The organism is Celeribacter sp. (assembly GCF_048270365.1).
In the GTDB taxonomy this organism is placed as follows: Bacteria; Pseudomonadota; Alphaproteobacteria; order Rhodobacterales; family Rhodobacteraceae; genus Celeribacter.
In genome coordinates this window covers 55227-111069 of the sequence record NZ_JBLWTA010000003.1, presented here as the reverse complement: position 1 = coordinate 111069, position 55843 = coordinate 55227, and the positions used below count along the sequence as shown (strand labels likewise).

Here is a 55843-nt window from a genome sequence, read left to right as displayed (position 1 = left end):
ACGTCGCCGCCCGCTGCGGCCATGGCGCCGATCTCGGCGGAGTAGTCGGCCTTGCCGTCTTCATGCGAGGTGTTGATGGTGATCTCACCGTCGTAAGCGGCGGCAAACGCGTCCGACAGGCCCTTACCGTAGTCGGAGTTGGTGTAGGTCACAGCCACGGAGGTGATACCTTTTTCTTCCAGCACATCGGCCAGAACTTCGCCCTGACGCGCGTCCGACGGTGAGGTGCGGAAGAAGAGGCCATTGTCTTCGACGGTCGAGAGACCCGGCGAGGTGGCTGACGGAGAAATCATCACGACACCATTGGGTACAGCCACATTCGACAGGATCGCGCCGGTCACGCCGGAGCAGTCCGCGCCCATGATGGCGACGACACCGTCGGAGGTGATCAGACGCTCAGCCGCCGCAGAGGCCGCCGCCGCGTCGACACAGGTGCTGTCCGCACGCAGGGGCGTGATGGTCGAGCCGTCCAGGAACGCGCCGCTGTCGCTCACTTCTTTCATGGCCAGCTCCGCGCTGGCGGCCATGTCGGGGGTCAGCGATTCAATCGGTCCGGTGAACCCGAGAATGACGCCGACCTTGACGTCTTCGGCATAGCCCGCGCCCGCCATGAGGGTCGCAGCGGTGGAAGCCAGAAGCAGCTTTTTCATATGGAAATACTCCCTGTTTTGGATCTTGTCCTAGGGCGGAGACTAGACGGGCTTTGACCGGATGGAAAGATATGCCGCGGCGTTTCGCGCTCGGATTTGGGGCATTTGCTCAAATTCTGACAGGGGTTTGGGGGCTTTGGGGGTCAAATGCGCCGAGGCCGCCGATTTGCGCAGGGCTGGGAAGCGTCCCCCCCCGACTCGGGGGAGTTGGATTGAAACCCGCCGCGACCGCATTATCTCAAACAAAACACCGAGACCTTCCCCCTTATCTGAGAAAGGCCTTTTTCGATGTCTCTCATTTTCTCCCGTCTTGTCACGCCGCTTATTGCCAGTGTGTCTCTCGTTCTTCCCACGTCTTTATGGGCCGCTGATCGCATGGCCGGGGCCACACCCGTTGCCGTCACCGAGGTCGTGAGCGGTCTGGACGAGCCTTGGGCGATTGACTTCCTGCCTGAAGGCGGCGTGCTGATCAGCGAGATCGACGGGCGGCTTTTGCTTGTCCAAAACGGCGCGGTCACCGTGGTCAAAGGCACGCCGGAGGTCTGGAAAAGTGGGCAGGGTGGTCTTTTGGACATCATGATCCCGCGTGATTTCTCTGAGAGCCGCGAGGTCTTTCTCAGCTATTCCAAACCGATGCGCGGCGGCGCAGGCACCGCGCTTGGCGTCGGGCGGCTTGAAGGCGACCGGCTTGTTGATTTTCATGATCTCTTTGTGATGGCGGAGGGCAGCCGCAAAGGCCAGCATTTCGGCTCCCGCATTGTCGAGGCGACGGATGGCACGATCTTCCTCACTGTCGGCGAACGTGGCGAGCGGGATGCGGCGCAGGACAAAACCCGCGCCAATGGTTCGGTGCTTCGGATCAATCGTGACGGCACCATTCCGGCAGACAATCCGTTTCTGAACGACGACGCCCTCCCTGCGCTCTGGTCCTATGGCCACCGCAATCCGCAAGGCGCGGCGCTTGACGGGCAAGGCCAGCTTTGGGTCAACGAACACGGGCCACAGGGCGGCGATGAGATCAATCTGGTCGCCAAAGGTGCCAACTATGGCTGGCCTCTCACGAGCTACGGCGAGAATTACGGCGGCGGGCGTTTCGCGCCTCAGACGCTTGAGGGCACAGAGCCGCCCGCGCATCAATGGACCCCCTCCATCGCGCCTTCAGGCTATGCGATCTATGAGGGCGATCTCTTTCCGGAGCTCAAAGGCAAACATCTGATCGGGTCGCTGAAATTCGACTATATTTCGGTGATGGACCCGGCCAGCTGGCAAGAGGAGCAATGGTCCTGGCCCGAAACAGGCCGCGTGCGCGACATCGCCTTGGCGCCGGATGGGGCGATCTGGTTTCTCTCGGTCGGGGAGGGGGCTGCCTACCGGATTGCACCGCGCGACTGACGTTTCCGCGCAGGAATTAGGCGTTTGCATGGGATTTCTACGCCCAATCCCGATTGTTTTGGGTTTTCTCGCAGGCGTCTCGCCTCTATAAGTCTTCAGACTTCGTGCGCGCTACCGCTAACACAGGCGGATTTGGGCGCATGAGGGAGGAGAATAAATAACCGTTTTGGAGAAAAGACGATGACGGATTGGGTGAAAACCGCATGGCGCAACAAACCGCGTGTGCAAATGCCCGACTATACGGACGAGGCCGCGCTGAACGCTGTTGAGGCGCAGCTTGCCAAATATCCGCCGCTCGTCTTTGCAGGCGAGGCGCGCACCCTCAAGCGGGATCTGGCGAAAGCGTCGCGTGGCGAGGCCTTCCTTTTGCAAGGCGGCGATTGCGCCGAAAGCTTTGCCGAATTCGGCGGCGATCAGATCCGCGACACCTTCAAAGTCATGCTGCAAATGGCGATGGTTTTGACCTTTGGCGCAAAAGTGCCGGTGATCAAGGTGGGCCGCATGGCCGGCCAATTCGCCAAACCGCGCTCAGCCCCGACCGAGACCGTGGGAGGCGTGGAACTGCCCTCCTACCGGGGCGACATCATCAATGGATTCGAATTCGATGAGGCCTCGCGCATCCCCGATCCCAACCGCATGCTGCAGGCCTACACACAGGCGGCGGCCTCGCTGAACCTGCTGCGCGCCTTCTCCAAAGGTGGTTTTGCCGACATTCACCGGGTGCACTCCTGGACGCTGGGCTTCACCGAATCCGATGAGGCCGAGAAATACCGCGACATGGCGAACCGCATTCAGGATGCGCTCGACTTCATGAAAGCGGCGGGCATGACGGCGGAACACAACCCCGATCTGCAAACCGTGGATTTCTACACCTCGCATGAGGCGCTTTTGCTGGAATACGAAGAGGCGCTGACCCGTGTGGACAGCACCACCGGCGCCACGATTGCGGGCTCCGGTCACATGATCTGGATCGGCGACCGCACGCGTCAGCCGGACGGCGCGCATGTCGAATTCTGCCGCGGCGTTCAGAACCCGATCGGTCTGAAATGCGGTCCTTCGACCACCGCCGAAGACCTCAAGGTGCTGATGGGCAAACTCAACCCCGAAAACGAGGCCGGGCGTCTGACGCTCATCGCGCGTTTTGGTGCGGGCAAAGTGGCCGATCACCTGCCGCGTCTCATTGAAACGGTGAAAGCGGAAGGCGCCAATGTCGTCTGGTCCTGTGACCCGATGCATGGCAACACGATCAAATCCGAGAGCGGCTATAAAACCCGCCCCTTCGAACAGGTGCTCTCCGAGGTGCAGGAATTCTTCGCCGTGCACCGCGATCAGGGCACCATCCCGGGTGGCGTGCATTTCGAGATGACCGGCAAAGATGTGACCGAATGCACCGGCGGCCTGCGTGCAGTGACCGACGAGAACCTCGCCGACCGTTACCACACCGCTTGCGATCCGCGTTTGAACGCCTCTCAGTCGCTGGAACTGGCGTTCCTTGTGGCCGAAGAGCTGCAAAAAGGTCAGACCCCGGAGACGGTGGCGGCAACCGCCTAAGGTCTCGCAAAATCAAGATGTTGAAAGCCGGGCTTTATGTCCGGCTTTTTTCATTTTCCGCGCTGTCAGTCGCCGCGATGGAAGATGAAGCAATTCTCAACCATCTCATATCCCGCCGCCTCATAGAACGACATCGCGCCGGGCGCGGAGAGCAGGAGATGCGTTTTAACCTCCGGCGCCGCTTTGACGGTTTCGCGCAACAAAGCCTTGCCGATTCCGCGCCCCTGAACCCGCGCGTCCACCGCGAGGTCGGAGCAATAGAGGCAATAGGAGAAATCGGTGACAGAGCGTGCCACGCCGACCAAATGCCCCGCCGTATCGCGTGCGGTGACGATCAGGTCGGAGTTCGCCAACATCTTGGCAATCCGCTGCGGCTGATCGACCGGGCGACGTTCGGCCAATGTTGAGGCGGCCAGCAGCGAGAGAAATTCAGAGGCGGAGAGGTCGGGCTCTATGGCATAGGTGATCATGGGCGCTCCTTTATCGCCTTGAGAGGAGCATGCGCCCGGCGAATTGAAAAGCAAAAAGGCGCGGCTCCGTCCTCGGAAACCGCGCCTGTTTCATGGCAGGGTCTATAAAAGATTATTCGTCCGTTTTGACCAGACGCAGCACCGGCTTTGCGGGGCGCGGGGTCTCTTCCACCTTGTCCTGCGTCTCAGAAGCGGTGGGTTTGCTGTCCTCATAGGCCTTTTTGGCCTCGGCGAAACCGGCAGGCACCGGCGTGCCTTTCGGCGTGGTGTCAAAGCTCTGATCCGCCGGGTTGCCCAAGAGCGGGCGGGACTGGATGTCGACCACTTCAAAGCGGCGCGGCTGACGGCCGATCTCGCCTTTGGACTGAAGACAGCCCAACACGCGGTTCACATCGCCCAGATCGGATTTCAGCGGGCAGAGCAAAAGCTGTGCATCCATCGCGCCACGCCCGATGCCGCGCTCGGCCTTAAGCGTGATGACGGTGATTTGCGGGGTCTCGAACACGGCTTCGAGCGCCTCAGACAGCTTCGCGCGGCTTTCCGGCACGAACATCGCGGTCAACGGCATGCCGCGCACTTCCATCCCCATGAGATCGGTCAGGTGCATGCCAGCAAGGCGGAACCGTGCCACGCCGGGGGCGATGCGTTCGAGGATGAAGGCAAATTCCAGCGCCGATTGCATGCCGCGCGGGTCCACTTCGGAACGCGCTGGAACCGGACGCCCGTTGCGCAGGCCTTCCCAATAGGCCTCGACGGTTTTCAACGCCGGGAAATGCATCTCATTGCGGCGGGGCATGAGGGAGACGACGTTGGAGCCACTGACATATTCAATTTTCATCTCAACACCTATTCAACTGTGCGATCCGGGGCCCGTGCCGGGTCCTCAAGCGGGTCTTATTATGGGGTCGGGCGGGCGTTCTGCCGCTGGCGAAAGGGGCACTGGGCCTCTTTGGCTCCCGACGTTGTTTTGTGCGACGATCTCTCATCGCTGGCTTGACCTGAATATGCCACGAGATTGCCTAAATTGGTGGAAAATCCTAACCAATGGTTAACATCTCGCAACAAAGCCTCGACAATACGGGGGTAAATCTTAGGAAACTGTAAAGGGTAATACCTCTGACGTGATACATTATCATTAGATATCAATGAATTAAGATTTTTGCGTCAGAAATGATCGTTATCAGAGTTTTAACGTGATGCAGTTTTCTAAAATTTTATAGAACTCTCACAAAGCTGACAAAATAAGAAAGCCTGCCGCAAAAAAGGCAGAAATGTGACGCCGCATCTGCAAAGTGAGTCTCTTTCCGGCGGCCTAAAATCCAACGTTGCCACATTTACCACCCGTGCCGATGCTGGTCATGCCGCCAACGGGCGGCTATAGACGAGACAAGAGCGCCGCCATAGAGCCATGGCAGGCACCAAACATGCGAAGGGTTCACTATGCGCAGCGCAAACACGTCAGCCGAGCGACGCGGTCTTCTCATCATCCTGTCCTCGCCCTCGGGCGCCGGAAAATCGACGCTGGCGCGGCGTTTGATGGATTGGGACGAGACACTGAGCTTTTCGGTCTCCGCCACCACACGCGCGCCGCGCGCGGGCGAAGAGGACGGCGTGCATTACCATTTCGTCGACGAGCCGCGATTCAAACAGATGGTCGCCGAGGGCGAGATGCTGGAGCACGCCCATGTGTTCGGCAATTTCTACGGCTCGCCCGCCGCACCTGTGCGGGCCGCGATCGAAGAGGGGCGCGATGTCCTGTTCGATGTAGACTGGCAGGGCGCGCAACAGATCGCGAATTCGGTGCTGCGTGATCACGTGTTGTCGATCTTCGTGCTGCCGCCCTCGATCAAGGAGCTGCGGCGTCGGTTGGAGACCCGCGGTCAGGACAGTGCAGAGACCATCGGCAAGCGGATGGAGAAAAGCTGGGACGAGATCAGCCATTGGGATGGCTATGATTACGTGCTGGTGAATGACGATCTTGAGGTCAGTTTCGAACGCCTCAAAACGATCATTGCCGCCGAACGCCTGCGCCGGGTCCAGCAACCCGGCCTCATGGGGTTTGTGCGCGGACTTCAGTCGGAATTCGAGGAGGTGGAAGGATGACGCTTTATTCTTTGAACGATCACGCGCCGGTTTTGCCGGAGAATGGCGACTATTGGGTCGCACCGGGGGCGCATGTCATCGGCAAGGTGATCCTGGAGGAGGGCGCCAACATTTGGTTCGGCGCCACGCTGCGCGGCGACAACGAGGCGATTGTCGTGGGTGAGGGCACGAATATTCAGGAAAACGCAGTGCTGCACACCGATATGGGCTATCCGCTGACCATCGGCGCGGGCTGTACCATTGGGCATAAGGCGATGCTGCACGGTTGTACCGTCGGAGAAAACAGCCTGATCGGCATGGATGCGACGGTTTTGAACGGCGCAAAGATCGGCAAGAACTGTTTGATCGGGGCAGGCGCGCTGATCACGGAAGGCAAGGAGATCCCGGACGGCTCACTGGTGATGGGCAGCCCCGGGCGTGTGGTCCGTGAGCTGACCGAAGCCCAGATCAAAGGGCTCAAAGCCTCCGCGCTGCATTATCAACAGAATGCTCAACGGTTCCGGGATGGGTTGAAAACACTCGACTAAACCTGTCGCGACAGGCATCAGAAAGCCGTTCAGGCGGCGCTCAGTGCAGCACCGTCTGAAGCCGCACCGGCTCCGGGCTGAGCATGTCGAAATCGAGCTCCGGGAACTGGCCACGCACCTCGTTGCGGACGATCTCCGGACGCGGCAGGCCCTTGGTGATTGCCCGAAATGTGCCTTTGAACCCGGCCTGATGCAAAAACGCCGCCAGATCGAGACAATCGAAATGCGCTGACATCACGGGGGACACGACACTGTCGGGGTTGATGCTGTGCAGGATATCTGCGGTGAGATCGGAAAATTCTATGAAAAACACACCGGTACGCTCCGGAAAGTGTCGCTTCAGCGTTTGCATGCGCTGAGGTTCACCCACCATCAGGATCATACCCTTGGGTTTGCTCTGCGCTCCGTCGAGATGCGCAAGGAGATCACCGAATATATTTTGACTTATGGTTCCCATGGTGGGGCGGGTTCCCATCTCTTTCCTCATTCCACTTTCGAGGAAACGGGTAAAGTATCGAAAATGCAATAATATTTTTGCCGAAAACGAAAAAATTTGCAAAATGAAAATCTTTCGATGGGTTTTGCAGCGCCCTTGTCAACGTGCCGCCCCCTTGTCATGAGAGAGTTACACCGCGGCGATACACAGCCGCGAAGTTTGGATAGGCGATGCAGAACAGTTTGAAACGGGTCAGATACGGCGAAGAGATGATGGGGGCGATGGCGGATGCCATGCCTTTGCCCGTCGTTGTGATTGGACGAGACGAACGCATCATGGCCGCCAATGCCCCCGCGCGGCATCTGTTCAACGAGGCGATGGTGGGGCGGCATTACATTACAGTGCTGCGTCAGCCGATGTTGTTAGACGCGATCGAGAATGTGTTGCGGCTCTCCGAGCCCGCCGAGGCGATCTATCGTATCACCGAAAGCCAGCGCGATCTGGTCTACAATGTGGCGCTGCGCCCGGTGATCGTCGAGGATTTCGCCTGTGTCTCGGTCGCCTTCGAGGACAAGACGGAGTTGCATGAAGCGGGCCAGATGCGCCGGGATTTCGTCGCCAACGTCAGCCACGAACTGCGCACGCCTCTGACCGCTGTGCTAGGCTTTATCGAAACGCTTTTGGGGCCGGCCGCCGATGATGGTGTCGCCCGCAAGCGGTTTCTCGAAATCATGGACCGCGAGGCGCAGCGGATGAACCGCATCGTCGGCGATCTTCTGTCTCTGTCGCGCGTCGAGGCCGAGCGCCGGGTGCGTCCGACCGACCGGGTCGATATTCCCGCCATTTTGCGCTCTGTCGTCAGCAGCCTCCATCCGGTGGCCGAGGCGCAGCGGGTCAAATTGATCCTCGAAGGCGCCGAGGGCACCGAAGAGGTGCCGGGCGATCACGACCAGCTCACCCAAGTTTTCACCAATCTGATCGAGAATGCGATCAAATACGGTGGGCGTGATAAAGAGGTGCGAATCTGCCTGACCTCGCACACGGTCGAACCGACGATGCGCAGTTCGGCGATCCGGGTCGATGTCTCGGATCAGGGCGAGGGAATCGCCACGCAGCATATTCCGCGCCTCACTGAGCGATTCTACCGCGTGGATTCGCATCGCTCGCGCGAGATGGGTGGCACCGGTCTTGGGCTGGCAATTGTGAAGCATATTCTCAACCGTCACCGTGGCCGTTTGCGGGTCGAAAGCCACACGGGGCAGGGCAGCTGTTTTTCTGTCATATTGCCCTATGAATAAGAATCTGTGACGGCTTAGGGCGCCCCTCTTTCGGGGGAGCTCAAGCGTTAACGCACTGTCACAGTCCTTAATGTCCCGTCACAGTTCTTAATTTCTTGTCACAAATGAACGTCGGAAAACCCGTTTTGGGACTGCTTTCACGCGAAAACGACCGGAATATGACGGAAAAACATGGTCAAATCGGCAAGATGTCTAGGGTTTTCACCCCATCTGTCATGAAACCGTTACATTACTTTCACAAAAGCATTGCAGCTGCCCCCTAAACCGCCCCCAAGAGAGCAATACCGCTCTCGGACATAAGCAAATTCAGGAGCAACTCATGTCCTTTGTGAAACTGACCGCTTCCGCGATCGCGATCGCTGCCGTCTCTGCCACTGCCGCCTCTGCCCGTGATCAGGTGCAGGTTGCCGGGTCTTCGACCGTTCTTCCCTACGCCTCCATCGTCGCTGAAGCCTTCGGTGAAAACTTTGACTTCCCGACCCCGGTCGTGGAATCCGGCGGCTCCTCCGCTGGCCTCAAGCGTTTCTGCGAAGGTGTTGGCGAAAACACCATCGACGTGGCCAACGCGTCCCGCAAAATCAAAGACAAAGAGATCGCTGCTTGTGCCGAAGCTGGCGTGACCGACATCATCGAAGTCCGCATCGGCTACGATGGCATCGTTTTCGCATCCCAGCTCAACGGCCCGGCCTTCACCGCCTTCGAGCCGGCTGACATCTTCAACGCTCTGGGCGCCAAAGTCCTGAAAGACGGCGAACTGGTCGACAACACCTACACCCAGTGGTCCGAATTCAACGCCGATCTGCCGGCGGCTGACATCATGGCCTTCATCCCGGGCACCAAGCACGGCACCCGTGAAGTCTTCGAAGAAAAAGTTCTGATGGCTGGCTGTGAAGCCACCGGCGCCATGGAAGCCATGGTTGCTTCCGGCATGTCCGAAGACGACGCAGAAGACGCATGTATGGCTGTCCGCACCGACGGCAAATCCGTGGACATCGACGGCGACTACACCGAGACGCTCGCCTCCATCGACGCCAACCCGAACGGCATCGGCGTGTTCGGTCTCGCCTTCTACGAGAACAACACCGACAAGCTGAAAACCGCGACCATGTCCGGCGTTGAAGCCACCACCGAGACCATCGCGTCCGGCGACTACCCGGTCTCCCGCCCGCTCTACTTCTACGTGAAGAAAGCCCACATCGGCGTGATCCCGGGTCTGAAAGAATACGCTGAGTTCTTCATCTCCGACGACATGGCTGGCCCGGACGGCCCGCTCGCCGAGTACGGCCTCGTGTCCGACCCGGAACTGGCCTCGACCCAAGCGGCCATCGAAGCTGAAGACACCATGCAGTAAGCCTTGAGGCTTGCGACACATCGAGGCGGCGCGGGCGATCTCGCGCCGCCTCTCTCGCCGGGACGCCGTCCCGCGATCTGAAATTTCCAGCCTCCGGACCCTGATCACAGGTGTCCCGCAAAGGAGCGGCCCATGCCTCTGATGTGGCTTTTCATTCTTATTCTGGCCCTTGGCCTTCTCGGTTTCATTCTGGGGCGCACCCGCGCGCTCAAGGATGCAAATGGCGACATCCGCCTGTTGCATTCGCTTCCGAACTACTATGGCTCCAACGTCCTTTTGGCGGTGCTGATCCCGGGGCTTGCCGTCCTGTTGCTCTGGCTGATCCTTCAGCCGATGCTGATCCAGGGGCAGGTCTCCTCGATGATCCCGGACACCGCCTATACCGACAAAGGCGCGCTGAACCTCGTGATGTCGGACGTGCGCCGCGTTGCCGAAGGGCTTGATGTCGCCGTTTCCGAAGGCGCGCTTTCAAAAGAACAGGCCCGCGACATTCGCACCGAGTTCACCGACATCCGCGCCCGTCTCGGCGCTGTCGGTGTGGCGCTTGGCTCCAATGTGGAAAGCTATGTGCTGAAAGCCGCGCAGAAATATCGCACGATGACGGCCGTGGGCAACTGGATGATGACCGTCGCCGTTCTGGGCGCAGCTCTGGCGGGCTTTGCGGTCTCCATGCTGCGCACCAACAAGGACATGCGGGCGCGCAATTCCGTGGAGAAAGTGATCCTCGGGCTTTTGATCGGGGCGGCCTCCATTGCGATCCTGACGACGCTGGGCATCGTCTTGTCGCTGATCTTCAATACCATCGAGTTCTTCAAACTCTACCCGGCGCTGGATTTCTTCTTCGGCACCACCTGGTCGCCGTCCTTTGGCGGGGGCTCGGAGCTTGGCATTCTGCCGCTGTTCTGGGGCACCTTCTACGTCTCAATTATTGCGCTGCTGGTCGCCGTGCCGATCGGGCTTTTCGCTGCCATCTATCTTTCGGAATACGCAGGACCCAAAGTGCGCGCGATTGCGAAACCGCTTTTGGAGGTGCTCGCCGGTATCCCGACCATCGTCTACGGTCTCTTCGCTTTGCTGACCGTCGGCCCGATTCTGATGACGGTGTTTGGTTCTGACGGGGGCCTCGGCTGGATGCAGGGCGGTCGCTCCGTGATGACCGCAGGTCTGGTGATGGGCGTGATGCTCATTCCCTTCGTCTCCTCGCTGTCCGATGACATCATCAACGCAGTGCCGCAGGCGATGCGTGATGGCTCTCTGGGCCTCGGCGCCACCAAATCCGAAACCGTGCGTCAGGTCGTGCTGCCCGCCGCTTTGCCGGGCATCGTGGGCGCCATCTTGCTTGCCGCCTCGCGCGCCATCGGTGAGACCATGATCGTGGTGTTGGGGGCAGGGGCCGCGGCCAAGCTGAACCTCAATCCCTTCGAAGCGATGACCACCGTGACCACGCGGATCGTATCGCAGCTCACAGGCGACGCCGATTTCGCCTCCGCCGAAGCGCTGGTCGCCTTTGCCTTGGGGATGACGCTTTTCGTGATCACCCTCTGCCTCAACATCTTCGCGCTCGTGATCGTGCGCAAATACCGGGAGCAGTATGACTGATGTCCGATTTTACCGCTGATAACGGCCCCGCCAAAGGTGACGCCAAATCGTCTCTGTTCCACGAGACGACGCGCACCAAACGCCGCAACGCCGCCGAGACCCGGTTCAAAGCCTATGGCATTGCTGCCATCGCCACGGGCCTGTTCTTTCTGGTCGCACTTCTGGTGGCCATTCTGGGCAACGGTTTGCCGGCCTTCAAACAGACCTTTGTCACCATTCCGGTGGAACTGACCGAGGCGAAACTCGACAAGAACGGCAACCGCAACCCTGAAGATCTCGCGAAGGTCTCGACCTTTGGCTATAAGCCGGTGGTCACCGACGCGCTGATCGCCGCGCTCAAGGCCGAGGGCATCGAAATTCCCTTTGCCAAGGAGAAAGACGTCGAGGACATTCTCTCCGCGTCGGTCGCCGCTCAGGTGCGCGACACGGTTCTGGCCGATCCGAGCCTGATCGGTGAGACGGTTGACTTCCGCCTGCTGGCCTCGTCGCGTGTGGATGGCTATTTCAAAGGCCGCGTGACCCGTGAGGCACTGGCGCGCGATAAGAATTTGGATGCCGAGCACCTCGACATCGCCGATGCCATGGTGGCTGCGGGCCTGATGAAAACCACCTTCAACGCCGATTTCATCTTTGGCGCCGATGCCTCCGAGAGCCGTCCTGAACAGGCCGGGATCGGGGTTTCCATGGTGGGTTCCTTGTTCATGATGATCGTGGTGCTGGCTCTGGCGCTGCCGATCGGTGTGGCCGCTTCGATTTACCTCGAAGAATTTGCGCCGCAGAACAAATGGACCGATCTCATTGAGGTGAACATCTCGAACCTCGCCGCTGTGCCCTCCATCGTCTTCGGTATTCTGGGCCTTGCGGTGTTTATCCAGATCGCGCATCTGCCGCAATCTGCGCCGCTGGTGGGTGGTCTCGTGCTGACGCTGATGACGCTTCCGACGATCATCATTTCGACGCGGGCGTCTCTCAAGGCTGTGCCGCCCTCGATCCGCGACGCGGCTCTGGGTGTAGGCGCCTCCAAGATGCAGTCGGTGTTCCACCATGTGCTGCCTTTGGCCATGCCGGGCATCCTGACCGGGACCATCATCGGTCTGGCACAGGCACTGGGTGAAACCGCACCGCTTCTCCTGATCGGTATGGTGGGCTTTATCGCATCCAACATGCCCGATGGGATTGCCTCTGGCTTTATCGACCCGAACTCCGCCATGCCGGCGCAGATTTACGAATGGGCAAAACGGGCCGACCCGGCCTATTATGAGCGCGCCTGGGGCGGGATCATCATTCTTCTTGTTTTCCTGATGACGATGAACATCATCGCCGTCCTCCTGCGCCGCCGCTTTGAGCGCCGTTGGTAAGAGTTGAGGTTAGACCTATGAACGATATGCGAATTGTGAGAAAAGACGTGGACATGAACGACACCAAAATCTCCGCCAAAAAAGTGCAGGTTTTCTATGGCGACACCCATGCCATCAAGGACGTGGATGTCGAGATCAAAGACAAGACCGTCACCGCCTTCATCGGTCCGTCGGGCTGTGGCAAGTCGACCTTCCTGCGCTGTCTGAACCGCATGAACGACACGATTGATATCTGCCGCGTCGAGGGGAACATCCTCTTGGACGGCGAAGACATCTACGACAAACGCGTCGATCCGGTGCAGTTGCGGGCAAAAGTCGGCATGGTGTTCCAGCGCCCGAACCCCTTCCCGAAGTCGATCTACGACAACATCGCCTACGGTCCGCGCATCCACGGTCTCGCCAAAAACAAAGCCGATCTGGACGACATCGTCGAGAAGGCGCTGCGTCGTGGTGCGATCTGGGACGAGGTCAAAGACCGTCTCGACGCACCGGGCACCGGTCTTTCCGGTGGCCAGCAACAGCGTCTCTGCATCGCTCGCGCCGTGGCGACCGAGCCGGAAGTGTTGTTGATGGACGAGCCGTGTTCCGCGCTCGACCCGATTGCCACGCTGCAAGTCGAGGAGCTGATTGACGAGCTGCGCGAGAATTTCTCCGTCGTCATCGTCACCCACTCGATGCAACAGGCCGCCCGTGTCAGCCAGAAAACCGCGTTCTTCCACCTCGGTAACCTGGTGGAATATGGCGATACGGAACAGATTTTCACCAACCCGCAAGATGAGCGCACCGAGAGCTACATCACCGGTCGGATTGGCTAAGGAGCAAATTGATGCATAACGATTCCAAACATATCGCCTCGGCGTTTGATCGTGATCTCGAAGCCATTCAGGCGATGATCATGAAGATGGGGGGCCTCGTCGAGGTCGCCATCAAAGACGCAGCCCAAGCGCTCGAAGAGCGGGATGTCGAGCTCTCGGAAAAGGTCCGTCTGTCCGACAAGGCCATCGACCAGCTCGAGGAAAGCGTCAACGAGGAGGCCGCGCGCCTCATCGCGCTGCGCTCGCCGACCGCCTCCGATCTGCGCACGGTTCTGACCGTGATGAAGATCTCCACCAACCTCGAACGCTGTGGCGATTACGCGAAGAACCTCGCGAAACGCACCGGCGTTCTGGTCAACATGTCGCCGATCGAAGGGGCCGCGCCCTCGATCCGTCGTATGGCGCGCGAGGTCGAGGAAATGCTGCGTCTGGCACTCGATGCCTATATCCAGCGCGACACCGGGCTCGCCAATGAGGTGCGTCACCGCGATCTCGACGTCGATCAGATGTACAACGCGCTGTTCCGCGAATTCCTGACCTATATGATGGAAGACCCGCGCAACATCACCGCCTGTATGCACCTGCATTTCATCGCCAAGAACATCGAACGCATGGGCGATCATGCCACTTCGATTGCCGAGCAGGTGATCTACCTGACCACCGGCGAAATGCCCGAAGATGCGCGTCCGAAAGGCGATGTGACCTCGCAAACCGCTCTGGGAGCGGAGGACCTCTGATGGCTGCCGACCAACCCCGTGTTCTTGTTGTCGAGGATGAACCCGCCCAGCGGGAAGTCCTCGCCTACAATCTCGAAGCTGAAGGGTTTGCCGTCTCCAAGGCGGAAAACGGCGACGACGCGCTGTTGTATGTCGATGAAGACAGCCCGGACATCATCGTCCTCGATTGGATGCTGCCCGGCGTCTCCGGTATCGAGATTTGTCGACGCCTGAAAACCCGGCCCGACACCCGCGAGATTCCGATCATCATGCTCTCGGCCCGTTCCGAAGAGGTGGATCGGGTACGCGGTCTTGAGACCGGCGCGGATGACTATGTGGTGAAACCTTACTCCGTGATCGAACTGATGGCTCGCGTGCGCACCCAATTGCGCCGCGTGCGTCCGGCCTCGACCGGGCAGGTGCTTGAATTCGAAGACATTCGTCTGGATTCCGAGACCCATCGCGTCACCCGTGGCGACGACTCCCTGAAACTCGGGCCGACGGAATTCCGTCTCCTGTCCACCTTCATGGAAAAACCGGGCCGGGTCTGGTCGCGCGAGCAATTGCTCGACCGCGTCTGGGGCCGCGACATCTATGTCGACACCCGCACCGTCGATGTCCACATCGGTCGGCTGCGCAAGGCGCTGTGCCAGCATGGTGGCGAAGACCCGGTGCGCACGGTGCGTGGCGCGGGTTACGCTCTGGGCTAAGCACGCCAAACCGAAAGATCAGAAAATGCGCCAAGCCCCTTAGCTTTCGGCGCATTTTTGCATTTCTCTCATGGCGTGGCTCAGCACGGCTTGCCGAGCTCTTGGAATATATGCTCAAATCATCTGAGCAAATTCCCGTTGTGCCAGAGGTCGTGCCGTGTCCCCGATGTCAGAGATTTTCACCAAAGAACCGGCGCATATGCGGACCTATCGCGGCATCCGGGACCTGATCCTGTCGGGCGATCTGGTGCCGGGGGAGCCGGTGACGATCCAAGGTCTGACCGATCGTCTCGACGCCGGCATGACCCCGGTGCGCGAGGCGATCCGGCGGCTGACCTCCGAAGGCGCCTTGGTGTTTCACGGCAACCGGCGGGTGACCGTGCCGGTGTTGAGCCTCTCGGAGGTGGACGAGCTGATCTTTGCCCGTCTGGCTTTGGAACCCGAACTTGCGAAACGTGGGGCGGAGCAGATGAGCGAGGCGGAGATCGCGGCGCTCACGCTGGTGGACAATGAGATCGACGAGGCCATGCGCAAGGGCGACATGCGCGGCTACATGATCCACAATCACCGCTTTCACATGCTGCTCTATCGTGCGGCGCATACGGAGGTGATCGGCCCCATGGTCGATACGCTTTGGCTGCGCTCGGGGCCTGCGCTTCGGGTGATGTGCACACGGTTCGGCTCGCAAAACCTGCCCGACATGCATCAGGTCGCAATCAAGGCGCTGCGGGCGGGTGACGGTGACGGCGTGGCCGAGGCCATCCGTCACGACATCCTGCAAGGGATGGAAAACATCCGCGCCATCGTGGCCGAGAGCGCGGAAGAGACTGCGGAAAACGCGTGAGCTTAAGTCGATATCGCCTTGATTTCGCAGAAATCTTCTATGCCATATTGTCCGCCTTCGCGGCCATTTCCCGAAAGCTTATAGCCGCCGAACGGCGAGCCGTAGGAAATATCCGAACCGTTCAAATGCACCATGCCCGCGCGGATGTCGCGCGCCATGGCGAGGCCGCGGGCTTGGCTTTCCTCTGAGGCCCCGGTCTGGATGTAAGCGGCGAGGCCGTAGGGCGTGTCATTGGCGATCTGCACCGCGTCTTCATCGTCTTGGTAGCCGATCATCACCAGAACCGGACCAAAGACCTCTTCTTGCGCGATGCGCATGTCGTTGGTCACATCGCCAAACACGGTCGGGCGCACGAAATAGCCGCGATTGAAGCCTTCGGGCCGCCCGAGACCGCCCGCCACAAGCCGCGCTCCATCTTCGATCCCGGCCTGAATGAGGCTCTGCACCCGGTCGTATTGCATCTGCGACACCAACGGGCCGATGTGGTTGCCGGTCTGCGAGGGCAGGCCAACTTCGGTGGCTTCGGCCACTTCCTTGGCGATCTCCATCGCGGTCTCGTAATGGCTCTCCGGGATCAACATTCGCGTCGGGGCGTTGCAGGATTGGCCGGTGTTTTGGAAACAATGGCGCACGCCGCGCTTCACCGCCTCTTCGAAATCGCAATCGTCCAAGAGCACATTCGGGGATTTGCCGCCGAGTTCCAGCGTCACGCGTTTCACCGTGGGGGCGGCGGCTTTGGAAATCTCGACACCTGCGCGGGTGGAGCCGGTGAAGGACACCATGGCGACGTCGGGGTGAGACGAAATCGCCGCGCCCACGCCTGGACCGTCGCCGTTCACGAGGTTGAAAACGCCCTTCGGCACGCCCGCCTCATGCAGAATCTCGGCATATAAAAGCGCGTTCATCGGGGTGAGTTCCGAGGGTTTCAACACCATGGTGCAGCCTGCGGCCAGCGCGGGAATGACCTTCAACGCAATCTGGTTGATCGGCCAGTTCCACGGCGTGATGAAGCCGCACACCCCGGTGGCCTCATGCACAATGAGATCGCCGGGGCCGTTTTCGTGTTCGAAATCAAAGGCCTCAAGCGCTTTGACCACACCGTCCAGATGCCCGATCCCCACGGCGGCCTGCGCCCGGTCGGACAGAGAAATCGGCGCACCCATTTCCTCGGTGATGAGCGCGGACATTTCGTCATAGCGGCTCTGATAGACTTCGCGGATCGACGCCAACAGATCGAGACGCTCGGCTTTCGTGGTGCGCGAAAACGACGGAAAGGCGGCTTTGGCGGCCTGAACGGCGGCGTCCACATCTTTGGCCGTGCCCATGGCGACTTGGGCAAAGACCTCTTCGCTGGCCGGGTTGATGACATCCATCATGGTCTCACCCAGCGGCTTGACCCACTCGCCGTTGATATAGAACCGGTCGGTTTTCAACTCCGTCATGCCTGTTATCCTTTTGAAACTTATAGTTTGTCGCGCAAAGCATACCACGTCATCGCAAGCGCCAGTAGCGGCGTTCGAAGCGTCGGCCCGCCGGGAAAGCGCGGGCTTGGCAGCGATTGCATGAGATCAAAGCGGCTGGCGTGGCCTTCGACCGCCTCCGCCGCGATCTGGCCTGCGAGCGTGGCCAAAGCCACGCCTTGTCCGGAGAATCCGGCGATGGACATCGCATTAGGCCCAAGCCGCGCGAAATGCGGCAGGCGGGACATGGTGATGCCCAACGTGCCGCCCCAGGCGTAGTCGAGTTTGGCGTCTTTCAGCTCGGGGTAGACGCCCAACATCGGCCCGCGCACCTTAGCGCGCAGATCGGTCGGGAATTTGTAACCGTAGCTTTCGCCACCGCCGAAAATCATCCGATTGTCCGGCGACATGCGGTAGTAATTGATCACAAAACGCGAGTCCGCGACGGCGTGGCGGTTCGGGATCAGTCGCGCCGCGAGATCGGAGGGCAGGGGCTCTGTCACCGCGATGAAATTGTTGATCGGCATGACGTGATGCGCGACGTCGTGGTCGAGATTGTTGTGGTAGCCATTGAGCGCGAGGATCAGGTGATCGGCCTCCACCACGGCTTGATCTGTATGGACGCGCGGCTTGGCGTCTGTCTCTATGCGAGTCACCCGCGACAACTCATGGATACGCACGCCAGCGGCCTCGGCCAGACGTGCAATCGCGAAGGCATAGCGCAGCGGGTGCAGGTGGCCGGAGCCCATGTCCAAGGTGCCGGAGTGGTAATCCTCGGAGCCGGTCTCATGGCGCACCGCATCGCGGTCGAGGTAGCGGATTTTGTCGTAGCCGTAGACCTTTTGCATGTGGTCCACATGCTTTTGCGAATGGCCAGAAAACCGCGCGCGGTGATTGGCGTGGATCACGCCATCGCGCCAGTCGCAGTCATCGCCGCTCTCGGACAGGATCGTTTTGACCAGACCCACGGCCTCGGCACCCAGATCCCAAAGCATCCGCGCGTCGTCCATGCTGACGTGGGTTTCCAGCTCGTCCTGTTCGAGCCGTTGCCCCATCGACACCTGACCGCCATTGCGCCCGGAGGCGCCCGAACCGACGCGCGAGGCCTCCAAGAGCACCACGTCCAATCCCCGTCGCGCCATATGGAGCGCCGCCGAGAGACCCGCATAACCACCGCCGACGACGCAGACATCGGCTTTCACCGTGCCGGTGGCAGCCGGGTAGGGGCCGGGGGCCTGCGCTGTCGCAGCGTACCACGATTGCGCGTGGTCGCCGGGCCGGTCGTTGATGGTCAGGATGTCCATGAGATCAAACGTTTAGCCCCTCCGCCTCGATCCGCTCCAGCGCCTCGTCGAGCGACTTGCGGGCGCGCTCGATCAGGATGTCGACCTCTGCTTTGGTGATGGTCAGCGGCGGGGAGATGATCATCCGATCACCGACATGGCGCATCACCAGATTGTTGGCAAAACAGCGCTCGCGACAGATGTAGCCGACGGTGCCGCCGGGGGCCTTGAACTTTGCGCGCGTCGCCTTGTTCGGCGTGAGCGCGATGGAGCCCATGAGGCCGACGATCTTAGCCTCGCCGACCATGGGATGATCGACCAGAGCCTCCCATTTTTCCTTGAGGTAGGGTGCGATCTCTTTGCTGGCGCGCTCCACGATGCCTTCTTCTTCGAGGAGGCGGATGTTCTCCAGAGCCACGGCACAGGCCACCGGATGGCCCGCGTAGGTGTAGCCATGGGCAAATTCGCTTCCGTTGATCACAGAGGCGATCTCGTCGGAGACGATGGAGGCGCCGAGCGGAATATAACCCGAAGTGATGCCCTTGGCACAGGTCATGATGTCGGGCGTGATACCCATGGTCTCGGACCCGAACCAATTGCCGGTGCGGCCAAAGCCGGTGATGACCTCATCGACAATCAGGAGGATGCCGTATTTCTCAACGATACGGTTGATTTCCGGCCAGTAGGTTTCCGGCGGGACGATCACGCCACCGGCGCCTTGCACCGGCTCGGCGATAAAGGCGGCAACGGTTTCCGGGCCAAGTTCGAGGATTTTCGCTTCAAGCTGCTGCGCACGTTTGAGGCCGAACTCTTCGGGACTCAGATCCCCTCCTTCGGACCACCAATCCGGCTGGTCAATGTGATGAATGCCGGGGATCGGCAGGCCGCCCTGCGCGTGAATGCCCTTCATCCCGCCAAGCGAGCCACCGCCCATGGTCGAGCCGTGATAGCCGTTCCAGCGCGAAATCACATTGAAACGCTCCGGCTGGCCTTTCAGGTCCCAATAATGCCGCACCATCCGCAGGTTGGTGTCATTGGAATCCGAACCCGAGCCGTTGAAAAACACATGGTTCAGGTCGCCCGGCGCGATTTCGGCGAGTTTTTTGGCCAGCATGATCGCGGGCACATGCGAGGTCTGGAAAAACGTATTGTAATAGGGCAGTTGCTTCATCTGCCGCGCGGCCACATCGGCCAGTTCTTCGCGCCCGTAACCGACATTCACACACCACAGACCGGCCATGGCATCGAGAATTTCCTCGCCTTCGCTGTCGGTCAGCCAGACACCATTTGCCTTGGTGATGATCCGCGCGCCTTTTTTCGCCAATTCATCGCCGTCGGTGAACGGGTGCATGTGGTGGGCGGCGTCGAGCGCTTGCAGTTCGGCGGTGGGCAGGTGGTTGTCGCTCATGCGTTTGGTCCTTTGTGCCATCTGACCGCCGGGTGCCCTGCAATAAAACGCAATGCAGAAAAGGGGGATGCGATGGTCGAAGTTGTGAGGACGGAGGCGGGCCTCCGGGAAATATCTGTTGTCTCGAAAAATATGATCAAATTTTTGAAGCGTCAAGAGAGCGCCCTGTCGCAGGACGGCAAGAGGGGCCAGACGTTTTCGCAAATGCAGACAAGATCAGGTCCTTGCGAACAGTTTGCGCGGCACGTTGCACAGCACCTCTGCCGGGCCATTCTCGTTTATCAGGTGGGATACCGTCACAGCACAGCCCCAAGCCACCAGAGCCAGCCGAGCCCCACAACCTCGCAACGATAAGCCCCAACCAGTCAAAACCTGCCTTTATTTTCACCAATAGGGCGATCAGCGTGCATTTTTCTATGGAATTTCAACATACGTGCGAAGTCTTTTTGGCGCTTTGGCATATGAAAATGCGAAAGCCGTGATAAACCAAGAGGGCAAAAGTCGGTGTGGGGCCGATTGATGCGGCTGAACATAGCTGAAGATGTTTGGTCCACGGGGGACATCATGAAACTGCTTTTCCATATGGGAAGCCATAAAACCGGCACGACATCTCTGCAGAGCTATCTGAGCGAGATTGCGCCACAGCTTTCCGAAACGGGCATTCTTTATCCGCGGCCTAAAACGGAAATACCGCCACATTCCATCTTGTTGTCCGGGTTGATGCCGGAAGACGACCTGCCGCGCATCGTCCGATTTTCGGGCAGTGAAGATCAACGTAAAGCGCGCAAGACACGGGCCTTAGAGGTGCTGCGCAAGTTGGCCCAGAGATCGCCTGAGGCCACGCTTTTGCTGTCGTCCGAGGAATTCTTCACGCCAATCCCGGAGCAGGGGCTTTCAACGTTCAAACAAGAACTCATGGATGCCGGCATCAGCTCTTTTTCTTTCATCGCCTACCTGCGCCGGCCGTCGGCCTTTTATGTTTCGTGGCTGCAACAAGTGCTCAAGGCGTCTTTCCTGCCCCCGAAAATCGCACCGCCGCCCTATGAGGAGATTTTCACGCCCTATCTCAAGGTGTTCGGAGAAAAGGCCGTGCAATTGCGCCTGTACCCTGAGGTCTGGCCTCAGGGAGACGACACGGTTCAGGATTTTTTCCGCGAGGTTCTCGGGCGCGAAGGTTTGGCACAACACCGGGCAGGGAGGCCGAAGGTCAATCAAAGCCTGAGCGCGGAATCCATCGCGCTCATGCAAAGCTATCGTTTTGCCTTTCTGCGAGAGCAACAGGGCCGCTACACCTCGGATAGCCGCAGTCTCGGGGGTGCGCTGACGCGGCTTGAGACAGAAACGGAAACGACAAAAATTCAACTGAAACAAAAGATTGCGGAATATATCGACCTCAACATAGAGGCGCTCTTATGGGTGCGCGATCATTTGTCTTTTGTCGCCCCTGATGTCGATTACAGCCATCTGGAAAAGACCGCAGAGGCGTTGGAAACCCCGTCTGACCTGCGTGAATTGATCGACATCGAGCCCGAGGCCTATCGTGCTTTGGCTCAGAAATTGCTGGCACAAGGCTGGGCGAATTCTGCGCGACTGGAATCCCGGCTGGCCTTCGGACTGGACCCAAAATCCCGCAGTCGCCGCCTCTGGTTGAAAGATCAAATCCAGCATGGATATGCACCGCCAAACATATCTGCTACGAACATCTGAACCGACAAACACAGTTGAAATGACACTTTTCTTGCCTTCCAAACGCCCCCTTTTGTTGCATATCCCCAAGACCGGGGGCACGTGGCTCAATGATATGATCCGCACGCAAAACCCCGTGCTGCGCAAGTTGCGTCTCCGGCGCCTTAGCCATGACTACACGCTGGACGAGATCGATGCGCAATTCGGCCCCGAGACCCGATTTGGATTTGTGTTCCGCGATCCCGTCGCGCGGCTGCATTCCGCTTTCGACAGTCGCCGCAATTGTAGCCAGCCAACGCGTTACATCCCGTGGCGCGAGGCGGAAGTCCGGTGTTTTTCCACATTCGAGACCTTCGACGCCTTTGCCAGAGCCTTTGACGGACGCGATCCGCAACGGGCAGAGCAGGCGGCTCTCGCACTCAAAGCTGTGCGGCATTTCTATCGTGGCTACGTGCATTATTTCGGCAGCGCTGAGCGCCTTTCCACCGCGTCGCACCGGATCGTCATGTGTCTGAACACGTCAAACCTGTCCTCGCATCTTGAGGAAGTGGCCAAAGCCTACCGTTTGCCAGCCTTCAAACAAACGAAAACCGCCCGCAGCCATTCCTCCGCAAACTTCCGCACGCCGCTTACCCCCGAAGGGCGTGACATTCTGGCCGCGCAGCTGCCCGAAGAATATGAGCTTTATCGCCTGTGTCAGAAGTTGGAAATGCGCTTGCATCTTGGGGTCCTCGAGGACACAGGGGACGAAACACGGAAAGCGAGCAGTCCATGACGATATATTCCATGTGGTATCAAGGGTTTGAGAACGCTCCTGATTTCGTGAAACGCATTCATGAAATCTGGTGTCGTTTGAACCCGGACCACGTTGCGCATGTGATCGGGGGCGAAGAGGCCGATGAGTTGCTCTTTGCCGAAGGCATTGAGCCCGGCAAACTCACCATGCAGGTCCGAGCGAACATCGTGCGCGCAGTCCTTTTGGCCGACCGTGGCGGTGTGTGGCGCGATGTTTCCCTGATCCCGTCGGAGCCTTTGGCGGACTGGTTGCCGCAGGCGCTTGACCAAGAGGCGTTCTTTGCCTTCCGGAATCCCGGTGAGGGTCGGATATTATCGAACTGGTTTCTGGCCTCGGAGGTGGGACATCCATTGATGGCGGCGTGGCGCGAGGCCTATGTCAGCTATTTCAGGACCGATCGCACCGTCGCCAGAGAGGCGCCATACTGGGTGCGCTTTAAAAACCGCCGACGCATCCGGCGCGATCCGGCATCTTTCGCAAGCCCTGAAATTGCCAGAAAAACAAAATACTACCCGTATTTCATCATGCATTATCACTTTGCATGGCTGATCCAAACCCAACCGGAATTGGCAGCACTTTGGGCGCGTGTCCTGAACCGTCCAGCCACAGAGGCATTGCGACTGCGGCCGGTGGTTGAGGCCCAGCAGGGACAGTTAGACGATCCGACGCTGAACGCGTTGCTCAACGCAGCTCCGGTCCATAAAATCCGATGGAAGAAGAACGCGGAGCTTTACGACAAAGTCCTCACACAAATCGAAAGAGGGCTGTCAGAACGCGGTATCTAAGCTGTGTCGAGGTATTTTAAATATCCGATAATTGGTATTATGTATAATAAATGACTGGCAGAACTGCAAAAGACACAAGTAAATATCTGTTTTAACACACATTTAAAAGCTCGGCGGCGTTGAGGCGCTGACCACCTCACTGGGAACCGGACCGATCTGACGAAAGCGATGCGGTGTGCGGCTCTCGAAATAATACGCGTCTCCTGGACCAAGGATCTTGCGTTGCTCGCCCACAGTGACCTCGATGCGCCCGGAAATCACGATCCCGGCTTCTTCGCCTTCGTGACCATACATCACGCGCCCCGTGTCGGCACCGATCTCATAGCGCTCACGCAGCATCATCAAAGCCCGCCCAAAGAGCGACTTGCCGACCTGTTTCAACGACAGCTTGCCTTTGCCGATCTCTGTGAGCTCCTCGGCGGCGTAGAACACCTGCTGTTCGGTCACCGGCTCGAAGGCGAAGAACTCCGACAGGCTGATCGGAACGCCCGCGAGAATTTTGTGAAGCGCGCCGACGGATGGGTTCATCTTGCCGGATTCAATGAGAGAAATCGTCGAGTTCGGAATGCCGACTTTCTTGGCCAAAGCGCGCTGGGAATGCCCGGCGCGTTCCCGCACAGCGCGCAGCCTTTGACCCAGAGCCAAATCATCGAAGTCATCCTTCGGAGTGTTTGATCCGTTCATTATTCACCAAACCCTAAATAATTTTTACATAATTATAATGCATTACAAAGAATAAGAAACAGAGTTTTTAAAGATCGGGAAACCGCGTAGCGTCACCTCAATCACGACCTGCACTCTCGCACTTCAGCACAACAGGATAGAAAAATGACAAACGCAGATCTCGCCGCTCGCCGCGTAGACGCCATGGCCCGTGGCGTCGGCGTCATGACCGACCACTTCATCACCCGCGCCGAAAATGCCGAAGTTTGGGACGAAGACGGCAATCGCCTGATCGACTTCGCCGCAGGCATCGCCGTGGTCAACACCGGCCACCGTCACCCGAAAGTCATGGCTGCTGTCAAAGCCCAGCTCGACGGTTTCACCCACACCTGCCACCAGGTTTTGCCCTACGCGCCCTATGTTAAGCTCGCCGAACGGCTGAACGCCAAGGTTCCGGGCGCCTTTGACAAGAAAACCGTCTTTGTCACAACTGGCGCAGAAGCTGTTGAAAACGCTGTAAAATGCGCACGCGCCCATACTGGACGTCCGGCGGTAATAGCCTTTGGCGGCGGCTTTCATGGCCGCACCTTCATGGGCATGTCCCTGACCGGCAAGGTCGTGCCTTACAAGGTCGGTTTCGGCGCCATGATGCCCGATGTGTTCCACGTCCCCTACCCCTGCGCGCTGCATGGCGTCTCCGTCGACGACAGCTTTGCCGCCATTGAGGCGCTGTTCAAAGCCGACGTTGACCCGGCCCGCGTCGCAGCCGTGATTTTCGAACCCGTGCAAGGCGAAGGCGGTTTCTACCCGGCACCCGCCGAGTTCGTCACCCGTCTGCGCGCGCTCTGCGACGCCCACGGCATGGTGATGATCGCCGATGAGGTGCAAACCGGCTTTGGCCGCACCGGCAAACTGTTTGCCATGGAGCATTACGACGTGGCCGCTGACATCACCACCATGGCCAAAGGTTTGGGTGGCGGTCTGCCGATCTCTGCGGTCACCGGCAAAGCCGAGATCATGGATGCGGCGGCCCCGGGCGGTCTTGGCGGCACTTATGGCGGCAACCCTCTGGGGATTGCTGCGGGCAATGCCGTTCTGGACGTGATCGAAGAGGAAGACCTCTGTGGCCGCGCCGAGGAATTTGGAAACAAACTCAAAGCCGTGCTGAGCGATATTCAATCGACCACGCCGGAGCTCGCCGACATTCGCGGCCCCGGTTTCATGGTCGCCGCCGAGTTCATGACCACGGACGGCAAACCCAACGCCGAGCTGACCGGCAAAATCCGTGTCGAAGCGCTCAAGCGCGGTCTCGTGCTTTTGACTTGCGGCGTCTATGGCAATGTGATCCGGTTCCTCGCGCCTCTGACCATCAATGAGCCGGTGTTCGATGAGGCGATGGACATTCTGAAAGATGCGGTGAATGCCGCGCGGGAGAGCTGATATGCGGGCTTTGAACGATCCCAGCCTGATGGAAACACGCGCCTATGTGAATGGCGTTTGGGTTGAGGGGAAAAAGACATTTCCGGTGGAGAATCCGGCCACGGGCGAGGTGATCGCCCATGTCGCCGATCTCTCTGCCGAAGATGTCGCCATGGCGATTGATGCGGCCTATGTGGCGCAACGGGCCTGGGCGCGCGCGGATGTGAAAACCCGCGCGAACACCCTGCGCAAACTCTTTGATCTCATGGTGGAAAATGCCGATGATCTGGCGACCATCCTGACTGCTGAAATGGGCAAACCCTGGGCCGAGGCGCGCGGTGAAATCCTCTATGGCGCGTCCTACATCGAATGGTTCGCGGAAGAGGCCAAGCGCGTCTACGGCGATATGATCCCCGGTCCGCAAAACGACAAGCGCATGGTGATCGTCAAGCAAGCCGTGGGGGTTGTCGGCGCGATCACGCCGTGGAACTTCCCCAACGCGATGCTGGCGCGTAAGATGGCCCCTGCCCTTGCCGTTGGCTGTTCCATGGTGGCGCGGCCCTCCGAGTTTACGCCCTTGTCCGCGCTGGCGCTGGCGGTTCTGGCCGAACGCGCGGGCATTCCGGCGGGTGTGTTCAATGTGCTCACGGGGCTCGATGCCGCTGGCATGGGCGTCGAGATGTGCGGCAACCCGAAAGTGGCCAAGATCACCTTTACCGGCTCGACCCGCGTGGGCAAAATCCTGCTGTCGCAAGGCGCCGAGACGGTCAAGAAAATGTCGATGGAACTGGGCGGCAACGCGCCGTTCATCGTCTTTGACGACGCCGATCTGGACGCCGCTGTCGAGGGCGCCATGCTCGCCAAATTCCGCAACAACGGCCAGACCTGTGTCTGCGCCAACCGGATTTACGTGCAAGCGGGCGTCTATGAGGCCTTCTCCGAAAAACTCGCCATCGCCTTGGGATCGCTCAAACTGGGCGACGGCTTTGCCGAGGGCGTCAACACCGGCCCGCTGATCAACGCAGCCGCCGTGGCCAAGGTCGAGGATCACATCAAGGATGCGGTCGAGAAAGGCGCCGAAGTGGTTGTCGGCGGCACGCGCTCGAACCTCGGGCAGACCTTCTTTGAGCCGACCGTGCTCAAGGGCGTGACGCAAAAGATGAAAGTCGCCACGGAAGAAACCTTTGGCCCTCTGGCACCGCTGGTGAAATTCGACACCGAAGACGAGGCGCTGGAGTTTGCCAATGCCACGGAATTCGGTCTTGCGTCCTATTTTTACACCAACGATTTGAAACGCGCCTGGCGTGTGGGCGAAGCCTTGGAAACCGGCATGGTCGGCATCAACACCGGCGCGATCTCGACGGAAATGGCGCCCTTTGGCGGCGTCAAACAGTCCGGCATGGGCCGCGAAGGGTCGAAATACGGCTGCGACGACTATCTCGAGATCAAGAACCTCTGCTTCGGCGGATTGAACTGATCTTTTTCACGGAAATCATGGAAAAGCCTCCCGTTTCGGGAGGCTTTTTTATCCTTTGGCCCGCTCCACCATACCGAAAAGATCGCGCGGATCGTCCGGGTCGGCCAGCATATCGAGCGGCTCGCAGAAGTCGGTCCCAGCCACCTTGTCATGCACAAAGCGCAGGGCTGAGAAATCCTCGATCGCGAACCCGACGCTGTCGAACAGCGTGATCTGCGCCGCGTCCCGCCGCCCCGGCACCTCGCCACGCATCACCTGCCAAAGCTCGGTGACCGGATGGTCTTCGACGAGTTGTTGAATCTCGCCTTCGATGCGGGTTTGTTCCGGGTATTCGACGAAAATGTCAGAGCGCAGAAGAATGTCCTTGTGCAGCTCCGTCTTGCCCGGGCAATCGCCGCCGATGGCGTTGATGTGCTGGCCGCGGCCGATCATGTTGTCGGTCAGGATCGTGGCATATTGCTTGTCAGCGGTGCAGGTGGTGACGATCTGCGCGCCCTCCACGACCTCTTGCGCCGAAGAACAGGTAGTGATGTCAAAGCCTTGCGCCTCCAAGTTGCGCTTGGCCTTCGCGGTCGCCGCCGGGTCAATGTCATAGAGGCGCAAAGTGTTGATGCCGCAAAGCGCCCGGAACGCCAGCGCCTGAAACTCACATTGCGCGCCATTGCCGATCATCGCCATGACTTCCGCCCCTTTCGGCGCGAGGTATTTTCCCACGAGCGCCGAGGTCGCCGCCGTGCGGAGCGCGGTCAACACCGTCATCTCTGTCAACAACACCGGATAGCCATTTGAAACGGATGACAAAACGCCAAAGGCGGTGACCGTCTGAAACCCCTCTTTCATATTCTTCGGATGGCCGTTCACATATTTGAATCCGTAGAGCTCCGCATCCGCGGTCGGCATCAGCTCAATCACACCCTCATGGGAATGCGAGGCGACGCGCGGCGTTTTGTCGAACTCCGGCCAGCGTTTGAAATCCTCTTCGATGTAGCCCGCGAGTTCGGTCATGAAGGCTTCTGCCCCCATGGTATTCACCAGCCGCATCATGTTGTGAACGGATACGAAGGGCACAAAAGCCAATTTCGAGGGGGCTAGCGGGGAAAGGTCCATCATCCGAAACTCCGGGTCATACGGTCGAGCACGCGGCGGCCAAAGAGGCTGGCCGTCAGGTCGCACAAAAGCTTCGCCGTGCGGCCGCGTTCATCGAGAAAGGGATTGAGTTCCACAAGATCGAGCGAGCCAACCAGCCCGCTGTCACAGAGTGTTTCCATGATCAGATGCGCCTCTCGAAACGTGGCCCCGCCCGGCACGGTGGTGCCCACGGCGGGTGCAATGCCGGGATCGAGAAAATCGACATCGAAACTGACATGCAAACGCCCGTTGGCGGCCTTCACCCGCTCCAAAAACGCCCGTAGCGGTGCCAGAACGCCGGTTTCATCGAGCGCGCGCATGTCATGGACCTCCATGTTCTGATCCTTGATCCGCGCATGTTCCGCCGGGTCGACGGAGCGAATGCCCATGAAACAGATGTGTGCCGGATCGACCGCCTGCGCGAGCGCGGGATAGGCCTCGCACTCGCCCTGACCCGTGAAATATGCGACCGGCGTTCCATGCAGGTTGCCGCTTTCCGTCGTCGCCAGCGTGTGCAAATCCGGATGCGCGTCGAGCCAGAGGACAAAAAGCGGACGGCCCTCTTCGGCGGCGACGCGCGCGACACCGGGCACGGTGCCCGCAGACATCGAATGATCGCCGCCCATGAAGATCGGCAAATCGCTCTTCCGGGCCGCCTCATAGGCCATGGGTTCCAGCGCCTCGATCCAGGCGCGTGTCTCCGCGAGATTGTGCACCGCCGGATTGGCGTGCGGCATCTCGACCTGTGGCGCGATCTGGACATCGCCAAGATCGGAGACCTGCCACCCGAGGCTCATCAGCACCTCCATGAGCCCCGCGGTGCGAAGACTCGCGGGCCCCATGAGACAGCCACGCTGAGACGCGCCGGTCTCAATCGCGGCACCAAGGATGTGGCAGGATTTGCGCATATGGATGAGTCCCTGAAAAAATCTGCGTTGCCTTGAGTATGCACGGCTTTCAGCGGCTTTCATGCTTTTAAATTGCGCATTTCGATCTTAATTTTGCGCAAAACGGTAATCTGATTGATCAAAGCGATAGAAACCTCATGGCCCCCACAGAGCTGAACCAGAGCGACCACGCCATTCTTGCCGCCCTGCGCGACAATGCCCGCATGTCGATCACCGAGCTGGCGCAGCACACGGGGCTGTCGCGAAACACCGCTCGGGCGCGGCTTGATGCGCTGGTGGCCGACGGCAGAATCAGACGCTTCACAATCGAGACCGATGTGGATGTCGAAGGCGAGGTGCGGGCCATCACTCTGGTCGCGTTACAAGGCAAAATGTCACGGCAGGTCATCCGTGCGCTCAATCGCATTCCAGGGGTCAGCACCGTCTATGCCACCAATGGCGCATGGGATCTCGTGGTCGACATCCGCACCGACAGTCTGGTGCAATTTGATCGAATTTTACGGGAAATTCGCGAAGTTCCGGGGGTGGTGAACTCGGAAAGCTGTCTGCTTTTGGCCCATGTCGTGGGGTGATACACCCCGTACCAAGATGCCAAAACAGGCGCTGACTCCTGAGCTATGCAAAAACGCGCTGCCCGGTTACTCGACGGGACATCTTGCGTTGCGGGGTCGTTCTTTTTACGTTCAACTTATGGGGGACACACACTTGAAAGATAAAATTCAAGGCATTCTCTCCGCCACAACCGTTGCGGAGGTCTGGGATCATTTGCTCTCCTGCCTGATGGAGGTCGGCTTTAACCACGCCCTCTACGGGTTCACCCGCTTTCACACCTCGTCCGGCTTTGGCGACGACAAGGACCACTTGTTCCTGACCAATTTCGACGCGGATTACATGCAGGGCTATTTCCTCGAAGGCCGCTATCGCCATGGTCCCATGGTGCGCTGGTCCGTCGAGAATACCGGCGCCTGCCCGTGGAGTTGGATCAGAGACAATCTCGAGGACCTCACCGAAGAGGAGCGCGAAGTCGTGGCCTTCAATCAGGCCTCTGGCGTCACCAGCGGCTATACCATCGCCTTTCCACACTCACTGAAACGCGCCAAGGGTGCGATTGGCTTGTCTCTCGAACCGCATGTGGGCACACAGGCTGAGGCCGATGAGATTTGGGCGCGTCACGGCAGTGAGCTTGAAGTGATCTGCGGTGTTGCGCATCTGAAATTGATCAGCCTTCCTTTGCCGAAACGCATTTTGACCAAGCGCCAGCGCGAGGTGTTGGAATGGATCGGCGACGGAAAGACCGTGGCGGACACGGCGCAGATCATGGGGCTGAACAAGGCCACTGTGGAAAAGCACCTGCGGCTCGCACGCGAATCTCTGGGCGTGGAAACCACCGCCCAGGCCGTGCTGAAAGCGGCCATGCACAATCAGATTTTCACATTCTGATCTGGTCGCGCGGACCTGTCTTAGTGCGCGCCCAAGGTGACCTCACGTCACCCCAAGCTGACATTGGTTAATTTTTAGCCAAAGGTAAGGATGTGCGTAGTTGCACAAATACGATCAGGACGAGACATTGGGCCCGTTCCGGCTTTCTGAGGCTTGGCCTTTTGGGACAGGGGTGACGGGATCGCCAGAGTCATTGGGCTTACCGATACTTCATGAGGGTCGCGGGTTTATAGTCAACTTTGCGGCCCTTAATTCTTCTCTTTCAACAGCTTACACACCTTCGCGCTCTGGCCCTTGCCGGATCGCGCGGTCTTTCAACACAGTGCCCTTAGGCAACAAAAAAGGGCCGCCCAAAGGCAGCCCTCTCAAACTCATCAGACCTGAGACAGATCAGCCCTGCATCGCTTTCGCGACTTCAGCAGCGAAATCTTCGGTCTCTTTTTCGATGCCTTCGCCAACTTCGAGACGCACGAAACCGGTGATTTCAACACCTGCTTCTGCTGCGGCTTTCTCGACGGTCAGATCGGGGTTCACCACGAAAGCCTGACCCAGAAGGGTGGATTCAGCGATGAATTTCGCCATCCGGCCTTTGATCATGTTCTCGATGATGTTTTCCGGTTTGCCGGACTCGCGGGCGATGTCCATCTGGATCTGCTTTTCTTTCTCAACCACAGCCGGGTCGAGATCAGCTTCGCCAAGACCCTGTGGGTTGGCTGCTGCGATGTGCATTGCAACTTGTTTGCCGAAAGCTTCGTTCTCGCCTTTGAGGCCAACGAGCACGCCGATTTTGCCGAGACCGTCAGCCGCCGCGTTGTGGACATAGGTCACAACGGTTTCAGCTTCGATCTTCGCCATGCGACGCACGGACATGTTTTCGCCGATGGTGGCGATTTTGTCGGTGATCAGCTCGGACACAGGCTTGCCATTCACGTCAGCGGATTTCAGCGCTTCGACGTCGGACACGCCCAGAGCGGCGGCGGCGATGTCGTTCACCATGGTCTGGAATTCGGCGTTTTTCGCAACGAAGTCGGTTTCGGAGTTCACTTCGACAGCGACACCCACGCCACCGTTCACAGCGACGGCCACGAGGCCTTCTGCGGCGGTACGGCCGGATTTCTTGGCGGCTTTCGCCAGACCTTTGGTGCGCAGCCAGTCAACGGCGGCTTCCATGTCGCCATCGGTTTCGACCAACGCTTTTTTCGCGTCCATCATGCCCGCGCCAGTGGATTCGCGCAGTTCTTTCACCTGAGCAGCAGTGATTGCCATGTCGGCTCTCCTCGAATGTCTAGGATACAAGTATCGGGGGCGGGATACCCTGCCCCCGTATCAATTTTGTAACGACCGCGTCGGGTTTACCCCTTCACGGTCGAAAAAATCAGGCCTCGGCCGGAGCTTCTTCTGCGACGGCTTCTTCAGCGATCGCTTCTTCGAAGGCACCGATGTCCACGCCGGCTGCGCCCATTTGCGCGGTCATGCCGTCAAGAGCCGCACGAGCGACGAGATCGGTGTAGAGCGAGATCGCGCGGGACGCGTCGTCGTTGCCCGGGATGATGTAGTCCACGCCCGCCGGGGAGCAGTTGGAGTCCACAACAGCCACAACCGGAATGCCCAGTTTTTTGGCTTCGAGGATGGCGAGGTCTTCTTTTTTCACGTCGATGACGAAGAGAAGATCCGGCACACCGCCCATTTCGCGGATACCACCGAGCGAAGCTTGCAGCTTGGCTTGGTCGCGTTCCATGTTCAGACGCTCTTTCTTGGTGAGACCTTCTGCGCCGGAGGCGAGGCTCTCATCAATGGCGTTCAGACGCTGGATCGACTGGGAGACGGTTTTCCAGTTGGTCAGCGTGCCGCCGAGCCAACGGTGGTTCATGTAGTACTGTGCACATTTCTCAGCGGATTCAGCAATCGCGCCAGCGGCCTGACGTTTGGTGCCAACGAAGAGAATGCGGCCGCCTTTGGCAGCGACGTCGCGCACGACCTGCAGAGCCTGGTCCAGCATCGGGACGGTCTGGGTCAGGTCGAAAATGTGGATGCCGTTACGCTCACCGTAGATGAACTCCTGCATACGCGGGTTCCAACGCTGAGTTTGGTGGCCATAGTGGACGCCAGCTTCCAAGAGCTGACGAATGGAGAAATCGGGAAGCGCCATTCGTGTTTCCTTTCCGGTTTAACGCCTGAGCGGAGGGTCTCAGGGCATATACCCCAACCGGTGGATCCTTCAGGGATGTCTCCCCCGAGGACCCGCCTCCGCCTGTGAAGTGACCGCGCATATAGAGAGGAATGTGGGGCTTGGCAACCCCTGCCCTCTATTGCACCGTTGCTTTGAGTATTTTTACAGCAAAGGAGACGCAAAGCCCAGTCGCCCCCGCATAGCATCTCTTGCCATTTGGTCAAAAACAGGCGCAATAGTCCTATGGACAAATCACATGACATTCTTTGCATCGGCTCGGTGCTTTGGGACGTGATCGGGCGCACGGATCGCTCGATGCGTGTCGGCTCTGACGTGCCGGGACGCATTGTGCGGGTGCCGGGCGGCGTGGCGATGAATATTGCCATGGCTCTGGCGCGGTTCGGCATGGTGCCCGATCTCTTGACCGCCATCGGACGCGATCCGGCGGGCGCCGAGTTGATCGAAGCCGCGAAAGTGCGTGGCATCGGCACGGAGCACGTTTACCTCTCTGAGGATCTGCCGACCGACAGCTATATGGCCGTCGAAGGCGCCAACGGCTTGATCGCTGCCATTGCGGACGCGCATTCGCTGGAGCGCGCGGGCGATAAAATCCTGCGGCCTCTGGCCGACGGGCGTCTGGGCACGGTGAATGCACCTTACGACGGTCCCGTGGCGCTTGATGGCAATTTGACCACCCAGCTGTTGCGAGAGATCGCGCAGTCGCCCTTGTTTGCCAAGGCCGATTTGCGTGTGGCCCCTGCCTCGCCGGGTAAGGCAGAACGCCTGTTGCCGCTCTTGGATCACCCGCGCGCAACGCTTTATGTCAACCTCGAAGAGGCCGGGCTTTTGGCTCAGACCCAGTTCGAGACTTCAGCCGAGGCTGCGAAGGTTCTCGTCGAAGACCGTGGTGCGCATCGGGTCTTGGTCACCAACGGTGGCAAAGGTGCCTCGATTGCCTGCAATGGAGAGGTCCTGACCCAAACCCCGCCCGAAGTTCTGGTCGCACGTGTGACCGGCGCGGGCGATACCTTCATGGCGGCGCATATTGCCGCCGAAATGCGCGGTGCAGATGCCGCCGACGCTTTGACGGCGGCGCTTGAAGCGGCCGCTCACTATGTTTCCGGAGATACCCCCCTATGACCCTTCCGATGATGTATGCCCCCGAAGTCGCCGACGCGCTGGAGGCGGGCCGTCCGGTCGTGGCGCTCGAGTCCACGATCATCACCCATGGCATGCCCTACCCGCAAAATGTCGAAACCGCCCAGACGGTCGAAGAAGACATCCGGGCCGCAGGCGCCGTGCCCGCCACCATCGCTGTGCTCGACGGCGTGCTTCATATCGGCCTCACTGAGACGCAGCTTACGGCCCTTGGTCAGGCGACCGGCGTGATGAAAGTGTCGCGTGCCGATTTGCCAGTCTGTATAGCGCGCGGTGCCACAGGTGCGACCACCGTGGCCGCCACCATGATTGCCGCTCAGATTGCCGGCATCAAAGTCTTTGCCACCGGCGGCATCGGCGGCGTGCATCGTGGTGCCGAGGAGACCTTTGACATCTCCGCCGATCTTTTGGAGCTGGGCGAAACCGCCGTCACAGTCGTGGCCGCCGGGCCGAAAGCCATTCTCGACATTCCGAAGACGCTCGAAGTGCTGGAAACCCACGGCGTGCCGGTGATCGCCTATGGTCAGGACGACATCCCGGCGTTCTGGTCGCGCGCGTCTGGTATTCCCGCGCCGTTGCGCATGGACAGCGCCAGTGAGATCGCCCGCGCCATGGAGATGCGCGCCGCGATGGGGCTCAAGGGCGGTCAACTGGTGGCCAACCCGATCCCCGAAGCGGATGAAATTCCGCGCGAGGTGATCATGCCCTATGTCGAAACTGCCCTCAAAGAGGCCGAGGACAAGGGCATTGCCGCGAAAGAGGTCACGCCCTTCCTGTTGCAGCGCATGTTCGAGCTGACTGAGGGCAAATCTCTGGTCGCCAATATCGCATTGGTGCGCAACAACGCGCGGCTGGCGGCCCAAATCGCCTCCGAATTGACCGCCAAATAACCGAAGAGACATGCAAATCGCGATTGAGAGCGGAAAAACGACCGGCGGCTTATTGTGTCTTAACACATGCCCCCCTAAGTTCCCTCTCAATCGCGCCTCTTTCATGGTCAGTCCCCTAGAATGAACAACCCCTTCGAAGACGAAACCCACCCGCCCCAACCGCGCAAGCCGGGGCTTTTTGCGCATTTGCGTGCGGCGTTTCTGACGGGGCTTGTCGTGGTCGCGCCCATCGGGCTGACCGCCTATGTGATCTGGACCGTGATCGGCTGGGTCGATGGCTGGGTTTTGACCTTTGTACCCTCGAGCTACCACCCGGATGCGCTGATCAACCGGTTCCTTGGCTACACGGAGCCGGGCGAGCAGATTCACATCAACCTGCGCGGTGCGGGTGTGGTGATTTTCCTGATCTTCACCGTGGTGGTCGGCTGGATCGCCAAGGGCCTCGTGGGCCGCTCGCTCATTCGCTGGGCGGAGAACCTCGTGGACCGGACGCCCGTGGTGCGGTCGATCTATAATGGCGTGAAACAGATCGCGGAAACCGTGTTTTCGCAGTCCGGCACCTCTTTCGACAAGGCCTGTCTGATCGAATATCCCCGTCGCGGGATTTGGGCCATCGGGTTCGTGTCCACCAAAGCCAAGGGCGAAGTGGCGCGGCGCACGCCCGAGGATGAGAAATACCTGTCGGTTTTCGTGCCCACCACACCGAACCCGACCTCGGGCTTTTTGCTGTTCTTCCCGGAGAGCGATGTGATCCTGCTCGACATGACGGTCGAGGATGCCGCGAAACTGGTGATCTCTGCCGGGCTGGTTTATCCGAACGCGAAAGACCCGACGCAACCGCCGGTTGAGCAACTCACAGATACGCCCCAGTAAGTTCTCAGTAAGTTTTCAGGCGAACATCTCATGCAAATCGACGCTGGCGCGTTCGCCCAGATCGTCGAAATGCTCCGCCAGAAACGTGTCACAGGCCGCCCTGCCCGCCGCTTTCAACCGTGACAGGATCAAAGGCGATGGCACCAATTTGGTGCGCGCCGACAGCTCCTGCATCAGCGTGTCATCGGCGATCATATGCACCAGAACATCCTTCATCGTCCCATGTGGCAGGCGTTCGGCAGCAATCAATTCGCGCACGAATTGCACCGCGCGCAGCTCGCGTAACAGCGAGGAATTAAACGAAATCTCGTTGATCCGGTTCTGAATTTCCTCGGGTGTTTTCGGCGTGCCGGGGCGCTCCAGAGGGTTGATGTTGACAATCACCACATCCGCCGGAAAATCTTTTTCGAACAGCGGAAACAGCGCCGGGTTGCCGGTATAGCCGCCGTCCCAGTAAGGATCGGTCACCCCGGTCACCGGGTCAGTGATCTGCACCGCTTGGAACAGTTCCGGCAGGCAAGCAGAGGCGAGGATCACATCCGTATTAACCTCATCGCCGGAAAACACCCGGATTTTGCCGGTGCGCACATTGGTGGTGGAAATGAACAACGCCGGTCCGTCTTCGGCGCCCAAAACACTGCAATTCAACTCCTCGACCACATCGTTCAAAGGGTTTTCGTAGAATGCGCCGTAGACATAGGGGCTGGTCACCGTCGCGATGGAATCCAGGAATGCAAAGGGCACGGTGTATTGCATCATCTTGGTGAACAGCTCGGTCGTGGGGCCGAATTGCGACATCCAGGCGCTCAAACGCATGTCGGACACCGCGCCCATCTGCGCCCAGACGCGATCGAGCGCCGCCTTGGCGCCCGCACGCCCGCCCTGCACGAGACCGGATTTCAACGCCGCGCCGTTCAAGGCCCCCGCCGAGGTGCCGGAAATCGCGGCGATTTCCACCTCTTCATGCTCAAGCATCCGATCCAACACGCCCCAGGTGAAGGCGCCATGCGCGCCCCCGCCCTGAAGTGCAAGGTTGATCTTTTTGACGGTTTTTGGCGCCTTCTTTGCCATCAGAGCGCGGTCCAGCCGCCATCGACCGAAATCGTCGTGCCGGTGATCTGATTGGCCGCCGAGGATGCAAGGAAGACGCAGGTGCCGCCCAGTTCCTCGACCGTGGCGAATTGTTTCGACGGCTGACGATCCAACAGAACCTCACGGATCACCGTTTCGCGGTCCATGCCGTATTTCTCCATCGTATCGGGGATTTGCGCCTCCACAAGCGGGGTCAGAACATAGCCCGGACAGATCGCATTGCAGGTGATCGGTTCCTCGGCGGTCTCAAGTGCCGTCACCTTGGTCAGCCCCACAACGCCATGTTTCGCCGCCACGTAAGCGGATTTATAGGGCGAGGCGGTCAGGCCATGAGCAGAGGCGATGTTGATCACCCGGCCCCAGCCCGCCGCGCGCATCATCGGCAAAGCGGCCGCCGTGGTGTGAAAGGCAGAACTCAGGTTGATCGCGATGATCGCATCCCATTTTGCGGTCGGAAATTCATCGATTCCAGCGACGTGCTGAATGCCCGCATTGTTGACGAGAATATCGCAGGTTCCGGCCTTCTCAATGAGCGCCCGGCATTCATCGCCCTTCGACATATCCGCCTTGATGTAGCGCGCGGTGACGCCAAACTCTTTGCCGATCTCTTCGGCCAGTGCGTGATCTTCGTCGCGATCGGTGAAGGAATTGAGCACCACATCCGCGCCCGCTTTTGCCAATTCGCGCGCCACGCCTAGCCCGATTCCCGAATTCGACCCGGTGATCACAGCGGTTTTACCTTGAACAGTCATTTGTCTCTCCCATGTCTTTGCCCACGACTGTAGATGCTGCATCTGCAAATCAAAGGGGAGAATCGCCGTAACCGTATGAGAATCGGTAAATTCGGCGACAATTTTGCGGGAAGATGCTGACGGATAAGATTTTTATCTGCCTGTTCAAAAGGCGCTTTTGACCAAGCCCGCTTGGAAATACAGCCATTTTTGAACCAAAAAAAACGCCCGCACGAGGCGGGCGCTGAGTTATTGAGGCAGGTTTCATACAGGCAAGAAACCTATCGAGCAGTGATTTCTTTATACGCGGTTCCACGCCGTACTCCAAGCTAAAAGTTTGAAAACACATTCGCGGCGGCATAGTTTGGTGCACAACAACAAAACGAGCGAAGGCACCCATGGCACAGCAGTATCTTCATCTGGTCAAGACCGGCGCAGCCGCATTGGCCCTGATCCCCATGCTCAGCACCACGGCGCTGGCGGAGCCCTCGCATGGGCTTGCCATGTATGGCGCACCTGAGCTTCCCGCCGACTTCACCGCCCTGCCCTATGTCCGCCCAGATGCGCCCAAGGGGGGCAAGATCGTCACCGGCGAAGGTGGCACATTTGATAGCCTCAATCCCTTTATCGACAAAGGCAATGTGCCGTGGCAGCTGCGCTACATGATGGCTGAAAGCCTGATGATTCAGGCCTATTCCGAACCTTTTTCGCTCTATTGTCTGCTGTGTGAGACGATCGAGACGGATGAGGATCGCACCTGGGTCGAGTTTACGCTCCGGCCCGAGGCGAAGTTTTCCGACGGCACGCCGGTCACGGTCGAGGATGTGATGTGGTCTTTTGAGACGCTGGGCACCGTTGGTCACGACCGCTACGGCTTGCTCTGGAGCCAGATCGACAGCGTCGAGCAGACCGGCGACAATTCCGTCAAATTCACCTTCAACACGGAAAACCGCGAATTGGCGCTTTTGGTCGCCACCCGTCCGATCCTGAAAAAGGCCTATTGGGACGACAAGGAGTTCACCAAATCCGGCATGGACCAGATCCCGGTGACCTCCGCGCCCTACACGGTGACCGACGCCAATCCCGGCATGTTCATCGAACTGACCCGCAACCAGGACTACTGGGGCAAGGAGCTGCCGGTGATGCAGGGTCAGGCGAATTTCGACACCATCCGGTTTGAGTTTTTCGCCGATCCTTCGCTGGTGATCGAGGCCTTCAAAGCCGGAGAGCTGAACGCGCACCGCGAATTCAATGTGCAGAGCTGGCAGGATCAATACGACTTCCCCGCCGTGACCCGTGGCGACGTGATCAAATCCGAGATCCCGCACCAACGCCCCACCGGCATGACCGGTTTCGCGATGAACACCCGCCTGCCGCAATTTGCCGATTGGCGCGTCCGGCAAGCGATGATCGAGGCCTTCAACTTTAACTATATCAACGAGGCCCAAACCGAAAACCAACAGACCCGCATCACCTCTTACTTCTCGAACTCGCCTCTGGGTATGCGCCCCGGCCCGGCCGAAGGTCGCGTCAAAGAGCTGTTGGAGCCCTATCAGGACGATCTGCTCCCCGGCGTGATGGAGGGCTACACCCTGCCCGAAACCTCGGGCCGTGAGATCGACCGGGGCGCGATGCGCCGCGCGCTTGGGCTGATGGAAGAGGCCGGCTGGACCATCGACAATGGCCAGATGAAAAACGCCGATGGTGATCTCTTCACCTTTGAAATCTTGCTTATGGTGGGTGACGATGAAAACCAATCCATCATCGACACCTACACGCAGATGCTCAACCAGTTGGGCATTCAGCCGAAGATTTCCGTGGTTGATAAGCCGCAATATATCCAGCGCACAGGCAACTTCGATTTCGGCATGACGCCGGTGCGCTACGGCACCTCTCTGAGCCCCGGCAACGAACAATATGCCTATTTCGGTCAGGCCGCCGCCGATCAACCCGGCTCGCGCAACATCGCAGGCGTCAAAGACCCGGTGGTGGACGCAATGATCGCCAAGATGCTCGACGCCACCGACCGCGAAGACAGCCTCGCCGCCACCCGCGCGCTTGATCGTCTGTTGACCGCAGGCCGCTATGCCATCCCGCTTTACGCCTGGAACGAAAGCTTTGACGCACATGTGAAAGAGCTGCATTACCCTGAGCCCTTGCCTTTGTACGGCGATTGGATCATGTGGCGGGAAATGACGTGGTACTGGGAAGAATAACCCCAACAAAAGTGGGAAGAATGACCCTCAAAGCCCGGCAAACATAACCCTTTTGAGATAATGGGAAGAATGAACATGAAAAAAGCAGCAGTCGCCCTCCTCCTCACCCTCACACTCACCTCCACGCTGACCGCCTGCGGCACCGTCGCAGGTGTCGGCGAAGACATCACAGGCGCCTCGCGCACGGTTCAGGGCTGGTTCTGATCGGTGATTTTACGCAGGACACGGACGGCAGTCGTGGCGGCCCTGGTGATCACCAGCGTGATCACCAGCCTCTCGGGCTGTGCGGTCGCCCGCGTCGGTGCCAAAGCGACGAAAGCGACGGTAAAGACCACGGTCAAGACAACTGCGCGCGTGATCAGCTGAGCGATGTCACCCAAAGGATCGTCGCATCTTCCGGGCTCACCGAGATCACATTGTGCCCCATAGAAGCGTCGTAATAGGCGCTGTCGCCGCGGCGCATTTCGACCGGCTCATAGAACTCGGTGATCAGCTTGATGACGCCCGTGAGCACGTAGAGGAATTCCTCGCCATCGTGGCGCACCCAGCCGTCGAATTCCTCGAAACTGCGCGCCCGAATGGTGGCGCGGTACGGCAGCATGGACTTCTTGGTCAGCGCCCCCGCCAGCATTTCGTGCTCATATGTCGCCGTCGGATGGGCCGCGCCCTCGCCCGATTTCGTCACCGCCATCCGGCCCGAAATTTGCGCCTTTTGCGGCGGGGTGAAAAGCTGCGGCACGGAAATCTCCAACCCCACGGCGAGCTTTTTGAGCGCGTCATAAGTGGGTGACATCTGGCCGTTTTCGATCTTCGACAATGTCGAACGCGCGAGCCCCGCCTGCGTTGCCGCCTGCTCCAGGGTCCAGCCGCGCGCTTTGCGCAGATCTCGCACCCGCAACCCCAAATCCAAAGGCCGCGCCTCTTCGGGCAGGCCTTCGACGCCCTCGCGGGCCAAACGGATGAGGCTGGGTGTATGATCGTCTTGCATGGCGGTCTTTTAGCGCGCCAAAGAGAAAAAGGAAAAGGCAAAAGAAAGCCCCCGGATGCTGTTACCGCATCTTCGGGGGCTCTTTAAACGTCCCACTCAAACCTTCATGGGCCATGAGATGAGACGCTTTGGGCAGGGTCAGTTGGGGGGACTGCTCGTGAGGTTTTTTACCTGCCCTAATATGAAAGGATCACTTGAGATCCGGCAGCGGTGCGATGAGGAATTCAACATCCGTCAAACCGCCCGTCACCTGATGCGCGACCAGCGTATCAAGAGCGCCTCCGGCAATCGCAACAGCGGCGATAAAGCCCAGCACCAGCGTGGCCACCGGCACCTGAAAACGACGATGTTTCGCGGAGAGCGTCGCCTGAAGCGAACGGCCCTGGAATGTGGTGAAGTGATTGGTGTCCTGCGCTGCCATGAGAGAACCCTCGATACCCGGAGAAACTTATATGTTGCAATGAGTTAATCATGATTCTCGGTGCGCTGTCATGCGATCTGAAGTGTCACATTTGTCGCCCCGAAATGCCGCCCGCAGATAGGAATAAATCATGAACAAAACGGGAATTCGCACAGTTTGCAAAGTTGCAAACCCACCCTAAACACAAGATATAGGTCAATGAGAACATCCGATCTGGCGCGAATTGTGAGGTGAAGGAATATTTTCCTTTTCGCACCCCTCCCCTCTGCCGCGCGGATCGGCTAAAACCACACAACTCAAAATCCTTCACGAGGCCCCGATGATCACGCTCGACATTTTCCACGACCCGATCTGCCCCTGGTGCTACATCGGCAAAACCCGCCTCGATCGCGCCTTGGAGGCCCGCCCGGATCATCCCTTCGCGATCCAATGGCATCCCTTCCAACTCAACCCGACGATGCCGAAAGAGGGCCTTGATCGCCTCACCTACCTTGAGATGAAATTCCACGGCACCGAAGGCGCGATGAAGGCCTATCGTCCGGTGATCGACATCCTCCACAAGGAGATGCCGCAGGTCGATCTGGGCAAGATCAAACGCACACCGAACACGCTCGACGCGCATCGCCTCGTGCATTGGGCCGGGATCGACGGGCGCCAGACCGCCGCCGTCTCCGCCCTCTTCCGCGCCTATTTCAAGGAAGGCCGCGACATCGGGTCTCACGACGTGCTGGCCGAGATCGCCGGCGAGATCGAGATGGACCCGGATGCCATCGCCCGCCTTCTGGACACGGACGCAGATGTCGAAGAGATCGCCGCCCGCGACAGCCACGCCCGCGAACGTGGGATCAAGGCTGTGCCGACATTCATCATCGACAACCTGCACGCGGTCGAAGGCGCACAACCGACCGAGCTTTGGCTTGAGGTGATCGACGAGCTGACCGAGCGCAACGCGCTCTAGAAAATCCAAACAACTTGGGCGTCATCTGTGCATTCCCGCAGAGCCGCCCCGCCAAGTCGCAGACTGTTCAAACGCCCCGATGCCCAATAGGGTCCCGGGGCGTTTCCCTATTGAAAGAGTCCCCCTATGCCGCGTCGCCTGCCGCAACTCGAATTTACCATCCTGCTTGCCATGCTGTTTGCGACCGTGGCCTTTTCCATCGACGCCATGTTGCCCGGTCTGCCGCAAATCGCCGCCGATCTGTCGCCCGATGACGCGAACCGCGCACAGCTTGTGCTCACCGCTTTCGTGTTCGGCATGGGCGGCGGCACGTTGATCTCCGGTCCGATTTCGGACCATTTCGGACGTAAACCGGTGATCCTTTTCGGTCTCGGCCTCTATATCGTCGGCGCCGTGATCGCAGGACTTTCCAACACGATGGAGATGATGCTGATCGGCCGCGCCATTCAGGGCGTCGGCGGCGCCTTTCCCCGCACCGTCGGGATCGCCATGGTGCGCGACCTCTATGAGGGCCGCGAAATGGCCAAGATCACCTCTTTCGTCATGACCATTTTCATGGTCGTGCCCGCTGCGGCGCCGTCGATCGGCGCGATGATCATGGTGGACTTTGGCTGGCACGGCATTTTCGTCGCCTTCGTTCTGGTCGCATTGATCGGCGCCACATGGATGAGCCTGCGCCAAGGCGAAACGCTGGCCCCGGAAAACCGCCGCCACCTCAACCTCACCGACCTGAAATCCGGCACCAAAGAAATTGTGGGCAATTACAATGTCCGCATCTACACCGTGATCCTGATGCTGGGCTTCGGCCAGATGTTCTCCATCCTCTCCTCGGTCCAGCAAATCTATGCGGACACCTTCGATCTCGAAGAGGTCTTCCCCTATTTCTTCGGCGCGACCGCTTTGATCTCCGCCGTGGGCGCGATCATGAACGGACGGCTCGTCGGCGAGAAAGGCATGCACTTCCTGATCCGTCTGGGCTACGGCATTGCGCTGACCGCCTCCGTCATTGCGTTGGCACTGAACCTTTTCGGGCTCGGCTCCGGCACCTTCGGCTTTGTGGTCTTCTTCCTCTGGACCGTGGCGATGTTCTCGATCAACGCCTTCACCTTCGGTAACCTGAACGCTTTGGCCTTGGTGCCTCTGGGGCGTCTCGCAGGCCTTGCCAACTCGCTGATCGGCGCGGTCTTCACCATGGGCTCCGTCCTGATCGCCGCCCCCGTGGGTCTTGCGTTCAATGGCACGCCGATCCCGGTGATGGCGGCGGGCATGATCTGTTCGGCGCTGGCGCTCATCCTGTTCCGCTTTGAGGACAGCGCGACGGCGCCGCATGGGGCACCTCCGAAACCTGCGGAATAATTCTTACTTCTTAGACGATTGCGCAGCGCCCTTCGCGAATTTCGCGAGGTCCTGCGCAATCGCATAGGCGCCTTTGATCTTGTCGCTGTCTTTCTTCCAGTCGCGACGAATGATGATCTTGTTGTCCTTGACCTTCGCCTGACCCTTTTGCGCGTGGATGAATTCCACAAGCCCCGCCGGGTTGGCGTATTTGTCGTTGTGGAACTGGAGCGTGGCCCCTTTCGGCCCGCCGTCTAGACGCGCAATGCCCGCCTCGCGGCATTTTTCCTTGATCCGAACAACGAGCAGCAAGGTGTTGACCTCTTTGGGCAATTTCCCGAACCGGTCGATCAACTCTGCGGCAAAGCCTTCCAACTCCACCTTGGTCTTCAGACCAGACAGACGCCGGTAAAGCCCCAAGCGCACATCCAGATCGGGCACATAGGTTTCCGGGATCAGCACCGGCACGCCGAGGTTGATCTGCGGCGCCCATTGGCCGTCGTCCTCAAGGCTCACCGCCTCCTCGCCCGACTTGATCCGGGCAATCGCTTCTTCAAGCATCGACTGGTAAAGCTCGAACCCGACCTCTTTGACGTGACCGGACTGCTCCTCGCCCACCAGGTTCCCTGCGCCTCGGATGTCAAGGTCTTGAGACGCAAGGGTAAATCCAGCCCCGAGGGTGTCCAGAGACCCGAGCACACGCAGCCGTTTTTCGGCCTGAGGCGTCAATGGCGCACGTGGTTTTGTCGTCAGATAGGCATAAGCGCGCGTCTTGGCGCGGCCCACCCGGCCCCGGATTTGGTAAAGCTGCGCAAGGCCGAACATATCGGCGCGGTGCACCACCATGGTGTTCGCTGTGGGAATGTCGATGCCGCTCTCGACAATTGTGGTCGCCAAAAGCACGTCATATTTGCCATCGTAAAAGGCGTTCATCCGGTCGTCCAACTCGCCCGCCGCCATCTGGCCATGGGCCACCACATGGGTCAGCTCGGGCACCTGTGCTTTCAGGAACTCTTCGATGTCCGGAATGTCACTGACGCGGGGCACAACGAGAAAGCTCTGCCCTCCGCGATAATGTTCGCGCAACAAGGCCTCACGCACCGTCACCGTGTCGAATTCCGACACATAGGTGCGGATCGACAGCCGGTCGACAGGCGGCGTGCCAATGATCGACAGGTCCCGCACCCCGGTGAGCGACATTTGCAGCGTCCGTGGGATGGGTGTGGCCGAGAGCGTCAGCACATGAATGTTGGATTTCAGGGACTTAAGGCGCTCTTTGTGTGCGACGCCGAACCGTTGTTCCTCGTCCACAATGAGCAAGCCGAGATTGGCGAATTTCACGGATTTCGCCAACAAAGCATGGGTGCCGACGACAATATCGACCGTGCCTTCGGCCAGATCCTCGCGGGTTTTTGCCATATCCTTCGCGGAAACAAAGCGTGACATCGGTCTGATATTGATGGGGAATCCCCGGAATCTCTCGGCAAAGCTGCGGAAGTGTTGCCGGGCCAAAAGCGTCGTCGGCGCAATGACTGCGACCTGCGCCCCCGACAGCGCCGCCACAAAGGCCGCGCGCATCGCCACCTCGGTTTTGCCAAAGCCCACGTCGCCACAGATCAGCCGGTCCATCGGCATCCCGCGTTCCAGATCGTCGAGGCAATCCTCGATGGCTTTGAGCTGATCTTCCGTCTCCGAATAAGGGAAGCGCGCGCAGAAGGCCTCCCACATATCGGCGGGCGGCTCCATGATCGGGGCTTTGCGGAGGTGGCGCTCGGCGGCGATGCGGATGAGCTTTTCAGCCACCTCGCGGATGCGTTCCTTCATCCGCGCTTTCTTGGCCTGCCACGCGCCACCGCCGAGCTTGTCCAAAAGCCCTTCGTCATGGCCATAACGGCTTAGAAGCTCAATGTTTTCAACGGGAAGGTAAAGCCGGTCGCCGCCCGCATATTCGAGCAAAAGGCACTCATGAGCGGCGCCCAAGGCGGTGACCACTTCAAGCCCGCGGAAAATGCCCACGCCATGTTCGACATGGACGATCAGGTCGCCGGGGCTCAGAGAACTATGTTCGGTCAGGAAGTTCTCGGCCTTTTTGCGCCGTCCCGGTCGGCGAACCAAACGGTCGCCCAGCACGTCCTGTTCGGAGATCACCGTGACAGATTGGCCCTCGCCCACAGGCGCCTCGAACCCCTGTTCCAGCGCCCACACCGAGAGATAAACCCCGCCGGTGCCGTCGGGCACATCGCGCCAATCGGCGATTTCCTTGCCCGCGACATCCTGATCTTCCAAGAGCGATTTCAGACGATCCCGCGCGCCTTCGGACCAGCTTGCCAGCACAACCTGACCAAGGGTGCGACGTTTCTGAATATGCTCTGCCAGTTCCTCGAAAAGATTGACGCCTTCCATCTGGCGTTCGGGCGAGAAATTGCGCCCGATCCGCCCGCCCGCATCGATCACGCCGGGGCCGGTGGCCTGTGGCAGCGGATGGAAATGCAGGATGCGACGGCCAGCGGTCGCAGCCTCCCAAGCCGCATCATCCAGATACAGCAACCCCGGCGGACAGGGTTTATAGACCGAGTCCATCCGGCCTTTGGCATTCAACGCCTCGCGCCGGGTCTGATATTGATCCTCAATGCCTTCCCAACGCGAAAGACGCGCCGCAGTCGATTGATCGTCAAGGGAAATTACCGCCTCAGGCAGGTAGTCGAACAGGGTCTCGAGCCGCTCATGGAAATAGGGCAGCCAATGCTCCATCCCCGCATGTTTGCGCCCGGCGGAGACCGCTTCGTAGAGCGGATCGTCCGTGCCCGCGGCGCCGAACTCGATGCGGTAATTCTGCCGAAACCGGGTGATTGCGGCCTCGTCAAGAATGACCTCGGAGACCGGCGTGAAGCTCACCTCTTTGAGGCTGTCGACGGTCTTCTGACTGGCCGGATCGAACCGACGGATACCGTCCAGCTCGTCGCCAAAAAAGTCCAACCGCACCGGAAGAACCTGCCCCGGCGGGAAAACATCGATGATGCCGCCCCGGATCGCATAATCGCCATGTTCGACCACGGTCGGCGCCTGTGTGAACCCCATGCGCACAAAAAACGCCCGCAGCTCCGCTTCATTGACGCGCTGGCCTTTCGCGAGCGTGAAGGCCGCACCTGCAAGCGTGTCGCGCGCGGGCAGCTTTTGCGTCGCGGCCGAAAGCGTGGTCAAAAGAACAAACCGCGAGGGCACCGATCCATGCGCCAGAGCCGCCAGGGTCGCCATCCGCTGCGCCGAAAGATCGGCATTGGGCGACATGCGGTCAAAAGGCAAACAGTCCCAGGCGGGAAATTCGATCACCGGCAGGTCGGGTGCAAAGAATTTCAACCCTTCGCGCAGCGCCGCCAACCGTTTGTCATCGCGCGCCACATGGATCACCGGCCCATTTGCACGGGTGACCTCGCGCGCCAAAAGATGCGCGTCGAACCCTTCGGGCGCGCCCCCGACGGTCAGATGAGTGGATTTGCTCATGGGTTAGCCCCCCAACGGCCCAATGGCGATGTTCTGATACATGCCCCACATGGCGGTGACGAAGATCGAACACATGCCGATCAACTGGACATAAAACCGATGCCGACGCAACTCGGCGACAAGGGCGTCGCCCTTGGTCTCTTCCTTGATGATCTTTTGTGCCGTGCGGATGTTGAGCGCGCCGACGAAAATCATCGGGAAAGCCATCATGAACACCGCCTGCGAGAATTGCAGCCCATAGCCAAAGCCGGTGATTGCCAGAATGACGATCAAGGCGCTGGCCAAAGCCGTCAGCACCAGCCCGGACACTTCGGCGATGTTCGACAACCGCCCGCAGTTGATCCGGACGAGATCTTCGAGATCGCGCATCCGGTCGCCACCCTGACGTTTGGCCTTGAGCGCCAGATCGAAGGGCACGCCCAAGACGAAATGCGAAGCCGTGGACCAGAGCACCGCCAAAGCGATCCAGTACCACATATTCGAAAAAGACCGCACATCGATCACTTCGAAGATGGTTGCGTAGAAATCCAAGGCGCTGCTCTTTTCTGTCGTGTTATCTGTATCGTGGCGCGCAAATGTCGCAGGGTTTTCGGACCCCTCCCACTCTTTTGAACAGGTTAGAGGTCCCGATCCCCGATTCCTACCCTTGAAGCGCCGGAAAATCCATGCCACCCCAAAGGAAATATCGCAACCTGAGGCCGTCCCCATGACCCGCACCACTGCCCCCTTCCCGCTGACCCGCCTGCGTCGCACACGTAAGATGGAGGCGCTGCGCGGTCTCGTGCGAGAGAACCACCTGTCGGTCGAAGATCTGATCTGGCCGGTGTTTGTGCGCGAAGGGGTGAATGAAGCCACACCAATTGCCTCGATGCCCGGCGTCGAACGCCTCACCATCGACCGGCTGGTGAAGGCCGCAGCCGAAGCCTATGCGCTTGGCATTCCCGCGATTTGCCTCTTTCCCTACATCGAACCGGAGCTCAAGACCGAAGATTGCGCGGGCGCCTGGGACCCGGACAACCTAGTGAACCGGGCGATCCGGGCGGTGAAGGCCGAGGTGCCGGAACTGGCGATCATGACGGACGTGGCCTTGGACCCCTACAATATCAACGGCCACGACGGCTATGTGGTGAACGGCGAGATCGTCAACGACATGACCGTCGAGGCTTTGGTTAAAATGTCGGTCGCTCAGGCTGAGGCGGGCGCCGACATCATCGGGCCGTCGGACATGATGGACGGGCGCATCGGCGCCATTCGCCGCGCTTTGGAAACCGAGGGCTTCGACAAGGTCTCGATCATGTCCTACGCCGCGAAATATGCCTCCGGCTTTTACGGGCCTTTCCGCGATGCGGTCGGTGCCTCCGGTGCGCTCAAAGGCGACAAAAAGACCTATCAGATGGACCCTGCCAACACGGACGAAGCCCTGCGCCTCGTCGAGCGCGATCTGTTGGAAGGCGCCGATATGGTCATGGTGAAACCCGGGATGCCCTATCTCGACGTCTGCCGCCGCGTTCAGGACACATTCAAAGTGCCGACCTTCGCCTATCAGGTCTCCGGCGAATACGCGATGCTGGCCGCCGCGTTCCAGAACGGCTGGCTCGATCGCGAAAAGATCGTGCTGGAAAGCCTGATGTGCTTCAAACGCGCGGGCTGCAACGGGATTTTGACCTATTTCGCGCCCGAATCTGCAAAACTGCTCGCAAAATAACGGCTACAGATCGGCAAAACCTCACCGAAGCACACCATAGGTGGTGTTTTGCCGATGACATAGGCGAAAGATTGCGGTTATAGTATACGCAATCGGGCCGATCAGAGCCCACAGAGGCATAGCAGCAAAGGGATACCCCTCATGACGATTTCCAATCGCCGGACCTTTATGATCGGTCTGGGCAGCGCCGGTCTTTTGGCCGCCTGCGACAACTCCATGCGGTCGAACGGATCGGCCACGATCGACGCCCGCGTCGACAGCACGCTCACCTATCTCTATTCCGACTACCCCGGCACCCAGACCCTGCGCGACAAATCCGTCGGCATGCTGGTGATGCCGCTGATCACCAAGGCGGGCTTTGGTGTGGGCGGCTCCTACGGACGCGGTGCTCTGCGTGTGGGTGGCGCGACGGTGGATTACTATTCCTCCACGCAGGCCACATTTGGGTTGCAGATCGGCGCCCAGCAATATGCTCACGTGCTGTTCTTCATGACCAACGAAGCCCTGGCCGATTTCCGCAATTCCCCGGGCTGGTCCGCTGGTGCCGATATGGAATATGCGATCTCCAACCGCGGCGAAAACCTCTCTGCGGAAACCATGACCTCGCTGTCGCCGGTGATTGCGGTGGTCTTCGGGCAAGCAGGCCTGATCGCAGGCGCGACGGTCGAGGGCACGAAATACACCCGGATTATTCCCTGATCTCGCAGCTAAAGTATTGCATGAAAAAAGCGGGCCAAGGCCCGCTTTTTATTTGAGTATTTTCACCAGGAAAAATGGCGGAGACATTAGGGCACGGATTCCTCAAGCACGCCGTCCGCAGACATCTGGGCATAGAGCAGGCCTTCGCGCAGGCCACGGTCGGCCACGGAAAGACGATCTGTCGGCCAGATGCGCAGCAAAGCCTGAAGGATCGCGGAGCCGGACATGATCAATTCCTGCCGGTCGCGCCCGATGCGCGGGTCACGTTTGCGCCCTTCCGGACCAAGTTCGAGATAGTCGCGGATCACCCGGTCAATCTGTTCCGAGGTCATGCGCAGCCCATCGACCTTATTGCGGTCATAGCGTTTCAACCCCAGATGCGAGGCGGCCACCGTGGTCACCGTCCCCGAGGTGCCGATGATCTGAAAGCCTTCGCGGCAGGCCTCATTGGCATAGGGCGCGAAATCGGCCAACTTTTCTTCGAAATACCAAGACATGAGCGCAAAGCGTGCGGCGTCGTCTTCGACGTCGGAGAATTGCTCCATCAGCGTGGCGACCCCCAGAGGCACGGAAATCCAATCGACGACCTTCGCGTGCGGAAAGCGGCTGTCGGAATTCTGGAACCCGGTGTGCAGCCGCATGATCGACCGCGGACGCTCGGCGCGCGGCACATTGGTCAGGTCGATCCAGACAAGCTCCGTCGAGCCGCCGCCGATGTCGACCACCAATAGCTGTTCGGTTTTCGTCGAGACCAAAGGTGCACAGGAAATCACCGCCAGACGCGCTTCTTCCTCCGGCTTGATGATCTCAAGCTTTAGCCCGGTCTCGCGTTGCACCCGGCGCAGGAAGTCGCGGGTATTGCGCGCACGGCGACAAGCCTCTGTCGCCACGAGGCGCATATGTTTGACATCGTGTTTCTCGAGCTTTTTGCGACAGACCCTGAGAGCCTGGATCGTGCGCGAGATCGACGTGCGACACAGTCGACCAGAGGCCTCTAACCCGCTGCCGAGCTGGACCGATTTCGAGAAACTGTCGACCACATGAAACTGGCTGCCCTTCGGTTGGGCAATCAACATGCGGCACGAATTTGTGCCTAGATCCAGCGCGGCATAAAGCTCGGCCGGATCGGCGGGTTTGGGTGCGAGAGGCTCGACCGCTTTCGGGAACGCGCCCGCACCATTGGGACGCTTGGGCGTCATTGGTCACGCCCTCCATATCAAGTTATCCCCACCATAAGCGAAATTTCGCGCGTCGGGCAAGTGTTCTGATGACTGCACATTATCACAATGTTCTGAGACTAAGTGTGCGCATTGGCACATCGGCTTTCTTTTGTCGGGGCTTTCTTTTATGTCCTGCGTCAAACTTCGTCTTTTCACCGTTTAAATGTCAGGACCTCGACATGGCGCGACTGATTGCCTTTAACAAACCTTTCGACGTGCTGTCGCAGTTCACAGATAAGGGCACCGAGGGCACGACGCGTCAAACCCTGTCGAATTTCATCAATATTCCAAAGGTTTACCCAGCAGGTCGCCTGGATCGCGACAGCGAGGGGCTTTTATTGCTGACGGATGACGGCAAACTTCAGGCCCGGATTTCAAACCCGCGCCACAAGATGGAAAAGACCTATCTGGCGCAGGTCGAGGGCGATCTGACGGAGGAGGCTTTGGCGCAGCTCAAACGGGGTGTCGAGTTAAAAGACGGTATGACGCGCCCTGCCCGTGCCAAGCGCGTCTCAGAACCCGACTGGCTCTGGCCGCGCACGCCGCCGGTGCGCTACCGCAAATCCGTGCCTGACAGCTGGCTTGAATTGACCATCTCCGAAGGCCGCAATCGTCAGGTGCGCCGGATGACCGCCGCCGTGGGGTTTCCGACGTTGCGGCTTATCCGCCTGTCCATCGGGCCGTGGCATTTGAACGATCTCGCCACAGGCGCCTGGCGTGACGAGGACCCAAAGGCAGCCCCCTTCACACGCTAAAAGCGCCCGCCTCCTAGAGCAAACATCACGAAAAGTTCCGAAACTTATGTTGAAAAACATGTGAACGGAAACCGCGAAACTTTTCAAAGCCTCCCTGAGTTGATCCCCCAGAAGGCCAGCGGGACCGCCGCTTGTGCCACATGTGAAGAACAACGAATTGGAGTTTCTTATGAAAACCCCTGGTAAATTTCTCGCCCTGTCCACCGCCGCTCTGATGGCTGTTGCCCCTATGGCATCCTTTGCCCAAGAGGCCGTGAATGGCGCAGAGATCATCAACGAACAGGCTCTCGACGAAAACGCCACCATCGCCGACAACGCGATGAAGGTGCAGAACCTCACCACGCTGATCGCCGCTGTGCAGGCCGCTGGTCTGGCCGATGAGCTGATGGATGAAGGCCCGTACACGCTGTTTGCTCCGACCAACGACGCCTTTGCTGCACTTCCTGCCGGTGCCGTGGATGAGCTTTTGTTGCCGGAAAACCGCGAGATGCTTCAGGATGTGATCAACGCCCACCTGATCGAAGGCGAGTTCACGCCGCAGATGATCGACGACCTTCTGGCGTCGGATGAGGCCCCGGATCGCGTCGCAATCCCCGCCAACGTTCAGGTCGATTACGACAACAACATCGTGACCCTGACCACGGTGTCCGGCGACCCGATCCGCGTCGAAAAAGGCACGGGCGAAGAGCTTGTCCTGCGTGACGCAGCCGGCAACATCGTGACCACGCTTGCGAAAGACGTCGAGCAGTCCAACGGCGTGATGTACTTTGTCGATGGTGTGTTGATGCCCGTGTCATAAGGTGTGTCGCAAGGCGCGCACCGTAAGCTATAAGTCTCAGGTATGGTCCAACTCCTGAGCATGAGGGCCGTCCCTTCGGGGATGGCCCTTTTTCATCTTTGGCGGCTGCAAATTCCCTTGACCGCCCCCTTGGCTTTGCTTAGGTAAATCGTCACCGCGGGTATGGTGAAAAGGTATCACGGCAGCTTCCCAAGCTTTAGTTACGGGTTCGATTCCCGTTACCCGCTCCAAATTTCCACAGATTGTTTTGTAGGCTTTGCCCTCCGCTAACCGATCAGGGATCAATCTCTTGTCGGGACGCTTTTCTGTGTCGGTTTGTGGCGGCGCGCGGCACGCAACATGCGCTGAAATTCCGGGCAGGAAAAATGATCCCGCTCTGGACAATATGCTGTATGACGCACCATTTGTGCCAACGACATCAATCGCTTGGCGTGAACCTCTATCTCTTCGGCGCGCTGTGTAAGTTCGGCTCTCTTAACCTGAATCTGACCGTCAAGCGTCATCCAATCGCGTATGTCATCAAGTGAGAACCCGGCCCAACGTGCCAGGCTGATCGCATCCAGCGTCTCAAGTACTTGCTCCTCGAACAATCGCCGCAATCCGCGCCGCCCTACCGATGAAATCAGTCCTTTTTCCTCATAATATCTAAGTGTTGATGCCGGATATCCGCTGCGTTTCGCAACTTCTGAAATATCCAAAACCATGCTCTTGACCTCAAGTCGACTTAAAGTGGCAGAATAGGTGCTTCTGACATCAAAAGAAAGCATCGCACGTGACATATCAGATTTCCTGGTCGCAGCCCCTTTGGGGCGAGGCCGCCGTTCTTGGGGTCGGCGCCACCTTGTTCATGGATACCGTAGCCCTGCTGCGGCACCGATTTTGGGCGGTCCCCTCGCTCGACTACGCCTTGGTCGGCCGATGGGCGCTTGGACTGCTTCGCGGGCAGATAATTCATCATCCGATCCAAGCCAGCGCGTCCCTGCGTGGCGAAACAAGTGTCGGATGGACATTGCATTATCTCATCGGCATTGGATTCGCCGCGCTTTGGCTGTGGGTGGTCGGCGCTGAGTGGATCGCCCTGCCCGCCGCGACCCTCTTTGGAGCGGCGATGATGATGGGGGCAGTCACGGTGCTGGCACCCTATCTGTTCCTGCACCCAGTCTTTGGCTTTGGCCTCGCCGCAAGACACACACCCAATCCGGCCTTGGTTCGCTGGCGCAGCTTCGTGGCGCATTTGTCCTTCGGTCTCGGATTGTTTGTGGTCGCTCAGATATGGCGCATGATCCACCCATCGATGTGACGCAGGGTTTCGCTTTGCGCAGCCGCCTCTCCCGGCTACGGCTGATGTCAGAGGGAGGATTTCAACATGACAACTGATTTTCTGGACACGGCCAAGGCCGCACTTTTGGAGCGACTCAAAGGCGAGAATTTCGAAAAATCCGTGTCGCTCAGGATCAAGGAGATCGGCAATCTGATCATCAAAGGCGATACGGCGGAGATTTCCGACGACCGCGCCGATTGTGCGATCATCGCGGATCAACCGACGTTTGAGAAGATCCTCAAAGGTGAGTTGAACCCGATGAAAGCCGCGATGTTCGGCAAGCTCAAGATCACAGGCGACGCCAAAACGGCGATGAAATTCGGCGCGCTCTTTGGCTGAGCGCGCCGACATTTAAAACCTCAATATCTGATGCTTAGGAGTTCATCTTGAGGTAGTCGACGAGCTGAATCGTGGAGCCATCCTTACCCGCGCCATCGGCCTCGCCAGCCAATACGGGTTGCAGCGCCAGCGCCAGCTCTTTGCCCAGTTCCACGCCCCATTGGTCGAAGGAGTTGATGCCGAGGATCACGCCTTCGACAAACACCCGGTGCTCATAGAGCGCCACGATTTGCCCCAAGACATAAGGCGTCAGTTTCTCATAGGCGAGCGTGGTCGTCGGCCGGTTGCCGGGGAACACGCGATGTCGCGCCTGACGGTCCAACTCCGCGCCTTCGAAACCCTTTTTCTTCATGATCTCAGTGGCTTCTTCCAAAGATCTGCCGCGCAGCAAGGCCTCCGATTGCGCCAGACAGTTGGAGACCAGCAGCTCGTGCTGATGCGCCAGACCCGGCTCATGACCAAAGCGGCCGACCATGAATTCACAAGGGATCACCCGCGTGCCCTGATGGATCAGCTGATAGAAGGCGTGCTGACCGTTGGTGCCCGGCTCGCCCCAGACCACAGGGCCACTGTCAAACGGCAAGGTCGATCCATCCATCGCCACACGTTTGCCGTTCGATTCCATCTCGAGCTGCTGCAAATAGGCCGGAAGCCGCAGCAGACGTTGCTCATAGGGCAGAACTGCACGGGTGGCATAGCCGCAGACCTGATTGTGCCAGACGCCGACCAGCGCCAAAAGCACCGGCAGGTTGTCGATCCAATCGGCGCTCTGAAAATGCACATCCATCGCCTGCCCGCCGCGCAGGAAGTCAGCGAATTTCTGCGGGCCGATGGCGATCATCAAAGACAGCCCGATCGGTCCCCAAACGGAATAGCGCCCGCCGACCCAATCTTCGAAACCGAAGACAAGATCGGGATCGATGCCGAACTCCGCCGTCTTGTCACGCGCGGTGGAAAGAGCTGCGAAATGCTTCGCCACACCTTCTTCGCCCACGGATTTCACCAACCAGTCTCGCGCGGTTTTGGCGTTGGTCATGGTTTCGATGGTGGTAAAGGTTTTCGACGCCACGATGATCAGCGTGGTCTGCGGATTGAGGCCCGACAGGACGTCATGGATATGCGCGCCATCGACGTTGGACACAAAATGACAGCGCGGGCCATCGACATAGGGCTGAAGCGCCTCATAGGCCATCACAGGCCCCAGATCGGAGCCGCCGATGCCAATGTTGACGATATGCTCAAACGGAACACCCGACACAGAGGCAATAGAGCCACGCCGCACCCGGTCCGCGAAATCGTCCATCCGCGCCAGCGTATGGCGCACGCCGGGCACGACATCCTTGCCGTCGACCATCACAGGCTCGCCATCGAGATTGCGCAGCGCAGTATGAAGCACGGCGCGCCCCTCGGTGTCGTTGATCTTGGCTCCCTCGAACATCGCGGCACGTTTGTCTTTCAGGCCCGATTGCTCCAGCAGATCGAACAGCGCTTCGCGCGTCTCCGCGTCGATATTCGTCTTGGAATAATCGAACAAAAGACCGTCGCTCAACACTGAAAACCCGGCGGCGCGGCCCTCATCTGCGGCAAAAAGATCGAGAATATGACGCGACTTCGCCGCCTCTGCCAAGGATTTGAGAGCGGAAAAATCAACGGTCATATCGTCTCCTTCTTGGGTCCTGTCACACCCATGTCATTGGTCCTCTTCGCTTATAGCGAAAGTATTACAGTCTCGCTAAAGCTTCCTGAATTCGTCAGGGCATTTTCGCGGAACAAACGTCACTCTGCCCAATGCACAGTCGCTTGCGACAGCACGGCCTTCACCGGCGCGTCCAGTTCATCAAGCTCCTGCGCGCGCTCCAAAGCCGCGCGTTTTTCCGCGCCGGTGATCAGGATATGCGTCGAGATCGCCGATTTGAGCGCCTTGGCCGAAAGCGTGATCCGGGGTTCCGGCGCACCGGGCGCCCGCATCGCCAAAAGCGTGGGCGCCTCGTCTGAGAGGCCAAGCTCCAACTGATCGGCGCCGGGAAACAGGCTCGCGGTATGCATATCGGCGCCCATGCCGAGCAAAAGCACATTGAGCGGCAAGACCGCCTCAATCGCTGGCATCAACGCGTCCAAGCCCTCTTCGGGCGTCGGCACATCGCGGTAAAGCGGCACGAGATGCGCGTCCGCGGCCTTCCCGACCAGCAAGCGCCGTTTCAACAGCGCGGTATTGGAGCGCTCAGAGCTTTCCGGCACCCAGCGTTCGTCATTCAACAGCACGTCGACGCGGTCCCAGTCCAGCGACACAGCCGAGAGCGTGTCGAACACCGGTCCGGGCGTCGTGCCACCGGGCACGCAAAAGCTCACCCGCTCCTGCGCCTCCAACCCCATGCGCAATTCGCCTGCGATCTTATTCG

At 59.3% G+C, this 55843-nt stretch carries 55 protein-coding genes and 1 tRNA gene (2 of these 56 only partly in view); 33 read left to right on the top strand and 23 right to left on the bottom strand.

What is annotated here, in order from left to right; genetic code table 11:
- On the bottom strand, positions 1-650 hold the 5' portion of the coding sequence (locus tag ACN0X0_RS05295) for an ABC transporter substrate-binding protein (RefSeq protein WP_417261055.1). 526 nt of this gene lie to the left of the window's left edge; only the first 650 of its 1176 coding nucleotides appear in the window; its start codon is at positions 648-650; its stop codon lies off the left edge, out of view.
- A gap of 288 nt (positions 651-938) precedes the next feature.
- On the opposite strand from ACN0X0_RS05295, the gene ACN0X0_RS05290 reads away from it, so the two are divergent.
- Together ACN0X0_RS05290 and ACN0X0_RS05285 are read left to right on the top strand one after the other, a co-directional pair.
- Positions 939-2042, top strand: coding sequence for a PQQ-dependent sugar dehydrogenase (locus tag ACN0X0_RS05290; RefSeq protein WP_417278313.1), 1104 nt, complete (start codon positions 939-941; stop codon positions 2040-2042).
- A 180-nt stretch (positions 2043-2222) separates the two neighbouring features.
- Positions 2223-3593, top strand: a complete 1371-nt coding sequence (locus tag ACN0X0_RS05285; protein WP_226553523.1) for a class II 3-deoxy-7-phosphoheptulonate synthase — start codon at positions 2223-2225, stop codon at positions 3591-3593.
- A 65-nt stretch (positions 3594-3658) separates the two neighbouring features.
- Here the strand turns inward: ACN0X0_RS05285 and ACN0X0_RS05280 are convergent, their stop codons facing one another.
- Both ACN0X0_RS05280 and ACN0X0_RS05275 read right to left on the bottom strand, forming a co-directional pair.
- On the bottom strand, positions 3659-4063 hold the full coding sequence (locus ACN0X0_RS05280; RefSeq protein WP_417278312.1) for a GNAT family N-acetyltransferase: 405 nt from the start codon (positions 4061-4063) through the stop codon (positions 3659-3661).
- A 112-nt stretch (positions 4064-4175) separates the two neighbouring features.
- Positions 4176-4901, bottom strand: coding sequence for a PAS domain-containing protein (locus tag ACN0X0_RS05275; protein WP_417278311.1), 726 nt, complete (start codon positions 4899-4901; stop codon positions 4176-4178).
- 602 nt (positions 4902-5503) lie between these two features.
- On the opposite strand from ACN0X0_RS05275, the gene gmk reads away from it, so the two are divergent.
- Positions 5504-6166: a guanylate kinase gene (gmk, locus tag ACN0X0_RS05270; protein WP_417261060.1), complete on the top strand. Its 663-nt coding sequence runs from the start codon at positions 5504-5506 to the stop codon at positions 6164-6166.
- Positions 6163-6693 carry a gamma carbonic anhydrase family protein gene (locus tag ACN0X0_RS05265; protein WP_417261061.1) on the top strand — a complete coding sequence of 177 codons (531 nt, stop codon included), beginning with the start codon at positions 6163-6165 and terminating at the stop codon, positions 6691-6693. Before gmk ends, ACN0X0_RS05265 begins: the two co-directional genes overlap by 4 nt.
- A 40-nt stretch (positions 6694-6733) precedes the next feature.
- On the opposite strand, the gene ACN0X0_RS05260 is transcribed toward ACN0X0_RS05265, so the two are convergent.
- A complete protein-coding gene (locus ACN0X0_RS05260) occupies positions 6734-7045 on the bottom strand; it encodes a hypothetical protein (RefSeq protein ID WP_417278310.1) in 312 nt (103 codons plus the stop codon).
- A 353-nt stretch (positions 7046-7398) separates the two neighbouring features.
- On the opposite strand from ACN0X0_RS05260, the gene ACN0X0_RS05255 reads away from it, so the two are divergent.
- From ACN0X0_RS05255 to ACN0X0_RS05220, 8 genes are all read left to right on the top strand, one after another.
- Positions 7399-8427, top strand: a complete 1029-nt coding sequence (locus tag ACN0X0_RS05255; RefSeq protein ID WP_417278497.1) for an ATP-binding protein — start codon at positions 7399-7401, stop codon at positions 8425-8427.
- 319 nt (positions 8428-8746) lie between these two features.
- Entirely contained in the window at positions 8747-9778 is a 1032-nt protein-coding gene (locus ACN0X0_RS05250) for a substrate-binding domain-containing protein (protein ID WP_417278309.1), read from the top strand.
- A 132-nt stretch (positions 9779-9910) separates the two neighbouring features.
- Positions 9911-11377, top strand: a complete 1467-nt coding sequence (gene pstC / locus ACN0X0_RS05245) for a phosphate ABC transporter permease subunit PstC (RefSeq protein WP_417278308.1) — start codon at positions 9911-9913, stop codon at positions 11375-11377.
- The gene (gene pstA / locus ACN0X0_RS05240; RefSeq protein WP_417278307.1) at positions 11377-12735 is read left to right on the top strand and encodes a phosphate ABC transporter permease PstA; all 1359 of its coding nucleotides are present in this window, start codon (positions 11377-11379) and stop codon (positions 12733-12735) included. Before pstC ends, pstA begins: the two co-directional genes overlap by 1 nt.
- Positions 12736-12752: 17 nt before the next feature.
- Positions 12753-13550 carry a phosphate ABC transporter ATP-binding protein PstB gene (gene pstB / locus ACN0X0_RS05235; RefSeq protein ID WP_417261066.1) on the top strand — a complete coding sequence of 266 codons (798 nt, stop codon included), beginning with the start codon at positions 12753-12755 and terminating at the stop codon, positions 13548-13550.
- Positions 13551-13561: 11 nt separating this feature from the next.
- The gene (gene phoU, locus ACN0X0_RS05230) at positions 13562-14287 is read left to right on the top strand and encodes a phosphate signaling complex protein PhoU (RefSeq protein WP_226553534.1); all 726 of its coding nucleotides are present in this window, start codon (positions 13562-13564) and stop codon (positions 14285-14287) included.
- Positions 14287-14976, top strand: a complete 690-nt coding sequence (gene phoB / locus ACN0X0_RS05225; RefSeq protein ID WP_226553535.1) for a phosphate regulon transcriptional regulator PhoB — start codon at positions 14287-14289, stop codon at positions 14974-14976. Before phoU ends, phoB begins: the two co-directional genes overlap by 1 nt.
- A gap of 166 nt (positions 14977-15142) precedes the next feature.
- On the top strand, positions 15143-15820 hold the full coding sequence (locus ACN0X0_RS05220) for a GntR family transcriptional regulator (protein WP_417278496.1): 678 nt from the start codon (positions 15143-15145) through the stop codon (positions 15818-15820).
- Between the two features lie 2 nt (positions 15821-15822).
- Here ACN0X0_RS05220 and ACN0X0_RS05215 read toward each other — a convergent pair whose 3' ends face one another.
- Genes ACN0X0_RS05215 through ACN0X0_RS05205 form a run of 3 tightly spaced genes read right to left on the bottom strand, consistent with a single transcriptional unit; the run spans position 15823 to position 19971 of the window.
- The gene (locus tag ACN0X0_RS05215; protein ID WP_417278306.1) at positions 15823-17262 is read right to left on the bottom strand and encodes an aldehyde dehydrogenase family protein; all 1440 of its coding nucleotides are present in this window, start codon (positions 17260-17262) and stop codon (positions 15823-15825) included.
- Positions 17263-17282: 20 nt separating this feature from the next.
- Positions 17283-18584, bottom strand: coding sequence for an NAD(P)/FAD-dependent oxidoreductase (locus tag ACN0X0_RS05210; protein WP_417278305.1), 1302 nt, complete (start codon positions 18582-18584; stop codon positions 17283-17285).
- Between the two features lie 4 nt (positions 18585-18588).
- On the bottom strand, positions 18589-19971 hold the full coding sequence (locus tag ACN0X0_RS05205) for an aspartate aminotransferase family protein (RefSeq protein ID WP_417278304.1): 1383 nt from the start codon (positions 19969-19971) through the stop codon (positions 18589-18591).
- A 564-nt stretch (positions 19972-20535) separates the two neighbouring features.
- On the opposite strand from ACN0X0_RS05205, the gene ACN0X0_RS05200 reads away from it, so the two are divergent.
- From ACN0X0_RS05200 to ACN0X0_RS05190, 3 genes are read left to right on the top strand one after another with little or no spacing between them, the layout of a single operon-like run.
- Positions 20536-21678 carry a hypothetical protein gene (locus ACN0X0_RS05200; protein WP_417278303.1) on the top strand — a complete coding sequence of 381 codons (1143 nt, stop codon included), beginning with the start codon at positions 20536-20538 and terminating at the stop codon, positions 21676-21678.
- Between the two features lie 31 nt (positions 21679-21709).
- Positions 21710-22432 (top strand): hypothetical protein, encoded by a 723-nt coding sequence (locus ACN0X0_RS05195; protein ID WP_417278302.1) that lies wholly within the window; start codon positions 21710-21712, stop codon positions 22430-22432.
- The gene (locus ACN0X0_RS05190; RefSeq protein WP_417278301.1) at positions 22429-23238 is read left to right on the top strand and encodes a capsular polysaccharide synthesis protein; all 810 of its coding nucleotides are present in this window, start codon (positions 22429-22431) and stop codon (positions 23236-23238) included. Before ACN0X0_RS05195 ends, ACN0X0_RS05190 begins: the two co-directional genes overlap by 4 nt.
- A gap of 102 nt (positions 23239-23340) precedes the next feature.
- Here the strand turns inward: ACN0X0_RS05190 and ACN0X0_RS05185 are convergent, their stop codons facing one another.
- Entirely contained in the window at positions 23341-23922 is a 582-nt protein-coding gene (locus ACN0X0_RS05185) for a cupin domain-containing protein (protein ID WP_417261074.1), read from the bottom strand.
- Positions 23923-24066: 144 nt separating this feature from the next.
- On the opposite strand from ACN0X0_RS05185, the gene ACN0X0_RS05180 reads away from it, so the two are divergent.
- Both ACN0X0_RS05180 and ACN0X0_RS05175 read left to right on the top strand, forming a co-directional pair.
- Positions 24067-25341, top strand: a complete 1275-nt coding sequence (locus ACN0X0_RS05180; protein WP_417278300.1) for a 4-aminobutyrate--2-oxoglutarate transaminase — start codon at positions 24067-24069, stop codon at positions 25339-25341.
- Between the two features lies 1 nt (position 25342).
- Entirely contained in the window at positions 25343-26797 is a 1455-nt protein-coding gene (locus ACN0X0_RS05175) for an NAD-dependent succinate-semialdehyde dehydrogenase (RefSeq protein WP_417278299.1), read from the top strand.
- Positions 26798-26845: 48 nt separating this feature from the next.
- Here ACN0X0_RS05175 and ACN0X0_RS05170 read toward each other — a convergent pair whose 3' ends face one another.
- Positions 26846-27907 (bottom strand): ornithine cyclodeaminase, encoded by a 1062-nt coding sequence (locus ACN0X0_RS05170; RefSeq protein ID WP_417278298.1) that lies wholly within the window; start codon positions 27905-27907, stop codon positions 26846-26848.
- Positions 27904-28833: an arginase gene (rocF, locus tag ACN0X0_RS05165; RefSeq protein ID WP_417278297.1), complete on the bottom strand. Its 930-nt coding sequence runs from the start codon at positions 28831-28833 to the stop codon at positions 27904-27906. The genes ACN0X0_RS05170 and rocF overlap by 4 nt, the downstream gene beginning before the upstream one ends.
- Before the next feature lie 137 nt (positions 28834-28970).
- On the opposite strand from rocF, the gene ACN0X0_RS05160 reads away from it, so the two are divergent.
- Together ACN0X0_RS05160 and ACN0X0_RS05155 are read left to right on the top strand one after the other, a co-directional pair.
- A complete protein-coding gene (locus tag ACN0X0_RS05160) occupies positions 28971-29405 on the top strand; it encodes an Lrp/AsnC family transcriptional regulator (RefSeq protein WP_417278296.1) in 435 nt (144 codons plus the stop codon).
- Between the two features lie 133 nt (positions 29406-29538).
- Positions 29539-30273, top strand: a complete 735-nt coding sequence (locus ACN0X0_RS05155) for a helix-turn-helix transcriptional regulator (protein ID WP_417261080.1) — start codon at positions 29539-29541, stop codon at positions 30271-30273.
- Positions 30274-30663: 390 nt separating this feature from the next.
- On the opposite strand, the gene tsf is transcribed toward ACN0X0_RS05155, so the two are convergent.
- On the bottom strand, positions 30664-31539 hold the full coding sequence (gene tsf, locus ACN0X0_RS05150) for a translation elongation factor Ts (protein ID WP_417278295.1): 876 nt from the start codon (positions 31537-31539) through the stop codon (positions 30664-30666).
- A 109-nt stretch (positions 31540-31648) separates the two neighbouring features.
- Positions 31649-32422: a 30S ribosomal protein S2 gene (gene rpsB / locus ACN0X0_RS05145; protein WP_417261082.1), complete on the bottom strand. Its 774-nt coding sequence runs from the start codon at positions 32420-32422 to the stop codon at positions 31649-31651.
- Positions 32423-32686: 264 nt separating this feature from the next.
- On the opposite strand from rpsB, the gene ACN0X0_RS05140 reads away from it, so the two are divergent.
- The 3 genes from ACN0X0_RS05140 to ACN0X0_RS05130 all read left to right on the top strand — a co-directional run bounded on the left by ACN0X0_RS05140 (position 32687) and on the right by ACN0X0_RS05130 (position 35364).
- Positions 32687-33583: a PfkB family carbohydrate kinase gene (locus ACN0X0_RS05140; protein ID WP_417278294.1), complete on the top strand. Its 897-nt coding sequence runs from the start codon at positions 32687-32689 to the stop codon at positions 33581-33583.
- A complete protein-coding gene (locus ACN0X0_RS05135; RefSeq protein WP_417278293.1) occupies positions 33580-34491 on the top strand; it encodes a pseudouridine-5'-phosphate glycosidase in 912 nt (303 codons plus the stop codon). The genes ACN0X0_RS05140 and ACN0X0_RS05135 overlap by 4 nt, the downstream gene beginning before the upstream one ends.
- 120 nt (positions 34492-34611) lie before the next feature.
- The gene (locus ACN0X0_RS05130) at positions 34612-35364 is read left to right on the top strand and encodes a DUF502 domain-containing protein (RefSeq protein WP_417278292.1); all 753 of its coding nucleotides are present in this window, start codon (positions 34612-34614) and stop codon (positions 35362-35364) included.
- Between the two features lie 15 nt (positions 35365-35379).
- On the opposite strand, the gene ACN0X0_RS05125 is transcribed toward ACN0X0_RS05130, so the two are convergent.
- Together ACN0X0_RS05125 and ACN0X0_RS05120 are read right to left on the bottom strand one after the other, a co-directional pair.
- Positions 35380-36435 carry a patatin-like phospholipase family protein gene (locus tag ACN0X0_RS05125; RefSeq protein WP_417278291.1) on the bottom strand — a complete coding sequence of 352 codons (1056 nt, stop codon included), beginning with the start codon at positions 36433-36435 and terminating at the stop codon, positions 35380-35382.
- Positions 36435-37208, bottom strand: a complete 774-nt coding sequence (locus ACN0X0_RS05120; RefSeq protein WP_417261087.1) for a 3-hydroxybutyrate dehydrogenase — start codon at positions 37206-37208, stop codon at positions 36435-36437. The genes ACN0X0_RS05125 and ACN0X0_RS05120 overlap by 1 nt, the downstream gene beginning before the upstream one ends.
- Positions 37209-37585: 377 nt before the next feature.
- Here ACN0X0_RS05120 and ACN0X0_RS05115 point away from each other — a divergent pair, with 377 nt between their 5' ends.
- Complete coding sequence (locus ACN0X0_RS05115) at positions 37586-39403, top strand: extracellular solute-binding protein (RefSeq protein WP_417278290.1); 1818 nt, start codon at positions 37586-37588, stop codon at positions 39401-39403.
- Between the two features lie 75 nt (positions 39404-39478).
- Positions 39479-39607, top strand: a complete 129-nt coding sequence (locus ACN0X0_RS05110; RefSeq protein ID WP_167600358.1) for an ECN family pore-forming entericidin — start codon at positions 39479-39481, stop codon at positions 39605-39607.
- On the opposite strand, the gene ACN0X0_RS05105 is transcribed toward ACN0X0_RS05110, so the two are convergent.
- The 3 genes from ACN0X0_RS05105 to ACN0X0_RS05095 all read right to left on the bottom strand — a co-directional run bounded on the left by ACN0X0_RS05105 (position 39592) and on the right by ACN0X0_RS05095 (position 40812).
- Positions 39592-39783 carry a hypothetical protein gene (locus ACN0X0_RS05105; RefSeq protein WP_417278289.1) on the bottom strand — a complete coding sequence of 64 codons (192 nt, stop codon included), beginning with the start codon at positions 39781-39783 and terminating at the stop codon, positions 39592-39594. The two genes, ACN0X0_RS05110 and ACN0X0_RS05105, sit on opposite strands and share 16 nt — an antisense overlap.
- On the bottom strand, positions 39762-40391 hold the full coding sequence (locus ACN0X0_RS05100; protein WP_417261090.1) for a helix-turn-helix domain-containing protein: 630 nt from the start codon (positions 40389-40391) through the stop codon (positions 39762-39764). The genes ACN0X0_RS05105 and ACN0X0_RS05100 overlap by 22 nt, the downstream gene beginning before the upstream one ends.
- 190 nt (positions 40392-40581) lie before the next feature.
- Complete coding sequence (locus tag ACN0X0_RS05095) at positions 40582-40812, bottom strand: hypothetical protein (RefSeq protein ID WP_417261091.1); 231 nt, start codon at positions 40810-40812, stop codon at positions 40582-40584.
- A gap of 319 nt (positions 40813-41131) precedes the next feature.
- On the opposite strand from ACN0X0_RS05095, the gene ACN0X0_RS05090 reads away from it, so the two are divergent.
- Together ACN0X0_RS05090 and ACN0X0_RS05085 are read left to right on the top strand one after the other, a co-directional pair.
- Entirely contained in the window at positions 41132-41770 is a 639-nt protein-coding gene (locus ACN0X0_RS05090; protein ID WP_417278288.1) for a DsbA family oxidoreductase, read from the top strand.
- A 126-nt stretch (positions 41771-41896) separates the two neighbouring features.
- Entirely contained in the window at positions 41897-43126 is a 1230-nt protein-coding gene (locus ACN0X0_RS05085) for a multidrug effflux MFS transporter (RefSeq protein WP_417278287.1), read from the top strand.
- 3 nt (positions 43127-43129) lie between these two features.
- On the opposite strand, the gene mfd is transcribed toward ACN0X0_RS05085, so the two are convergent.
- Positions 43130-46606: a transcription-repair coupling factor gene (mfd, locus tag ACN0X0_RS05080; protein ID WP_417278286.1), complete on the bottom strand. Its 3477-nt coding sequence runs from the start codon at positions 46604-46606 to the stop codon at positions 43130-43132.
- Positions 46607-46609: 3 nt separating this feature from the next.
- Entirely contained in the window at positions 46610-47137 is a 528-nt protein-coding gene (locus ACN0X0_RS05075) for a component of SufBCD complex (protein WP_417278285.1), read from the bottom strand.
- A gap of 175 nt (positions 47138-47312) precedes the next feature.
- Between ACN0X0_RS05075 and hemB the strand changes: the two genes are divergently transcribed.
- The gene (gene hemB / locus ACN0X0_RS05070; RefSeq protein ID WP_417278284.1) at positions 47313-48311 is read left to right on the top strand and encodes a porphobilinogen synthase; all 999 of its coding nucleotides are present in this window, start codon (positions 47313-47315) and stop codon (positions 48309-48311) included.
- 141 nt (positions 48312-48452) lie between these two features.
- The gene (locus ACN0X0_RS05065) at positions 48453-49010 is read left to right on the top strand and encodes a YSC84-related protein (protein WP_226553562.1); all 558 of its coding nucleotides are present in this window, start codon (positions 48453-48455) and stop codon (positions 49008-49010) included.
- 86 nt (positions 49011-49096) lie between these two features.
- Here the strand turns inward: ACN0X0_RS05065 and ACN0X0_RS05060 are convergent, their stop codons facing one another.
- On the bottom strand, positions 49097-50209 hold the full coding sequence (locus ACN0X0_RS05060) for a Ppx/GppA phosphatase family protein (RefSeq protein WP_417278283.1): 1113 nt from the start codon (positions 50207-50209) through the stop codon (positions 49097-49099).
- A gap of 200 nt (positions 50210-50409) precedes the next feature.
- On the opposite strand from ACN0X0_RS05060, the gene ACN0X0_RS05055 reads away from it, so the two are divergent.
- The 3 genes from ACN0X0_RS05055 to ACN0X0_RS05045 all read left to right on the top strand — a co-directional run bounded on the left by ACN0X0_RS05055 (position 50410) and on the right by ACN0X0_RS05045 (position 52014).
- Positions 50410-50985, top strand: a complete 576-nt coding sequence (locus ACN0X0_RS05055) for an rRNA large subunit pseudouridine synthase E (RefSeq protein ID WP_417278282.1) — start codon at positions 50410-50412, stop codon at positions 50983-50985.
- A gap of 169 nt (positions 50986-51154) precedes the next feature.
- A complete protein-coding gene (locus ACN0X0_RS05050; RefSeq protein ID WP_417261099.1) occupies positions 51155-51784 on the top strand; it encodes a fasciclin domain-containing protein in 630 nt (209 codons plus the stop codon).
- A gap of 156 nt (positions 51785-51940) precedes the next feature.
- Positions 51941-52014: transfer RNA gene (locus ACN0X0_RS05045), tRNA-Gly, on the top strand.
- A gap of 51 nt (positions 52015-52065) precedes the next feature.
- Here the strand turns inward: ACN0X0_RS05045 and ACN0X0_RS05040 are convergent.
- Positions 52066-52563: a helix-turn-helix domain-containing protein gene (locus tag ACN0X0_RS05040; RefSeq protein WP_417278281.1), complete on the bottom strand. Its 498-nt coding sequence runs from the start codon at positions 52561-52563 to the stop codon at positions 52066-52068.
- On the opposite strand from ACN0X0_RS05040, the gene ACN0X0_RS05035 reads away from it, so the two are divergent.
- Both ACN0X0_RS05035 and ACN0X0_RS05030 read left to right on the top strand, forming a co-directional pair.
- On the top strand, positions 52557-53084 hold the full coding sequence (locus tag ACN0X0_RS05035; RefSeq protein WP_417278280.1) for a DUF2938 family protein: 528 nt from the start codon (positions 52557-52559) through the stop codon (positions 53082-53084). The genes ACN0X0_RS05040 and ACN0X0_RS05035 overlap by 7 nt on opposite strands.
- Before the next feature lie 66 nt (positions 53085-53150).
- Positions 53151-53444 (top strand): SCP2 sterol-binding domain-containing protein, encoded by a 294-nt coding sequence (locus ACN0X0_RS05030; RefSeq protein WP_417278279.1) that lies wholly within the window; start codon positions 53151-53153, stop codon positions 53442-53444.
- A 34-nt stretch (positions 53445-53478) separates the two neighbouring features.
- Here ACN0X0_RS05030 and pgi read toward each other — a convergent pair whose 3' ends face one another.
- Together pgi and pgl are read right to left on the bottom strand one after the other, a co-directional pair.
- Positions 53479-55101: a glucose-6-phosphate isomerase gene (pgi, locus tag ACN0X0_RS05025; protein WP_417278278.1), complete on the bottom strand. Its 1623-nt coding sequence runs from the start codon at positions 55099-55101 to the stop codon at positions 53479-53481.
- A gap of 119 nt (positions 55102-55220) precedes the next feature.
- Positions 55221-55843, bottom strand: the 3' portion of a protein-coding gene (pgl, locus tag ACN0X0_RS05020) for a 6-phosphogluconolactonase (protein ID WP_417278277.1). The gene runs 49 nt beyond the window's last position; the window shows 623 of its 672 coding nt (coding positions 50-672); the start codon falls outside the window, past its right edge; its stop codon occupies positions 55221-55223.

Excerpts from the sequence above, each read along its gene's own strand:
- rocF (WP_417278297.1), bottom strand. The coding sequence starts at position 28,833 with ATGCGCAAATCCTGCCACATCCTTGGTGCCGCGATTGAGACCGGCGCG.
- ACN0X0_RS05100 (WP_417261090.1), bottom strand. The coding sequence starts at position 40,391 with ATGCAAGACGATCATACACCCAGCCTCATCCGTTTGGCCCGCGAGGGC.
- ACN0X0_RS05285 (WP_226553523.1), top strand. The coding sequence starts at position 2,223 with ATGACGGATTGGGTGAAAACCGCATGGCGCAACAAACCGCGTGTGCAA.
- ACN0X0_RS05190 (WP_417278301.1), top strand. The coding sequence starts at position 22,429 with ATGACGATATATTCCATGTGGTATCAAGGGTTTGAGAACGCTCCTGAT.
- mfd (WP_417278286.1), bottom strand. The coding sequence starts at position 46,606 with ATGAGCAAATCCACTCATCTGACCGTCGGGGGCGCGCCCGAAGGGTTC.
- ACN0X0_RS05110 (WP_167600358.1), top strand. The coding sequence starts at position 39,479 with ATGAAAAAAGCAGCAGTCGCCCTCCTCCTCACCCTCACACTCACCTCC.
- ACN0X0_RS05250 (WP_417278309.1), top strand. The coding sequence starts at position 8,747 with ATGTCCTTTGTGAAACTGACCGCTTCCGCGATCGCGATCGCTGCCGTC.
- ACN0X0_RS05210 (WP_417278305.1), bottom strand. The coding sequence starts at position 18,584 with ATGGACATCCTGACCATCAACGACCGGCCCGGCGACCACGCGCAATCG.
- ACN0X0_RS05265 (WP_417261061.1), top strand. The coding sequence starts at position 6,163 with ATGACGCTTTATTCTTTGAACGATCACGCGCCGGTTTTGCCGGAGAAT.
- ACN0X0_RS05170 (WP_417278298.1), bottom strand. The coding sequence starts at position 27,907 with ATGATGGACCTTTCCCCGCTAGCCCCCTCGAAATTGGCTTTTGTGCCC.
- ACN0X0_RS05135 (WP_417278293.1), top strand. The coding sequence starts at position 33,580 with ATGACCCTTCCGATGATGTATGCCCCCGAAGTCGCCGACGCGCTGGAG.
- ACN0X0_RS05055 (WP_417278282.1), top strand. The coding sequence starts at position 50,410 with ATGGCGCGACTGATTGCCTTTAACAAACCTTTCGACGTGCTGTCGCAG.
- ACN0X0_RS05215 (WP_417278306.1), bottom strand. The coding sequence starts at position 17,262 with ATGACGGAGTTGAAAACCGACCGGTTCTATATCAACGGCGAGTGGGTC.
- ACN0X0_RS05095 (WP_417261091.1), bottom strand. The coding sequence starts at position 40,812 with ATGGCAGCGCAGGACACCAATCACTTCACCACATTCCAGGGCCGTTCG.
- hemB (WP_417278284.1), top strand. The coding sequence starts at position 47,313 with ATGACCCGCACCACTGCCCCCTTCCCGCTGACCCGCCTGCGTCGCACA.
- phoU (WP_226553534.1), top strand. The coding sequence starts at position 13,562 with ATGCATAACGATTCCAAACATATCGCCTCGGCGTTTGATCGTGATCTC.
- ACN0X0_RS05065 (WP_226553562.1), top strand. The coding sequence starts at position 48,453 with ATGACGATTTCCAATCGCCGGACCTTTATGATCGGTCTGGGCAGCGCC.
- ACN0X0_RS05290 (WP_417278313.1), top strand. The coding sequence starts at position 939 with ATGTCTCTCATTTTCTCCCGTCTTGTCACGCCGCTTATTGCCAGTGTG.
- ACN0X0_RS05140 (WP_417278294.1), top strand. The coding sequence starts at position 32,687 with ATGGACAAATCACATGACATTCTTTGCATCGGCTCGGTGCTTTGGGAC.
- pstC (WP_417278308.1), top strand. The coding sequence starts at position 9,911 with ATGCCTCTGATGTGGCTTTTCATTCTTATTCTGGCCCTTGGCCTTCTC.
- tsf (WP_417278295.1), bottom strand. The coding sequence starts at position 31,539 with ATGGCAATCACTGCTGCTCAGGTGAAAGAACTGCGCGAATCCACTGGC.
- ACN0X0_RS05090 (WP_417278288.1), top strand. The coding sequence starts at position 41,132 with ATGATCACGCTCGACATTTTCCACGACCCGATCTGCCCCTGGTGCTAC.
- ACN0X0_RS05220 (WP_417278496.1), top strand. The coding sequence starts at position 15,143 with ATGTCAGAGATTTTCACCAAAGAACCGGCGCATATGCGGACCTATCGC.
- ACN0X0_RS05050 (WP_417261099.1), top strand. The coding sequence starts at position 51,155 with ATGAAAACCCCTGGTAAATTTCTCGCCCTGTCCACCGCCGCTCTGATG.
- ACN0X0_RS05125 (WP_417278291.1), bottom strand. The coding sequence starts at position 36,435 with ATGGCAAAGAAGGCGCCAAAAACCGTCAAAAAGATCAACCTTGCACTT.
- ACN0X0_RS05280 (WP_417278312.1), bottom strand. The coding sequence starts at position 4,063 with ATGATCACCTATGCCATAGAGCCCGACCTCTCCGCCTCTGAATTTCTC.
- pstB (WP_417261066.1), top strand. The coding sequence starts at position 12,753 with ATGAACGATATGCGAATTGTGAGAAAAGACGTGGACATGAACGACACC.
- ACN0X0_RS05030 (WP_417278279.1), top strand. The coding sequence starts at position 53,151 with ATGACAACTGATTTTCTGGACACGGCCAAGGCCGCACTTTTGGAGCGA.
- ACN0X0_RS05130 (WP_417278292.1), top strand. The coding sequence starts at position 34,612 with ATGAACAACCCCTTCGAAGACGAAACCCACCCGCCCCAACCGCGCAAG.
- ACN0X0_RS05180 (WP_417278300.1), top strand. The coding sequence starts at position 24,067 with ATGACAAACGCAGATCTCGCCGCTCGCCGCGTAGACGCCATGGCCCGT.
- ACN0X0_RS05185 (WP_417261074.1), bottom strand. The coding sequence starts at position 23,922 with ATGAACGGATCAAACACTCCGAAGGATGACTTCGATGATTTGGCTCTG.
- pstA (WP_417278307.1), top strand. The coding sequence starts at position 11,377 with ATGTCCGATTTTACCGCTGATAACGGCCCCGCCAAAGGTGACGCCAAA.
- ACN0X0_RS05040 (WP_417278281.1), bottom strand. The coding sequence starts at position 52,563 with ATGTCACGTGCGATGCTTTCTTTTGATGTCAGAAGCACCTATTCTGCC.
- ACN0X0_RS05255 (WP_417278497.1), top strand. The coding sequence starts at position 7,399 with ATGATGGGGGCGATGGCGGATGCCATGCCTTTGCCCGTCGTTGTGATT.
- ACN0X0_RS05205 (WP_417278304.1), bottom strand. The coding sequence starts at position 19,971 with ATGAGCGACAACCACCTGCCCACCGCCGAACTGCAAGCGCTCGACGCC.
- pgi (WP_417278278.1), bottom strand. The coding sequence starts at position 55,101 with ATGACCGTTGATTTTTCCGCTCTCAAATCCTTGGCAGAGGCGGCGAAG.
- ACN0X0_RS05260 (WP_417278310.1), bottom strand. The coding sequence starts at position 7,045 with ATGCAAACGCTGAAGCGACACTTTCCGGAGCGTACCGGTGTGTTTTTC.
- ACN0X0_RS05275 (WP_417278311.1), bottom strand. The coding sequence starts at position 4,901 with ATGAAAATTGAATATGTCAGTGGCTCCAACGTCGTCTCCCTCATGCCC.
- ACN0X0_RS05160 (WP_417278296.1), top strand. The coding sequence starts at position 28,971 with ATGGCCCCCACAGAGCTGAACCAGAGCGACCACGCCATTCTTGCCGCC.
- gmk (WP_417261060.1), top strand. The coding sequence starts at position 5,504 with ATGCGCAGCGCAAACACGTCAGCCGAGCGACGCGGTCTTCTCATCATC.
- ACN0X0_RS05085 (WP_417278287.1), top strand. The coding sequence starts at position 41,897 with ATGCCGCGTCGCCTGCCGCAACTCGAATTTACCATCCTGCTTGCCATG.
- rpsB (WP_417261082.1), bottom strand. The coding sequence starts at position 32,422 with ATGGCGCTTCCCGATTTCTCCATTCGTCAGCTCTTGGAAGCTGGCGTC.
- phoB (WP_226553535.1), top strand. The coding sequence starts at position 14,287 with ATGGCTGCCGACCAACCCCGTGTTCTTGTTGTCGAGGATGAACCCGCC.
- ACN0X0_RS05200 (WP_417278303.1), top strand. The coding sequence starts at position 20,536 with ATGAAACTGCTTTTCCATATGGGAAGCCATAAAACCGGCACGACATCT.
- ACN0X0_RS05115 (WP_417278290.1), top strand. The coding sequence starts at position 37,586 with ATGGCACAGCAGTATCTTCATCTGGTCAAGACCGGCGCAGCCGCATTG.
- ACN0X0_RS05175 (WP_417278299.1), top strand. The coding sequence starts at position 25,343 with ATGCGGGCTTTGAACGATCCCAGCCTGATGGAAACACGCGCCTATGTG.
- ACN0X0_RS05120 (WP_417261087.1), bottom strand. The coding sequence starts at position 37,208 with ATGACTGTTCAAGGTAAAACCGCTGTGATCACCGGGTCGAATTCGGGA.
- ACN0X0_RS05060 (WP_417278283.1), bottom strand. The coding sequence starts at position 50,209 with ATGACGCCCAAGCGTCCCAATGGTGCGGGCGCGTTCCCGAAAGCGGTC.